Consider the following 43,516-nt stretch of genomic DNA (forward strand, 5'->3'; position numbering starts at 1 on the left):
CGTCACCGCCAGAGCGACAAAAAAGGGACCCTCAGATGAGGATCCCTTTATGATTAAAAAATTGTGGGACAGCAGTGGCCCGGAGGCTGTTTTTCATCGCATGAGTTAAGCTATTTATTCATTACCATCTGAGTCAGATGTAACGGCGCGCTTAATTTGTTTAAGGCTTCCGTGACGCACATCAGTACCGCTAACAAGGTAAATCAAGTGGGTTGCCATCGCTCGGGCATGTTCAGATATACGCTCTAGGCTACGTAGTACCCAGATTACATTCATAACGCTAGAGATTGAGCGTGGATCTTCCATCATAAACGTTGCAAGAGAACGCATAGCCGAGCGGTATTCCTGATCGACAGATTTATCCATTTTTGCCACACGGTAAGCGAGCTCCGCATCATTACGAGCAAATGCAGTTAATACATCTTTAACCATTTCACGGACTAAATTGCCAATATGGCGAACCTCTTGGTAGCCGCGAGGAGAGCTGCCTTCTTCAACCAACTCAATGGCATGGCGGCAGATACGACTTGCTTCATCGCCCATGCCTTCTAAGTCTGAAACCGCTTTTGATACAGCAATAATTAAACGTAGATCGCTTGCAGCCGGTTGACGGCGAGCAATAATCATTGTGCATTGCTCGTCTATAAGAACTTCCATCTCATTCGTTTGTTTATCAACTCGACGAGATTGTTCAGCGAGTTCCGCATCACCATTTAGTAGCGCATCAATACAATCGTGAACTTGACGTTCGACCACGCCGCCCATGGTAAGGAGCTGAGTACGAATTTGTTCCAGCTCTTCATTGAATTGCTGGGAGATATGCGTGGAATAATCTTCTGTTTTAAGTTCCATGATTTTTATCCTTCCCCAAATTAACCGTAGCGGCCAGTGATGTAGTCTTCAGTTTGTTTCTTTTCAGGGTTAGTGAAAAGCGTATCAGTTACACCAAATTCAATCAGATCACCCATATACATGAAAGCCGTGTAATCAGATACACGGGCTGCCTGCTGCATGTTGTGAGTTACGATCACTATAGTGAAGTCTTTCTTCAGTTCGTGGATCAACTCTTCAATTTTTAGTGTAGAGATTGGGTCTAATGCTGAAGCGGGCTCATCCAATAGCAATACTTCAGGTTTTACCGCAATGGTACGTGCAATAACGAGACGCTGTTGCTGACCACCGGACATACCTAATGCACTTTCATGTAGACGATCTTTTACTTCGTCCCATAACGCCGCAGATTTTAGTGCCCATTCAACGGTTTCATCGATAACGCGTTTTTTAGTGACGCCTTGAATACGCAGGCCGTAAGCCACGTTTTCGTAGATCGATTTAGGGAACGGATTTGGTTTCTGGAACACCATCCCTACGCGACGGCGCAGTTCAGCAATATCGACACTACGATCATAGATATTATCTTCATCAAGTAGAATCTGGCCTGTGATATGGCAATCATCAACCAAATCATTCATGCGGTTGAAGCAACGTAATAATGTTGATTTACCGCAACCGGATGGACCGATAAACGCTGTTACACGATTTTTCGGGATTAGCATATCAATACCGTGTAGGGCTTCGTTATCGCCATAACGCAATTTTAAATCTTTCACCTCAAGCGCCAAGTTTTCTTCCTTGAGGTTTAATGTTTGGTGGTCACGCTGCAAAGAAGAGATATCAATTGCGTGTGTTTTAGCTTCGCTAGTCATTTTAGCAACCTTTTAAAAAATTAAGTCCGACTTCTAGTTACATTTCAAGCGCTTTGAATTTTTCACGCAGGTGATTTCGAATCTGAATTGCTGTCAAATTTAGCAATGCGATTACGATCACTAGCAGAAGCGCCGTTGCGTATACCAGCGGACGAGCCGCTTCAACGTTGGGGCTTTGGAAACCTACATCGTAGATGTGGAAGCCCAAGTGCATAAATTTCTGATCTAAATGTAGGTATGGGTAGTTCAAATCCAATGGTAGGCTTGGTGCCAGTTTGACCACACCAACCAACATTAATGGCGCTACCTCACCGGCAGCTCGCGCAATAGCCAGTATGACACCGGTCATTATGGCGGGGCTTGCCATTGGAATAACGATTTTCATCAGGGTTTCGAACTTCGTTGCACCGAGTGCTAAAGATCCTTCACGAACTGCGCGAGGGATACGTGTTAAGCCCTCTTCAGTCGCAACGATAACCACTGGAACGGTTAACAGTGCCAATGTAATAGAAGCCCACATAAGGCCGGGTGTTCCGAATGTCGGAGCTGGCTTTGCTTCTGGGAAGAAGGCGTCATCTATATGACCACCTAAAAAGTAAACAAAGAAACCAAGACCAAATACACCGTAAACGATCGAAGGTACACCCGCTAAGTTGTTTACCGCGATACGGATAAGGCGGGTAACAAATCCTTGTCTTGCATATTCACGTAAATATACAGCAGCAACCACACCAAATGGCGTAACGATAACAGACATGATGAGAACCATCATTACTGTACCGAAGATTGCAGGGAAGATCCCCCCTTCAGTATTAGCTTCACGTGGATCTGTTGAGACGAACTCCCAAAGTTTTTGGAAGTAGTGCACAAGTTTGCCACCAAGGCCCATATCATTCGGCAGGAAAGCACGGACAATTGAGGCTATTTTAAATTCAACAACTTGTCCATTAGCGATCTCAGCGGTAATGCTGTCACGATTAATTGCTTTGTATAGTGCGAGTAGTTCACTCTGAAGACTCTCGTATTCAGCATCTAATTCTAGACGGCGATCCGTAATTGCTTGGTAGGGTGCAGTCTCTACGACCTCTTTTAGCTGTAATGAGCGTTCTTTCAAACGAAGACGTTCAAGCTCATAGTTGATTGAGCTAATTTCGCCCTTCTCAATATGATCAATCTTCTCTTGAATCGACGTTACCCGCTCAATACGGTTTTGTAAGGCATCCCATAAAATCTGGTATTCAGGGTTGCTTTCGTAACCGTCATGGCTAGCAACTAATTTCCCTTCTTCCTTAATGCCGCGAAGGTAGCCGTAAAAATTACCCCATTCACGACGTTCTGCCGTAAATAGCATTTCCGGTTTTTCTTGGTTTCCAAGAAAATCATCGATAATCCAAATGAAATCGGTACCACCGTGATCACGGTTACCTACTTTCATAAGGGAGCGATGCATCTCTTCAACATTTTCAGCAACGGTGACACCGCTTCCTCGCAGCTGTTCTGCAGGAACGATCTCTGTTTGTACGCGTTCACCAATTAGACGAACACTGTGATCATTTTCGACATAGGTACCTTGAACTACATCGGCAGGCCAGAAATGTCCCAAACCACGAACGGCAATTAGGGAAAGTAACCCAATTACCATGATTAGACAGATCGCTACGGCACCGGCATTAAGCCATACCCAAGGTGCGCCGGATTTTGTCCATTCTGAAAAAGACTGTCGCATTAGAATTATCCTCTATTACGCACGGGTTAAAGTGAGCCGTATTTCTTACGCAAGCGCTGACGAACCAGCTCCGCTAGCGTATTCACCATAAAGGTGAATAAGAACAATACGAACGCGGCCAAGAACAAGATACGGAAGTGGGTGCTACCTACTTCAGACTCTGGCATCTCAACAGCTATATTGGCTGCCAAGGTACGCATGCCTTCAAAGATATTCACATCCATGATCGGCGTATTACCTGTCGCCATTAATACAATCATTGTTTCACCTACCGCACGACCCATACCTATCATGACCGCAGAAAAAATACCTGGGCTTGCGGTCGGCATAACAACACGCACTAAGGTTTGCCATGGCGTTGCTCCTAGAGCTAATGAGCCATAGGACAAGTGTTTTGGCACAGCAAATATCGCATCTTCTGTAATTGAGAAGATGGTCGGGATAATTGCAAAGCCCATGGCCACACCTACAACAAGCGCGTTACGTTGGTCGTAAGGAATACCTAACTCACTGGTTACCCAGTAGCGCATCTCTGTACCGAATAGCATCTGCTCTAAATAAGGCGCTATAGCAAAGCTAAAGTAGGTTGCTAGGATAATGACGGGTACTAACAGAGCGGCATCCCAGCCATCAGGTATAAGATACCTAATTGATTTTGGTGCCCCAGACCAAGCAAAAGCGAAGGCGATAATCGCCGCAGGTAGGACAAGGAGTGTGACGAATATTCCGGCGAGGTTGACCTCCATAAAAGGCGCTAACCATAAGCCTGCTAAGAAACCTAAGATAACGGTTGGTAAAGCCTCCATTAACTCAATGAAAGGTTTTACCTTGCGGCGCATCGCTGGAACCATGAAATAAGCGGTATAAATAGCCCCGCAAATCGCAAGCGGTGTGCCAAATAGCATGGCATAGAATGCCGCTTTAAGAGTACCAAACGCTAGAGGCATCAAGCTGTATTTAGGTTCAAAGTCATTTGTAGAAGCAGAGGACTGCCAAGTGTACTCAGGCTCTTCATAGCCTTCGTACCAAACTTTTTCCCAAATAGCGCTCCACGAAATTTCAGGATGTTCGTTATGAATCGCCCATAAGGTTAGCATATTGTCCTGTTCTACTAGCAGTGCGTTAGAACGCGGCGCTAGTGCAATCATATCGGCATTGCCTTCAGTGATTGCTGCACTTAATGAGGTACGATGTGCCGTTGTGCTGAAGAACGACAGTTGTCCTTCTTCAGAAATAGTGACAAAACCTTTACGGCGGTGTTCAATTGAGATTGAGCTCACCGCAGTATTACCATTTTCGAAGCTACGAACCTTAGTCATCACCCATTGGTTTTTATCATTACGTACTAAAAACCACTGGCTGGTTACACCTAGATCATCAGAGATAAGCAGTGAGTTACCCCCTAGTAGCATTTCGAATGAAGTAATATTGCCGGTAGTCGCGTCAATAAGCTGAGTAATAGCGGGGCCGCCTTCAGCCTTCATATTAACAATACCCAGCTTGCCACCATCACTAGCAATCATCATCCAGTTGCGATCAGGCATCAATAAAAGCTTTTTCGCTGAGATGTTCATGTTAGGTAGCGCAAAGGAGTTGGTTTCTGCAGACACTTCATCGGTGATGATATTGAGTGAAAGAGTCACCTCTGTAGCTGTCAGCTTAGATTTCTGGCCCCCGACGATTGTCCATTCGTCTTCACCACCATTTAAGGCGAGAACGTCCACTGGACCTTCACTTATAGTGATTGGCTCAGTGCCAAGAGGGTAAACGACCTCAGGCGAAATGACGCGAATACCATCAGGGTATGTGGATTTGTAGGATTGTTTAAATACTAGCGCTTCACCGTTGCTGAAGCCTAAGGCAAAAATACCACTGTATTCTGACGCAATAGCAAAGCTAGTAACGGTTGCACCGGCAGGAACATTAATAGTCTCCTGCTTGATTACATCACCGTTAAGAGTATTGAAGAACACAAGTTGGCCTAGATCTGTGATCCGTAAACCTATTTCCGCTTGTTCCTCCATTGTAAGGTAAAGTGTCTTACCTTCGCCTGGGACGGAATAGGGTGCAACCTGTTGATTATTCTCCTGCCACCTTTCTATATCTGCTGATTCAAATAGAGGCGCTACTTCATAGAGTAGATAGAAGAAGATCAGCAGAATGGCTACGATTACACTGATTCCACCGAAGGCTATGCCTGCCGCTGCAAACTTATCTTTCAGTGCGCGTATGCTTCTGTTTCGCTTAGCGGCTGGCGTATTAAAATCCAACTCGGCTGAAGCTATATTGTCTTTACTCATGGCGCGTTGGTCCTGAGGTTAACTGAATTTACGGCGCGTACAATATTAAAAGTTTGTTACACCAATGTTACAGAGGGTGCTTTAAGCGAAATAAGGGGGCCTAAAGGCCCCCTTATTGATGTCAAACGTGTTCGAGGCGTATTACATGCCTAGAGCAGCCATCTGTTTTTTAACTACAGCAGAAGGTAGAGGGATGTAGCCATCTTTAACTACAACTTCTTGACCTACTTTAGACATAACCATTTTCAGGAACTCTTTCTCTAGTGGTGCTAGAGGCTGACCAGGCTTTTTGTTCACGTATACGTAAAGTGAACGCGCTAGTGGGTAAGTGCCGTTAAGTGCATTTTCTGGTGTAGCTTCAACAAATGCAGTGCCTTCTTTCTTTGTCAAAGGAAGTGCGCGGACAGAGGCTGTTTTGTAGCCGATACCGGAGTAACCGATGCTGTTCAAAGAAGTAGATACAGATTGAACTACAGAAGCAGAACCTGGCTGTTCGTTAACGTTGTTTTTGAAATCACCTTTACAAAGTGCTTTCTTTTTGAAGTAACCGTACGTACCTGATACAGAGTTACGGCCGAAGATCTGAACTGTTTTATCAGCTAAAGAGCCTGTTACGCCGGCATCACCCCAAATAGAAATGTCGTTTGCAGCGCCACATTTACGAGTAGAAGAGAAGATCGCATCAACTTGCGCGATAGTTAGGCCTTTAACTGGGTTATCTTTATGAGCGAATACCGCTAAGGCATCGATAGCAACAGCTACAGGTGTTGGTTTATAGCCGAATTTTTTCTCAAAGGCTTCTAGCTCTTTGTCTTTCATTTTACGAGACATAGGGCCAATGTTAGATGTGCCTTCAGTTAGTGCTGGTGGAGCAGTAGAAGAACCGGCAGCCTGAATTTGGATGTTAACGTTAGGGTAGTTGCGTTTGAACTCTTCAGCCCACAATGTCATTAGGTTAGCAAGTGTGTCAGAACCTACTGAGGAAAGGTTACCAGAAACACCGGAAGCCTTAGTATAAACAGGAAGGTTGTTATCTAGAAGGTCAGATGCATTTGCAGCTACGCAGGTTGCAGAGATAGCAACAGCAGCAAATAACTTTTTCATAGGTTTCATGTAAAGCTCCAGAGAGTCTTAATATTTGTGTGAAAGTTAATATGCGGAGAACTATAAGGGGCTTTAATGACAAAAATGTGACAACACAAAACATTTTTTAAAAAGTGAACGTTTTTTCAATATGGGGTTTGAATGATTAATACTTTTGTATAGTCTTCGACTAATATTGATAAATAGCCCAGCGAGCTTTGTAAGCTTGATGGCATACGCTACCAAGTGAAGTTGGTTAAATAGCGTTAGTACGCTCCTGTCGAGGTGACTTAATAATGATATTAAATGATGATGAAAGCCTACAGCCAGAAGGTGAGCTGAGTTTACAGCTACCAGCGGCTTGTGATGCCACAAATATGTTTGGTGACGTTTATGGAGGTTGGGTGTCTGCGAAGATGGTACAAGCATCAGAGATATTTTCTGCTCGTCTATCTAAAGGTCGCATCTCTACTGTATCTATTGGTCAGATGGCATTTATGTCCCCGGTTCGTGTGGGCACTATTATGTCGTTCTATACTCAATTGGTAGAGACAGGTCATACCTCTATGCGTATCAAAGTAGAAGCTTGGGGTTGCTGCCCTGATGGTACGGAGTTGCGTAAAGTGACCGAGGCTGAGTGTGTGCAGGTTGCGATTGACGGTCATGGGCATATTCGTGGTTTGGATGCCTTCTAATCTTGTTGATAGCGCAACGTTATAAGTTTGTTAGATCAAGCATTAACCAAAAAACCAATAACCGACACTGATCGCGGCGATAATACCGGCTAAATCAGCCGTTAACCCGCAGGCTATTGCATGACGGGTATGGCGTATTCCCACTGAACCAAAGTAAACGGCCAGCACATAGAAGGTTGTTTCGGTTGAGCCTTGAATAATCGATGCGAGATAAGCAGGGAAGGAATCGACACCATGGGTGTTCATTGTTTCTAACATCATCGCCCGAGCACCGGAGCCGGATAATGGTTTCATGATTGCGGTTGGGAGGGCGTCAGCAAAGCGCGTATCGAACCCTAAAGCACCTAAGCCTTCACGCAGAAGCCAGATAAACCCCTCTAAAGCTCCACTCTCCCTCAGTACGCCTATAGCTACCAGCATCGCAAGTAGATAGGGGATGATCTTAATCGCTACCTCAAACCCCTCTTTTGCACCCTCAATAAATGTCTCATAGACGTTGACCTTCTTTATATGCGAAATCAATAGAAAGCCGATAACGGCGGTGAAAATTGTAAAGTTCCCAACAAGGGAGGATTGGCGCTGTAATTGATCCACCGTGAGGGTGGAGAAATAACCGATAAAGGCGAGTAAAAAGGCAATAAACCCACCGATGTAGAGCAGTGTTACACGTTCCCATAGCGGTATTTTCTGTACAAAGCTTACTGCCAATAATCCTGCTAATGTAGAGCAACATGTAGCAATTAGAATAGGGATAAATACAGAGGTTGGGTCACTAGCACCTTGTTGAGCTCGGTAGAGAAAGACGGTGATTGGGAAGAGGGTAACTGAAGATGTATTTAGGACTAAAAATAGAATTTGTGCATTACTGGCTGTATCTTTTTGCGGATTTAGCGCCTGTAAATCACGCATCGCTTTAAGTCCTAAGGGGGTTGCTGCATTGTCGAGCCCAAGGATATTAGCCGAGAGGTTCATAGTCATAGAGCCTAAGGCTGGATGGCCTTTAGGAACGTCTGGCATTAAGCGAGTAAACAAGGGACTTATTCCGCGGGCGAACTTATCCACAAGCCCAGAGCTTTCAGCTAACTTCATCATCCCTAGCCAAAACGCTAACGTGCCAATTAAGCCAATGGATAACTCGACAGAGAGTTTTGACATATCAAATGTAGATTGAACAAGGCGTTGAAACACACCGGAATCATCTAGCCAAAGCCACTGATACAAAGCAGCACTAAAGGCGATAAGAAAAAAGCTGAGCCATATGCGTTGTAGCATTAGATTCCCTGCTAATAGTCGGGGTCAACGGTCGATTTGAGTATAACGAAACGCGACATCAATGATATGGGCTAGGTTTCTATTTAGCAAAACAGCGGATGATGATATGAGCGATGTTACCGCTATATATCCATTCTGTTTTGAAGGTGTTCAAACTGCTGTTCAATTGTATCTAAGTTTGTGTGCATATAGTCCATAAAGGCTTTCATGGCTGGGGTCGGATATTTTGATTCTGGGTAAACCACAGACCAAGAACGATTTAATGGGAAACCGTTCAATGAGATAGCGTGAAGATTTTTAAGTCTCAGTTCCGCTAGCAAGCTGAGCTTAGGCAGAACCGCGACCCCTAAACCTGCGATAACCGCATGTTTAATGGCTGCATTTGAGCCTAATTCCATCACCCCCTTCAGTTTTAAGCCGTTTTTGAAACAATGATTTTCCAAGGCTAAGCGAGAACCTGAGCCTGCTTCACGTAGTAATAGCTGACTATTAAGAAACTGCTGCGGAGAAATGTTTTTTTGCGTTATAAATGGATGATTTGCAGGTACAACTGGAACTAGCTCATTGTTTAAAAAAGGTAAAACTTTCAGTGGCCTGTTTTCTGGTACAAGGCCCATAATTGTTAAATCATCTCTATTTTCTTCCATACGTTGTAAGGCTGTGGCGCGGTTAACAACGGAAACGGTGATATGAACATTAGGATGTAAAATTGAAAAATCTTTGATCAGATAAGGCACTACATATTGTGCAGTACTAACCGCCACGAGTCGGAGATCGCCTGCGACTTTACCTTGTTGTTCGCTCAGATCGATTTGTAGTTTTTCGAGTTCTCTAAAAATAGATTCAGTGTGTACCGCCAGGGCTTCACCTGCACCTGTAATGTATAAGCGCCTACCAACATATTCAAATAAAGGTGAGCCAAGGGCCTGCTCTAATTGCCGGATTTGCCCACTCACAGCCGGTTGGGTTAAGCCTAATTTCTCACCGGCTTTACTGTAATTTAGTGAAGAATAAACCGCATGAAATACCTGAAGTTGCCGGAATGTTAAGCGATTAGCGATGCGAGGTACTGTGTATTGCATAAGCTATATTTCATTCTATGTATAAGGTAGACCTTATAGTAAAACAAAAAAATAACGATTTCTTCTTTTAGTGATAGCCAATTACGCTGTGATTCTCGCTGTTGAGGAAAAGGTTATGTTGAAAAAAGTTTTGATTGCTAATCGAGGGGAGATCGCCGTACGTATTGTACGAGCCTGTGCGGAGATGAGTATCCGGTCGGTAGCGATCTACACGGAGCCGGATCGTTATGGGCTGCATGTTAAGCGTGCTGATGAGGCTTATTCGTTAGGTGATGATCCATTAGCCGGTTACTTAGATCCTTTGCGGATTGTAAATCTAGCCTTAGAGACCGGTTGTGATGCGATTCATCCAGGCTACGGGTTTTTATCTGAAAATCCTGAACTTGCTCGGTTATGCGAAAAGAACGGTGTAATTTTCATCGGGCCTAAATCGAGTGTTATACATGGCATGGGTGATAAAACTCAAGCTCGTGACAGTATGCGAGCAGCCAATGTACCGGTAACGCCGGGTTCAGAAAGCAATCTGAGTGGGCTAGACGAGGCGTTGGCGCTTGCTAAAGAGATTGGCTATCCCGTCATGGTCAAAGCAACCTCCGGTGGGGGTGGGCGAGGAATCCGTCGTTGCGATAGTGATGAAGAACTGATCACCCAATTTCCCCGTGTCATTTCTGAGGCAACGAAAGCGTTTGGGTCTGCTGAAGTGTTTATGGAGAAATGTATTGTTGATCCTTTGCACATCGAAGTCCAAATTTTAGCGGATAGCCATGGCAATGTAATCCACCTATTTGAGCGTGACTGTTCTATACAACGCCGAAATCAGAAACTGATTGAGATTGCACCAAGCCCTCAGTTATCCCAAGAGAAACGGGAATATATCGGTGATTTAGCGGTACGCGCGGCAAAAGCAGTTGGTTATGAGAACGCGGGAACAGTGGAGTTTTTGATCTCGGGTGATGATGTCTATTTCATGGAGATGAATACGCGTGTTCAGGTTGAGCATACTATTAGTGAGCAAATTACTGGGGTTGATATTGTTCAAGAACAGCTGCGAGTGGCAGCGGGTTTACCGTTAAGCTACAAACAAGATGATATTCAATTTCGTGGTTATGCATTGCAGTTCCGAATTAACGCGGAAGATCCGAAAAATGACTTCTTACCTAGTTTTGGCCGAGTGAGTCATTACTACGCGCCTGGGGGCCCAGGTGTGCGAGTCGATACGGCTATTTATACCGGTTATGAGATACCGCCTTATTACGATTCGATGTGTCTTAAATTGGTTGTTTGGGCCCTATCTTGGGATCAGGTGATCGCCCGTGGTCAGCGTGCATTAGATGACATGCGTCTACACGGTATTAAAACGACCGCGGATTATTATCAGCAGATCCTACGCCATCCAGATTTTAAGGATGCCAATTTTAATACGAGTTTTGTGCCGAATCATCCAGAACTGCTGGATTACTCCGTGAAACGTCACCCAAGTGAAATAGCTTTAGCTATTGCGAGCGCTATCGCCGCCCATGCTGGTTGGTAAGAGAAATAGGATTAAGTTATGACTACGAAAAAGATAGAAATTACCGATGTTGTTCTGCGAGATGCGCATCAGTCTCTTATCGCTACCCGTATGCGAACAGAGGACATGCTACCTATTTGTGAAAAATTAGATAAAGTGGGATATTGGTCGTTGGAAGCATGGGGTGGAGCAACCTTTGATGCCTGCATTCGCTTCCTTAAAGAAGATCCTTGGGAGCGTTTGCGTCAACTTCGTAAAGCCTTACCTAATACCCGCCTTCAGATGTTGCTACGAGGTCAGAACTTACTAGGCTATCGCCATTATGCGGATGATGTTGTCGACCGTTTTGTGCAGAAAGCTGCGGACAATGGTATTGATGTGTTTCGTGTCTTTGATGCATTGAATGATCTTCGCAACATTGAGCGTGCGATGAAAGCCGTTAAAAAAGCAGGCAAACATGCGCAGGGAACTATCTGTTATACCACTAGCCCTGTGCACACTAATGAACTCTTTGTACAGCAAGCTATTGATCTGAAAAATATGGGGGCTGACTCGATTGCCATAAAAGATATGGCAGGTCTGCTTAGCCCTTATGATACTTATGCTTTGGTTAAAGCGATAAAACAGGCCGTTGATCTACCTTTAGTGGTACATAGCCATTCTACATCAGGACTTGCACCGCTCTGTCAAATGAAGGCTATTGAAGCCGGTGCTGATGTAATTGATACCGCGATCTCCTCATTTGCTGGTGGTACAAGCCATCCTGCGACTGAATCCCAAGTGGCTGCGTTGAAGGGCAGTAAGTTTGATACAGGATTAGATCTTGAGTTGTTATCGGAGATAGCAGATTATTTCCGAGAAGTACGTAAAAAATATCATCAGTTCGAAAGTGAGTTTACACGCGAGGATATATCAGTACAGATCAATCAAGTTCCAGGCGGCATGATGTCTAACTTAGCAAATCAGCTAAAAGAGCAAAACGCATTGGATTCTATTCGTGATGTGTTTGCTGAAATCCCCCGTGTAAGGAAAGACCTCGGTTATCCACCATTAGTTACGCCAACCTCTCAAATTGTTGGAACCCAAGCAGTCTATAATGTATTGGCGGGGCAGCGGTATAAAACAATTACTAATGAAGTTAAGCGCTATTTACTCGGTGGATATGGCCGCCCACCTGCGCCTGTAAATGCTGAGCTACAACAGCAGGCCATAGGCGCAGAAGTCAGCAATGAAGGACGTCCAGCGGATTTATTAGTACCTGAGTTCCAAAAATTAAGTGATGAGATTGGCTCGCTGGCTAAAAATGAGGAAGATGTACTGACCTACGCTATGTTCCCTGATTTAGGCAAGGAATATCTACAGCAGCGTGAAGCGGGAACCTTAGAGCCTGAGGTTCTGACTGCTCTTAATAGTTCGCCAGCTCCCGTTGCAGCGTCTGAATTTTTAATCGATGTTCACGGCGAGAGCTATGAAGTGGCTATTACAGGTGTGGGTGATGCGGGTACTGGAAAGCGTAAGCTTTATATATCACTTGATGGTATGCCTGAAGAGGTTGTGTTCGAAGCCTTAAATGAGTTTGTTGCTGATGATACCAAAGGGCGAAAACGTGCAACGGACCCAGGTCATGTTAGTGCGGCAATGCCGGGTAATGTAGTTGAGGTATTAGTGCAAGAGGGTGACACAGTGACCGCAGGTCAAGGGGTTATGGTGATTGAAGCGATGAAAATGGAGATGGAGGTTCACGCGAACGTGGATGGAACGGTTAAGGCGGTTTATGTTCAAAAAGGGGACCGTGTTACCCCTGGCGAGATTCTGATTGATATTGGTTGAAAACCCCATTAGTCTGCGGATCGAGTTATTGATTTCGCAGACTTTTTTTAGATACGAGTGAGTTATTATGGAAAAAATCATTAAGGGTGTGCTGGATTTTAAACTCAATGTTTACCCAAAGCGGAAAGATCTTTTTGGTGAGCTTGCTGATCAAGGGCAGAGCCCAGAAATACTTTTCATTACCTGTTCCGATTCACGGATTGATCCTAATCTAGTTACAGGATCCCATCCTGGGGATCTCTTTATTTGCCGTAATGCAGGTAATATTATTCCGCCTCATAATAATGAAACCGGTGGTATGACCGCTTCGATCGAATATGCGGTAGCTGTACTAGGAGTGCGGCATATTATTATCTGTGGTCATACCGACTGCGGTGCGATTAAAGGCGCATTGGATATTGAGGCGTTAAATGGGTTGCCTCATGTTAAAGAGTGGCTTGGGCATTGCCGTTCAGCGATGGAGATTGTTCGTGAGCGTAATGGAATTCCTTGGAACCAAGGAGTTGATTCTTGTCATTTAAATGAAGCGATTGAAGAAAATGTACTGCAACAAGTTCAACATCTTCGCACCCATCCTGTTGTTGCCGCTAAATTAGCGACGGGAAAAATTGAGATTCATGGTTGGGTTTACGATATTAAGTCAGGTTCCATACGCTGCTGTCGCCATAACGATAATGAATTTAGCGACTTTCACGAGCTTTATGCGGAGCTGATTTCTAGTCTTTCGGAATAGGAATCATCTTTTATAGGTTTCCGCTGCGTATGGCTCGTACTAGAGCTACTAGCTGAGTGATGCGGGCATTACTCAGTTGTCGATAGTCTAAATAAGGACATAGAATCAAAGGTTGTTGAGTACTGACTGCAAAATGCTCATCTAACCACGTTAGGTGAGCAAGCTTTAATTGTTTAGCGTAGGCCTTTCCTGCCACTATATGGATGGTATCTGCCTGTTCGAAAGAGGGTGGAGAGAACAGCAAAGCTTCTCTGCTTTCTGCCTGAAATAGAAAGATGTCGCGGTAATCCTGCCAAGTGAATGTTGCATCAAATTGTTTATTTTCTTGGTAAAGCTCAAATAGAAACTTAGCACTTACATTAAATATTTTACGCCAATGGTTACCCGTTGCTTGCCCTATGTAGTGTGCTTCCTCGGGCCGAAGTGCTTTGATGGTTGATAAGTTTTGGTAATCATCAAGGGGTGGCCTATTAGCAATATAGATAGCAAGGTTAAAATCTTTAGCGCCAAAGCCGACCATACAAAATGTTCCGATGTTAATGAGGAGCGTTATCGTTATTTCAGGTCAAGTAGAGTAGCCTAATGTCGCTGCTCTATCTCATTCATTAAGATTGAATCTGCATCAAGTGTATTAATGGAAACCTCGCCATCAACTGGAATATCCCCAGTCAACTGTAAAGCGATATAGCGCATACAACAGACTCTTAGAAAGGATGTAAAGTTGCCTAAGTCATGCCCTGCATCGATTGATTCATGATAAAGACGGGTAAGCATCTGGGGAATATTCATCTGATCCCGCTGAGCGATATTTTCTAGAGTACTCCAGAAATAATTTTCCAGACGAACGCTAGTAACCATACCGTCTATACGAAGAGAGCGAGTGCTGCTTTTCCATAACTCAGGATTCGCGTTGATAAATAATTTACACATGAAGAGCGGCTACCTGATCTAAAGGATAGGTGTTTTATTATAGAGGTTTTTTAAAGAGCGACTACCTTAAGGGGTAATCGCTCTTAGTCTTACTTATTTAGTAAAGCGATAAACTGAGATAGCCATGCTGGATGAGCAGGCCAAGCAGGGGCTGTTACTAAATTCCCATCAGTAATAGCGGCGTCGATCGCTATCTCTGCATAAATCCCACCGGACTGGTTTATTTCAGGCATACAAGCGGGATAGGCGGAGCAGTTTTTCCCTTTTAATACGTCAGCGGCTGAGAGTATTTGTGCGCCATGACAAACCGCAGCGACTGGTTTGTTCGTTTCAAAGAAATGCTTCACCATTTTTAGAACATTAGGATTAAGGCGTAAATATTCAGGCGCCCGTCCACCTGGAATAACTAAAGCATCGTAATCGTCTGGCTGAATATCGGCAAAAGAGGCATTCAGGGTGAACTTATGGCCAGGCTTTTCGGTATAAGTTTGATCTCCTTCAAAGTCGTGAATTGCTGTTGCGACAGTGTCTCCCGAAACTTTATTTGGGCAGACCGCATCGACGCTGTGACCGACGGCTAAAAGTGTTTGAAAGGGCACCATTGTTTCGTAGTCTTCAGTGAAATCACCGGTGATCATCAGAATTTTTTTATTGTTCATGGTTTGCTCCGTATGAATTTAGGTTTATCTCTTCGCACAAAATAACAGGCATCAGATCAGAGGAGGTATTAGAGGGTTACTACGTGGTTTTATGGTGTAAGGGTAAGTACGGGGACGATATACGGTGAATCGATGTCGTTTAATTATTAATAACTACGTTAGTATAAAAAAACTGTAGTTACTTATTAAACGATCGTTTTAATGTAACAAATAGGCTTTATTTATCAGATAATTAGTGGTTTTTACTTTTCTACAAAGATTAGATCTTGAAAAGAGTAACTAAATGCGAGAGTCTATGGCAGGGCTGATTTACTATAATAATAGGTAGTGTATGGATAATCAGATTAGGCAGACAGATCTCAAACAAAACCTTTTTATGCTAAAAGGTTTCACTAGGGTGTTCTCTCTTCAGACTCATCGTTCCTTGAGATCTAACCAGAATAGCTGTGAGCAATATGACGGGTAATCTTCAGCTATTACTGGTTAATGGTGATCTTGAACAATCGGAGACACTATCTACTTATTTAACAGAAAATACTGGCTTTAATGTTATTGTGGCACGCTCAGGTACTGCTGCGGTTGGAATGTTAAAGCAGTTACGAATTCATTGTGTTGTTAGTGATATTTATTTAGAGGGACTAGATGGTTGGCGATTAGCCCGTATGGTTCGTTCAGGCATATTTAATTGTAGTGCCGATATTCCTTTTATTATTGTTTCCTCTACCTGGTGTAAGCGCATTGCTGAAAAAACAGCTCGTGAGTTCGACATCGACCATCTTTTACCTTTCGAACAGTACCCCCGCCTTAAAGAATTATTGGAACAGCCAGCTGCTCTTCATCGGGAATTACGTAAAGATAGGATTTTAGCTATAGAGGATACGGCTGAGACTGCACACCTTGTACAGAGAATATTACAACAACGTTTTGAAGTTGATATAGCCTCAGATGGTATCAGTGGTTTAGCACAATGGCGTGAGAAAAAGCATCCAATTGTTCTACTTGATGTGATGTTGCCGGGCATGTCGGGCCCTGAAGTTATGGAGCAGATATTAGCTGAAAACCCTGCGCAAACTATTGTAATAATGACGGCTCATGGCACTATGGATTTGGCCGAGAGTTTAGTGCTACAAGGTGCCGCTGACTTTATTAGCAAACCGTTCCAAGCTAATCAATTACGTAAAGTGTGTGAGATCGCGGCACATAGAGAAGATTTTCTTATCAGTAATGAGCAGTTTGCAGAGACGGTTGCTCATCTGGAAGAAAGTAAAGAGGCACTGGAGAGTTTAGCGCAAGAGCACAGGAATATTCTTGATAACCTGACTACCGGTGTTTTAGAACTTGATAGCCAAGGGCGTATTGTTTTTGTGAACAAAGCTTGGTTACAAATGATAGGTGAAACTGAATTTAGCGCTTTGGGTAGTGACTTTATTGATGTTGTGTATATAGACCCATTAAGTTCGACACATGAGATTAAGCATGCGCTTACCCGTATTATTGCCAAGCCGAGTGAACGTTTTCGACTCGAATTTAAAATTAAAGATAAGTTTAACGAGGCGATTTGGGTTGAGGCTCGTTTCAATGGAATGCAGCGTAAAGGGCAAGCGCTGTCAGTTTTTGTAGCGGTTGATGATATATCGGCTAGACGAAGAGCTGAACAGCGCCTAGAACATTTAGCGATGCATGATAGTTTGACGGGGCTACATAACCGTTACTTCTTTGATAATGAGTTAATGCGCGTGGCAGCTTTTGCTCGTTATAGCCAGATCCAGTATGCATTGCTGTATATAGATTTAAATCATTTCAAAGCGATCAATGACACCCAGGGGCATCAGAAAGGCGATATTGTTCTTAAAGATGTCGCCGAGAAATTACAGCAGCGTATGACAGAAACAGAAAGCTTGTTTCGTATCGGAGGTGATGAATTTATTCTCCTTTTAAGTGATACCGATTCACAACAGGCTTATGATATTGCTATACATATTTGCAAGCTGATTGAGGAGGAGCAATATCAGTTTGATGATCAGGTTTTTAAAGTTAGCTGTTGTGTAGGTATCAGCTTGATCGATGGCAGTCTTGAGAAGCCACAAGATTATTTACAGCGAGCGGACATCGCCTTATATGTAGCTAAACGTTATGGCCCAGGTGGTGTTCATTTACATACTGAACAGGATCAAGAGGGCGATGATGTACGCTTGAGTATGCACTGGTTGTATACCGTAAGGCACTCCATTGAACGGGATGATATCGTCCTTTATTATCAACCGGTTTATCACATCCCCACTGGTACTATTGCTTATTATGAGGCGCTTGTACGTTTAGTGATTGACGATAAACTTGTGTATCCGGGCGAGTTTATTTCGGCTCTTGAGCGTTTTCAGGAAGCGTCGTTATTGGATAAGCATGTTATATCGAAAGCGATAAAAACCTTAGCGGATTATCCGAGACTGCCTAAGCTTGCAATAAATTTATCGGCTCAAGCCTTCCATAATGAGCAACTCGTACCCTTAATAGAGCAAAAGTTAGCTGAGTATAATGTTGATCCGGCGCGGGTTATTTTTGAGCTGACAGAGAGTGCGAGTTTAACCAATTTGAGTGCGACCCAAGCTATGGTGAAAACTTTAACTGAAATGGGTTGTGCTTTTTCTATCGATGACTTTGGCACCGGCTTTAGTACCTTCTCTTATCTAAAATCATTCCCTGCGGAGACAGTAAAGATAGATGGTTCTTTTGTTAAAGAGCTGAAGAATAGTGATATTGATCGTGCCTTAGTCCGCTCTATTAGAGACGTGGCATGGACGCTTGGAAAAATGACAGTGGCTGAATTTGTTGAAGATCAAGAAACGCTCGACCTATTGAAAGAGTTTAAGGTTGAATATGCCCAAGGTTATTTTCTTGGTAAACCCGCCCCCATAGAAGCTTTAGGTATCTAGTATCTAAGGGGTTTGCCGGAGTCGCAAAATGTTGGAGATCGAACTCCCTATTGATATTAATCATAACTCTCTAGATCAGAATTCGCGGGAGAGTAATCAAGCGACCTCTCTCGGTGAAGGCGCTTGTTATAGTGATTTACTGGTAGAGTATCTCAATCAAATTAATGTCAAAAAGGTCTTTGGTGTCCCTGGGGGGGCGATTGAACCCTTTTTTGATGCCGTAGCTAGACAGTCGCATGCAAGACAGATAGATATGGTTATCGCTCGGCATGAAGCTGGAGCGGCATTTATGGCTGATGGCTATGCGCGAGAAGTTCACTCTCTCGGTGTGTGTTGTGCCACGACAGGGCCGGGGGCGACAAATCTTATCACCGGCGTAGCAAGTGCCTATGCGGATAATATCCCGATGTTGGTTATTACTGCTCAAACGGCACTTCCAAAGTTTGGCAAGCAAGCTTTGCAGGATAGCTCTAGTACCGCAATTGATACTGTAGGTATGCTGCGTTATTGCACTAAATTTAATACCTTGATCTCTCACCCTGATCAGTTCGAACATGCGCTTATTTCCGCTATTATGGCGGCAAATACAGCACCAAGAGGCCCTGCACATCTGAGTGTGCCTTCTGATATTTTTAACACCCCTCTTGTTGAGAAACCTATAGTTCGCTCCCATGCTTTGCGTCAACATTTGGTGACTAGTGACCCAGCTAGCCAAGACAAACTGCGACAAGAGCTCTTAGCGGCCAATAGAGTTGTGATCTTACTAGGTGACAACTGTTATCAGGCCAGCAAACAGATTATTCAATTTGCTGAAACCTTTAACATCCCTGTGATTAGTGGGCCTATGGGGAAACGTTGGATTGATGAGCGACATCCGTTGTATTGTGGTGTCTTTGGTTTTTCTGGCCATGATCAGGCTAGAAAGCTTGTTATGGATCAGCAGTATGATTTGTTGTTAGCGGTAGGTACCCGATTAAGTGAACTAGGAACTAATGGTTGGACGCCCTCCATACTTAATAACAAGCTGATTCATATTGATAGTATCTCGCAGTATTTCAATCAGTCGAGTATGGCCCGACTTCATGTGTTGGGCCCTCTGCCGCAATTATTTGCGAAATTAACGACTCAACTTCAGGGTAAGGAACGCGTTGACCGCTGGTGGGAGTGTGATACTCGTACAGAGACAGGGCTTTTAAACCAAGCAGAAATGGATCTTGCGCGTAGCTCCGATCTACCCTTAAAGCCGCAACGCCTATTTCATTATTTAGGTGAAACACTTCCTGAGCAAACAAGAATTTTTATTGATGCAGGTAATGCTTGGGCTTGGGCGACTCATTATATGTTGCGCAGTGATGATCAAGGTTATTACCGTATCGCTATGGGTTATGGTTCTATGGGCTGGGCTATAGGCTCATCTGTAGGGTCTGCAATTGCCAACCCTAATGCGCCCCATCTATGTATTACTGGAGATGGTAGCTATCTTATGAGTGGTCAAGAAATTACGGTGGCTCAGCAGCAAGGTGTGCCTTTAGTGATGATTATCTTAAATGATAGTGCGCTAGGAATGGTCAAGCATGGCCAACGTTTAGGAGGGGCTGAGCCTATAGGTTTCGCGCTTCCGGTCATCGATTATGCCGCGATGGCCTCTTCAATGGGTATCCAGAGTATAGGTATAGATTCGTTTGACGCGCTAGATAAGCTTGATTTTTCCGCGCTATTTTCTCGTTCGGGTCCCACATTAATTGATGTAAAAATCGACCCTGAAGAGGAGCCGCCCATGGGCGAGCGGATTAAAGGATTAGCCTCGAGTAAGTAAGCCGCTGTTTAAGTTAAGGGCTTGGCAAATCACGAGGCGCTACACCTGTGTAGATAATATCTTGGCACTGTAAAGGCAAATAACTTCCCGCTGTATTATCTGCCGCTTCGGCATAACAGGCGTGGACTCCAGCACTTACCCAAAGCGCCATAATGCGGCTTAGATCTGGATCAGAAAAACCTTGGTCGGCAAGAAAGGCTGCCATATATCCCCCAAAGTTAATCGACTCACCTTCTTGAATCGTTAAATATTCACTGATCTCTAGTGCTAGGCTCTCATGGGGGCCTATCTCGAAACCTAGTTCTCTGCTTAAGCGATACATTGCTGTAACACGCTCATCCCCTTTAGCTATAGGGCGGGCAAAGCCAGGGAGACTGTGATTATTCCCTTGTCTGTTTTGAATAAGTTCAAATAGCGTTTGCCCTTGATTTTTATCTTCTCGGGCTTGTTGAATGAATTTTAGACAAGGGGTGATAACGCCTGGGCCATAAAGTAATGCATCTGATGCTTGGATTCCTGCACTAATCGCTGCGACAGGGCGTGTTTTTACCGATCCGGCTAATGCCGCTATTTGATTGCACCATATACGTGAATCGGGCCAGCTCAAACAGCTAAAACAGTTTTCCAACCAAGTGGCTAAGTTTTTATCAGGCAGACGCCCCGTGGTATTTAAAACCAGCAGTTGGAACCAAGATATTTGACCGATTAGGTCGTCCATCATCGAGTATCCGTGGTTATAGACTGCATCGCCGATCTTCCAGCCCCCTTTATTGCTGGTGATTTTATTTCGATGTTGATCCCAATGCTTCCAGCAGGGATCCGTCTTATTTGATGACATAGTTTTCCTCGGCTAGGAAGGGCATTTCAGTAATCGGGCTATTCGATTTTTCTGCTGCTTGTGCTGCAATACCTGGTGCACAGGCTATTTGGAAAATAAGTTCCCCTGTATAGGGAGTAAAACCTAAGTCGAGCAGACATGCGCCAGCTAGGCCTGCGATTCTCCAGCTTAACGTTAGCTCTTCATCTATACCGTCCAGCATCGCGTGCGCCCAACGTAAGTGAGGGCCCGGAGAACAGTGATTAAAAACGTTATCGGCGATTTTTTGTGTATAGTTATCAATGCTGCCATAGAAGGTACCAAACCCTGGCGCTGGAATAATGTCTCCTTCATCGGTTTGAGCTACGAGTATTTTGGCTGCTTGGGTTAATGCTTGTGCGCCCATTCGAGGTGTGACTTGCTGATTATTTTGTAGGTATTTCATCGCTTGGAACACCTCATGGCTACCTCCTTGTTCACCACTGAGTACGTTTAGTGACAAAGGAAGAATGTGGCTAACATGAGTTTTACTTACAGCGGCATTCATTGCAGCTCGACAGGCATTATGCCGAGGTCCGGGATGAATAAGGCTTGTTAATAAATGTTCAAATAGCTGATGCTGCTCGGGAGTAGGTAGTTCACCCTGAAACATAAGGAAGAGCACTTCGGTATAGCTGCGATTATTAATTAAAGCGAGGTGTTCGTAACCGTGGCAGCGTGCCTCACTTACAGTGTATGGATTGGTTGTTGAGGGTGTTTCCTGCCAGATGGATGTGCTAGTTTTTTCACAGAAGGCATCGTTACGGCTATGTTCATCTACTTTTTTTACCATGGTTACTCTAAATCTCTATAGGTAAATTTTAGAAGCGATACTCTATTTCAGCCCAAATACTTCTGCCTTCGAGTGGGTAATCATCAGGAATGGAGCTGCTTGAAGGTTCGCTTGCATAAGTATCAAACAGATTTTTTACGATCAATGCGAGTCGTACCTGTTTTTTTAACATGTCGTGTGTGACCTTCGCATTGACCCAATGGTAATCGCTGACCTTAGCTCTATTGTCCCCTTCCTCTCTTTCTCTAGAGCCTATCCAATAATGTTGGAGAGAGCCTGACCAGTTAGGTGACAGTGTGTAATTTAAGTCTATATAAGTGCTATGTTGAGGTACGTTAGCAACAGGCATATTGGTATCTGCATTTGTTGCATGTTGGTAGGCATAGTTGGCGTTGAGGCTGAGCTGTGGATTAATTTTCCAATCCCACTCAAGTTCAGCGCCGTAACCATCTTGATTACCTATATTTTGATATTGGATCATACTCCCGGTGGTTACCGTATCAATAAGGTCTGTGGCGGTATAACTGTATAGACTGAGTCTTAGGTTGGTATCGAAATGAGGGCGATAATCAAAGGCTAATTCATAGGTCTCGATCTCTTCCGGTTTTAAGTCAGGATTACCCAAAGCCGCTGGATTATTAATTAGATGTTGTTCACTGAAAGAGGGTGCACGGAACGCTGTGCCGTAAAGTAGGCGGGTTGTTAAGTTGTGTTGAGTAAGCCACACCAAGGCCAGTCGAGGGTTGAGGGTGTTACCAAAATCTGAATAGTTATCCCAGCGTAAGCCGGCCGTAAATGACCAGTCATTATTTAACTGCCACTGATCCTGGGCTGACAGAAAGTATGCAGTTCTTCGTTGGGGTTGCAGATAGATATCGGCACTACCGCTTACGTTAGTCAGTGTTCCGTCTACTGTACCTTCTGAGCCATCGATAACACCGGGGCCAAAGTTTTTATACTCTTCAGTGCGGATCTTGTCTTGGCTCCAGCCTGATGCAATCCTTATAGTGTGATTATCGTAGCCTGAATAGATACCGGCGAGCTCTAAACGTGTAGTTTCAGCTAGGGAGTAGGGGTTGCCTATATACCCATCAGTAAAGGTGACAAGGCCGGAAAAGGGGTCAGAAAAGGCGTTTCCATCACTCCCAATCGGTAAGGCACTACCTTCTGGGAAAAGTAAGAAGTAAGAGTCACTAACCGTTCTCAGGTAAGATAAATCAGCTTTGAAATTGAAATGATTTGTTAGATCTTTGTCATAGTTAAGATGAGTTAGAAACTGTTCTGCATTTTGATAACCGGTGGAGTCTATTGCGAGAGATCCCCCTTGGCCGACCCCTGCGCTATCCTGCTTCCAATACCAGTTTTTCCAAGACCAATTACCTAGTGATAGATCAAGTTGTAGATTCGTGACGTCATAGCCCGTTTGTAAGGCGTTAGGGGCTTCGGATGCACTGGTTCCGTAGAGGTCATCGAAGGTTGATTGTAGGTCTGTATTTACAATGCGGCCACTATCTCCATCACTGGTTTGATTGTCGAGTGAAAATGAGACGGAGAAGTCATCCTCAACAAATCCTTTTCGTAGCCAAGTGTCTCTACTGTCAAAACTGCCAACACGTATACCCGCTGCACCTTGTTGGTTTTCTGCTGCCGTGCGGGTAATGATATTGATCACGCCGCTAAAAGCGTCAGCGCCATAGACCGCAGACCCTGGGCCTCGAATAACCTCTATACGGCTGACATTGCTTACCGGCATGCGAAAGGTAAAAGCAAGGCCACCGTTGTAGTTATGTTTTAACTCAATACCGTTAAGTAAGATTAATATCTGTGGGTTGAAGCCTGTTTGTATTCCTCGGACTGAAAGTACGGGGTCTAGGCGGCTTAAATCGGATGGCATTAAGTGTAGGCCGGGTATACGCTCTAAGACTTCGAACAGGTGGGTTACACCCATAGATGAAATCGTTTCTGCGTTAATAACACTGGCTACTGAGGGCGCTTTGCTGATCGGTGTATGTGTTCCTGTAGCAATACTAACTAAGGCCTCCTCGCCAAAGAAATCTGCAAATTCGCTTCCTGGGGCGAAGTTGTTCTCTTCAGCCGCAGTAACCTGGGCAAAGAGAGATGTTAGCAGTGTGAGTATGCTTAGCCTTTTTTTCATAACGCCTACTTTAAATAACCCCAAGTTATTGTAGTGGCTGGTGAGTGAATTACCAGCTTAATACTTTTCTTCATTGGGTATAGTTATCCAGAATGTAAAAACACTACCCTTATTGGGTTTGCTTGATACAGTGACGGAACCTCCCATCATTTCGGCATAGTGTTTTGCTATAGCCAGTCCTAGCCCGGTGCCTCCATACTTGCGTTTTACACTTCCGTCGACCTGTTTGAACTTATTAAATACTTGAGCAAGCTGTTCTTTAGGAATACCTATTCCTGTATCGGCGACTTCCCAATAAATTTTATTTTGCTCCAGATAGCACTTAAGAGAGATCTCTCCCTGCTCTGTGAATTTGCAGGCATTTGATAATAGGTTGAGTAATATTTGCTGAATCTTTTCTTTGTCTACATTTAAGTAAAGATCCCCAGAAGGGTGGTCGATGGTGAAACGATTTTTATTTTTTGCGGCCAGTGGACGTATAGTATTTTCAGTCTCTTTGATTAGATCGGTGAGTGAGCATTGCTGTGCGCTCAGATCCATTTTACCGGCTTCACATTTAGCTAAATCTAAGATGGCGTTAATTAGGTTTAAAAGCCGCTGTGAAGAATGTAAGGCTGAATTAAGGTCCTCAACTTGAGCGTCAAATTCAGGATGTATTTCAAGCTCTTCTGTAACCAATTCAATATAACTAGTTACAGCTTGTAGAGGAGTGCGTAGTTCGTGACTGATATTGGCTAGGAACTCCGATTGAGTCCTCATGGCAACTAATGCTGTATCACGCGCGGCGACTAGTTCATGAGTACGGACTTCAACTTCAGATTCAAGGCCTGTGTTTAATTCTATGAGCTTGTTTTCTTGCTGCTCTAAGGAGTTCATCATGGCATTGAAGCTTCTCGCCATTTGTTGAACTTCTCTAGGCCCTTCTATTTCTGCAACTAGATGATCGCCTGAGGTTTGTGCCTCATTCATCGTTTCAGATAGTTGGGAAAGGGGGCTTGTTAGATGACGAAGTCCTCTATTTAAGAGCCAGATTAACAGTATGGATATGATTAACGTGACGAGCAGATTGTAGATGATGAGGTTATTAATCAGCTTAACAAGGGACTCTTTGGACACTTTAATCATAACGTAACCAAGTAGCGATTTTGTATTGTTCTCTAAACTGAATTCTTGAGCACCGCTATCGTTGCTTAATGGATCGGTATTTTCCAAGTAGACGGGGGCGGCAATAAACCAAGCGCTTCCTGTATTTTTGACTGTCGTGGCGGCGTTAATCGGGAACCAAAGATCTAAGTCGGAATTTTTCCAATCGACATCCCCTTGCTTAAGCAATAGATCTAGGCTGTCTGAGAAAATAGCGACACCAGTAACATCGTTGAAGCCTAGTACCTGGGATAGAGCGTCATGTGCATTTTCTTTGCTTGCAGTGATCAAGGAGAGCACGCTGAGATGGGCTAAGTTATCAGCTATGCGTAATGAATTTTGCTGCAGAACTTGTCGGGATTGATTATACGAGACCCATACCGCGGTGACTGAGCTGGTAATAGAGAGTAGGCAGATAGATACAATCAGAAACAAGAGCAGTTGCTGCCAAATACTTTTATGTCTGTGTCGACCAAAAAATATCATCTATATGCCCTAAAATCCGGATTGAGGAAAAGTCTGATAAAAAGAGTTTTTCATTGTTGCGTTATATTCTAAGCCTAAGTGGGAGGCGGTTCTCAAGTTCACACCCACTTGTCGAGTTAGGGATAGTTCTACACCAGGACCTTTCTCTCCCTTCTTCATATTTGCCACCATACGGGCCAAACGGGAACCATCCTGCATATTGTCGGGGAAAAGGGTAAAAAGGAAACCACGACGGACATGGCCTGGTTTACTCGAGAAAACGACAAAGTTTCTATCCCAAGATTCGCGCAGTAATAGGGGCAATATGACGTTTTCGTTAGCAGTGGTCGTATCTAACGGTAACCAAATAGCATCAGTCAGGCTGTCCGCTTCTTGCAATATTGTTTGATAGCGCTCAACGGCCTCACCTAAATCAGCAACTTTAGCGGTAATGAGCTTTAGCTTCTTTTTGGCGGCTGCGCGTTGTGCTTTTTCAATCAGCCATTCACTTTGGTCTGTGTATACCACGTGAACTTGGCGAGTGTTTGGCGATAGTATTTTTAATTGATCAAACAGGTTTGCAGGATCTGCGATTAAGCTGACACCAGATATATCGTTGGGTCTTATAGGTAGAGCCCCCGTAACAAAAGGGTATTTTCCTCGGAGGGTATTGTTGTATGCATAACCTCTGCGTCCTAAAGTGATAACTCGGTCAACACCATCGGTGTCCATTTTGTTTAGCAGGGCATCGGGAGCTAGAGGTTTATCTATAGAGTATTTAATCACTTTCCCTACATGCTGAGTTTCAATCCCTTCAATTATTTGTTCAAAAACCTGTTGGTAGGGTGGTGGTAGATCGGGGTATATAACCGCAAGCGTTGCCGCCGCTAATGGATAGCTGAGAAAGGTTAAGCATAAGGCTATACAGGGCAAGAGCCATCGACAGATGAGTTGCTTAGGTCTATAAAAAATCCGTTTAATTCTTGCCATAAGCAGTGATTGGTCTGCATCTATTTTGTATGAGATTTAGAGGGAGGAAGGTAAAATTCAGATAGTCTTATTGCTTCCTATGGACCTAACGCGCACTTTTTTGACAAGTATAACCTGAATTGATATTGATCTCGATAGGTAGGTTTAACGGTACAGATAAACCAAGGAAAGGGGCTTTTATACTGCTAAAAACTGTGTCTATTTTTGCATGGTAAGATCAGACAAGGGTTGAGACAAATAAGAATGATCTATCTATAGATCTTGTCTGCTTTATTAGGCTATATGGTGTAAGAGACCCTCCGCGACACTGTAGATATCAGAGGGCCTTTTAGTGACTATTTATAAGCCGATGATTATAAGCTAATCAGGTTTAAAATTTACCGTTGTTGTTTTTCCATGTGTCTTTGGTTGGTATTGCTTCGATGGTGTCCCAATGCTCGGCGATTTTTCCGTTTTCTACCCGAAAAAGGTCATAAAAAGATGTGTGTTGCTCTGCGAAACTGCCTTCGCTCACCACTAAAACAAAGTTACCTTCTCCCAGAACGTGGTGGACTTTTTCATACTTCATCTGAATACCTTGTTTTGCAAGGGCTTCCAATGCTGCCCCTAATCCAGATAAACCATCGGCAATATTAGGGTTATGTTGAATATAGTGGTCACCATTAAAGTAACTTTGTAGTTTGCTCATTTCACCATTGAGTAAAATATCAGTCACAAAGTTTGTAACGAGCGTTTTGTTGGCTGCACTTTTGCTAAGGTCTGTTACCTCTAGAGCACCATCGATCATAGTACGACCACTCGGGTTTGTAGTTTTCGGTGTCTCTTGAAGGTTATCCCAATGTTCAACAATTAAATCATCTTCAAAACGGAAAATATCAAAACCTATTTTAGGTCCAAAGAAATTATATTCCGTATGGGTGAAAACGTAGTTACCGTCTTGGAATGCGCGGACTGTATTTACCTTCGCTGAGTTTGCCGGTAGGGCAGCTAATACTGCGCCGAAACCGCTTAAACCATCGGCAACTGCTAAGTTGTGTTGTGTATATTGGTTAGGGTTTATATAGGAGACAGGCTTTGATTCATTCGTCTCTATGCTTTTAAGCAAGTCGACCACTTTTTGTTTATAACTCATTTGCGTTTCTCCTGTTTCTGCCATTGTGTTGGATACGCATGTAGTGGCGAGTAATCCGGCGATTACCGTGCAGCGTATGGTTTTGATCATTGTTGTTTTACTGTTTTTTAGGTTCATGTGGGTTATGTCCAAATAAGATAGAAACCGCTATTAGCTCGTGGTGTATTTATGTCTAGTTCTCTTTTTCTTTAGCTATCTTCTTAGAAATAGTGCCTTATGGAGAGGTAGCTATATTGTTTATAATGATCAAAATCGAGCGTTTATTAAAAATATGTGATTTGGGAAAGTGATGGAGCCGATTAAACAGACCTCATTTGAAAATAAAGAACTAACCGCTTTAGGTATTGAGCCTATTCGGCTGGAAGATATGCGTGATAAGTTGCCAGCGGTTGCCGAGCGGCTTGAGTTTTACATATTGATATTAGTGACAGCAGGTAGCGGCAAGCATAGTGTGGATTTTGTTGAGTATGGGTTATCGACGGGCTCATTGCTGTTTGTGCGCCCAGGTCAGGTTCAGGAGTGGAGTGATTATGCTGAGTTAGATGCTGAAGTGGTGTTGATTGATCCTAAGTCGTTACCTTATGGCGATAATATGTATGCAGCGGATAGCAGCTTACTGGCACTTGATCGTTGGCAGAATTGCACCTTATTACCTAGCTCGCTTTATGATGACTTATTGGCTGCATTGTTAAGACTAAGGCGGGATTTTACTGCTTTTAATGGCTCCCAGTTGGATATTGCGTTGGTGAGGCATGAAGTATTAAGTATTTTGCTTCGTTTAGCCCGTTGGCAGGATCAGCTCTCATCAATGGTCAGCCTGCCTAGTCGATCACAAAAGACATACCAGCTTTTTATTCAGTTGTTAGAGCAACAATATACTGCGCAGCATAGTCTGAATTATTATGCGCAGCGTCTAGGTTATGCACAAAGTACTTTAAGTCGCGCCTGTCTAAAATATGAAGGGGTCTCTGCAAAAGTAGTTATAGATCGTCGTATTGCTTTGGAGGCACAGCGAATTTTAGCGCATAGTCGTGCATCGGTGGCTGAAGTGGGGTTTTATCTAGGTTTTAGTGAGACGACGAACTTTATCAAATTCTTTAAACGTGTACTTGGCACAACCCCAAGCGTTTTTCAGCGAAATGCTCGGGGAAATCATAACCCTAATCCTATATAGAATAGGGCTGTTTTTTTATATAGTTTGTAGATTTGCAAACCCAACCACTAACCATTTACTCCCTTCATAGTCGAAATTCACTTGCACTCGAGCTTTAGCACCAGACCCTTCAAAGTTTAGCACTGTACCTTCACCAAACTTACTGTGGTTAACACGTTGCCCTAGCGCCAGATTTGTTTCGGGAATTTCACTGCTACTGAGTGAGTTACTACCAAATAGACTACTGCCAGAATCATTGTAGCGGCTAGTCATTGGCCGACTAACGCTAGCGTTGAGGCGCACCTCCTCAATCAGTTCATTTGGAATCTCTTTAATGAAACGAGAGGGGCGGTTGTAATTATCTTGGCCATGTAAACGGCGTGATTCCGCATAAGTGATGTAGAGCTTTTGCATAGCGCGGGTAATCCCGACGTAACAGAGGCGGCGCTCCTCTTCGAGGCGGCCAGGTTCCTCGATAGACATCTTGTGTGGAAAGAGACCTTCCTCAACCCCCGCTAAGAAGACTTGAGGGAATTCTAAGCCTTTGGCTGAATGTAAGGTCATTAACTGGACACTATCTTGGAAATCATCAGCTTGGGTGTCGCCGGAGTCTAAGGCTGCTTGATCTAAGAATGCGGCGAGTGGAGAGTTAAACTCCTCATCCAAAAACTCATCCCACTGACTGTTAAACTGCTTGGCAGCGGTGACGAGTTCCTCTAAGTTTTCGATTCGGGACTGGGCTTTTTCGCCTTTCTCTTTTTTATGGTGTTCAACCAAACCTGCATGTTGAATCACATGTTCTGTTTGTTCATGGAGCAGGGTGTCTTCGGTGTCTTGTGCCATTTGGTTAATTAAATCGATAAATGACTGTAGAGCATTGGTGGCGCGAGCGGGCAAGCGTTTTAGCTCTACAATCTCATTTGATGCGCGCCACATCGAGATCGATTGGCTACGGGCATGTTCACGAATGATTTCCACCGTACGTGTACCTATACCGCGTGTAGGCACATTAATAACACGCTCCATGGAGGTATCATCATCTCTATTGTTAAGTAAACGTAAGTAAGAGAGGGCGTTTTTAATTTCTAAGCGTTCATAAAAGCGTTGGCCGCCATATATACGATAGGGAACACCACTGCGAATCAGTGCTTCTTCAAGTACCCGGGATTGAGCATTAGAGCGATAGAGAATGGCACATTCTCTACGCACATTGCCGTCTTGCACCCATTTGCTAATCTGATCGACGATAAAGCGTGCTTCATCTTGCTCATTAAATGCAGAGTAGAGCGAGATAGCTTCGCCTTCGCCTGCATCGGTATGGAGTTCTTTCCCTAGACGGCCTTGGTTATTACGGATGACTTCATTGGCTGCACGTAGAATTGTTTCAGTCGAGCGATAATTTTGTTCAAGTTTAATGGTTTCTGTGCCGGGGAAATGGATAGAAAGATTTTGAATATTTTCTATCTTTGCGCCACGCCAGCCATAGATGGATTGGTCATCATCGCCTACTGCCATTAGTTTACGTTGCCCACCGCATAGCATCTGTAACCATGCATATTGGATGCTATTCGTGTCTTGAAACTCATCTACTAAAATGTAACGAAAACGCTCCTGATAGTGAGCGAGTAGCGCAGGGTTTTTATCTCTTAGTAGTTCCAGTGAGCGTAGTAATAGCTCGCCAAAATCTATCATACCGCCTCGTTCACAAGCGGCTTCATAGGCTTGATACATGGAAAGCATATTTCGATCAGTTGGATCGTTACGGGGCTCTATATGTTTTGAGCGTAAGCCTTCATCTTTTTTATCGTTGATGTACCACTGGAATTGGCGCGCTGGCCAGCGCTTATCATCCAAGTTCATCTCTTTTGCTAGACGCTTGATGACACGAAGCTGGTCATCGCTATCCATAATTTGGAAGTTTTCTTGTAACCCTGCATCTTGCCAGTGAGCACGTAATAAACGATGGGCTAAACCATGGAACGTGCCAACCCACATGCCTTGTGGATTAATGCCGAGCAACTCTTCTATACGGCCACGCATCTCTTTGGCGGCTTTGTTGGTAAAGGTAACAGCCATAATCGAGTAGGGTGACATCTTTTCGATCTGAATAAGCCATGCAATACGATGGACCAGTACGCGAGTTTTACCAGAACCTGCGCCAGCAAGGACAAGGAGGTTCTGTACGGGCGCTGTTACGGCGCTACGCTGGGCATCATTTAGCGAATCGATTATATGGGTTACGTCCATTGCTACTCTTCAGTCACTGTATAAATAATCAGTGAAGGATTATAACAGTTGCTATGGAGTTTAATAGTAACTAAGGGGGATGGATGAGATGAATTACCTTAATGCATAGAAGGTTAAAGCCCCTGTAAGATGAAAAGATCTATATACAGGGGGGGCTGGCGTAAATTAGTCGGGCAATTGGCTGGGGTGTTGGCGCCTGAATAGTAAAATTCGTTTGAGCTCATCAGGATCTTTTAGTTTTTGTTCACTATTTTGATCTAACCAAGGAATGAGTCGCGAGAGCCAAAAGCGCATGGCGGCGGTACAGCTCAGCACTGCCCAAGCTTCTCGGTCTCCTTCAGTGAATGGGCGAGCTTCATTGTAAGCCTTGAGTAGAGCCTCCTCCCGTTGGTGGTCAATTGAACCGTCGGGGTTGCTACACCAATCATTAGCAACAATCGCTAGATCGAATAACAGAAAGCCGGTAGCTGCGTTGTATAGATCTAATACAGCGCTGACATCGGTTCCCTGAAAAAGCACATTGTCATGGAATAGGTCACCGTGAATTGTGCCTACTTTTATATCACTCGGGTTATCTCTAAGTTGATCAAAGCGTTGTACTTCCTCTTTTAATAACTTTTGGTCATCCGTCGATAGCTTAGGTGCAATCAGCTCACTTTCTCGACGCCACCAGAAAACACCGCGGTGTGCTTGCCGTTTTAAATAGAAGTCGGCGGCGGCAACGTGGAACTCGCCTAAAACTTTACCAATAGCCGCACAGTGTTCCGCTGTTAACTCTGATTGACCAACATGTTCGCCGTAGAAGCGAGGTTGGATGGCTGCTGGACGGTTTTTTAATTTTTTAAGGCCGATACCATTACGATCATGTATCGCAAAAGGCACATCTATATCTCTATCGGATAACCATTGGCAAAGCTCGACAAAGTAGGGAAGCTCTTCATAATTGAGCTCTTCAAAAAGAGTAAGCACATACTCCTTTTGTATGCCTTGCTTTTCCAGGGATAGGAAATAATTGGTATTTTCAATACCGCCTTCAATACCCTTAAAGTTGACCAAAAAACCAAGATCAAAATCGCGTAGAAATTGGTTCAGATCATCTTCATGTAGTTGTGTATAAACAGCCAAAAGTGTTACTCAAATAGTGGTTAGTGATTGCTGTAATTACCAGCGGAATAGCACCCATTTAGGGATTAACATTTGCGACGCTTCTTGGCGGATAAAATTGCCTTCACCCGGTGCAGGCACTAGGTAATATTCTTTGCCCTGTTTTGGAACCACTTTAATCTCTTTTAATTCACCGTTTATGCGGTACTCGTAGTAGGTTTTATCTGAATCATTGTAGATAGTGATCTGTGGCTCATTTTCATCTACAAGGGGAGGTACTTCCGCTTGTGCGAGAGGTGTAATTAATAGTAAAGCAGCTAATAGTAGCTTTTTCATAACGCTTCCTTCTTTAAATATATGAAGACTTCTTCTTTAGGCGATTTAATTTATCGACTATGATCAGTCCCTGATGATAACTAACTCGGGTTTACAGATGAGCGAACAGCGCCAAATATCCAACTCTCCTCTTATTCTAGTCGACGGCTCCTCGTATTTATACCGCGCTTTTTTTGCTTCTCAGCAAGCAGACTTAAGAAATTCAGCTGGTGTGCCTACTGGAGCGATCCGAGTGGTCACTTCTATGCTAAAAAGCCTGATTAAGCAGTATCCAGATAGCCCTATAGCTGTCATCTTTGACGCAAAAGGAAAAACCTTTCGTGATGATATTTATAGCGACTATAAAGCGCAACGCCCGCCGATGCCAGATGATCTTCGCAGTCAAGTAGAACCAATTCACCAGATAGTGAAGGCGATGGGTATGCCTCTGATTGTAGAAGATGGAGTTGAAGCGGATGATGTTATTGGAACGCTTGCCTATCAAGCAAGCCAACAAGGCGTTGATACGATTATTTCTACGGGCGATAAAGATATGGCGCAGCTCGTAAATAAGCATGTCACGCTCATTAATACCATGACCGATACATTAATGGATGTTGATGGTGTCAATGAAAAATTTGGTATTCCACCTGAACTCATCATCGACTTTCTCGCATTAATGGGGGATAAGGTGGATAACATACCAGGGGTGGCTGGTGTTGGTGAAAAAACGGCACTGGCGCTCTTGCAGGGTATTGGTGGCATTAAAGACTTATATGAAAACCTCGATAAAGTTGCTGATTTAGGTTTCCGTGGTGCAAAGACCATGGCTAAAAAACTAGAAGAGAATAAAGATAAAGCGGAACTCTCCTATCTATTGGCAACGATTAAGCTTGATGTTGAGTTACATGAAACTATATCGGACTTTAAAAAGCCTGAACCTGACACTGAGGCTTTAATAAAACTCTTCGAAGAGTTCGAGTTCCGTTCCTGGCTTGTAGATCTTCAATCCGGAGGTGGAGCTTCTGCTGAGTTAGTTGCGGAAAACAGTGCGATGCCAGTAGCGCCTGAAAAAGTTGAATATGAAGTTATCTTTGAAGAATCGGAATTAGATCGTTGGATTGAAAAGTTATCCACAGCTGAATTGTTTGCTTTTGATACAGAAACCACCAGTTTGAACTATATGGAAGCTGAGTTGGTAGGCGTTTCTTTTGCGGTTGAAGCGGGCTACGCGGCTTATGTTCCTGTTGCACATGATTATATGGGAGCGCCTGAACAGATTAGTCGTGAGCGCTTGTTAGAAAAATTAAAACCTTTATTGGAAAGCAGTGAGCATAAGAAAGTAGGTCAGCACATTAAATACGACATGAATGTATTGGCTAATTACGGCATTGAGATGCAAGGTATTGCCTTTGATACAATGCTGGAATCTTATGTGCTCAACTCGACCGCATCGCGCCATGATATGGACAGTTTAGCCGATCGTTATTTAGGTATTAAAACGGTTAAGTTTGAAGATATTGCCGGCAAAGGTAAAAAACAGCTGACATTTAATCAGATTGAACTGGAACAAGCGGGCCCTTACGCCGCTGAAGATGCGGATGTTACCCTGAGATTACATCAAGCAATTGCTGCGCAACTTAGCAAAGATGAAAAGTTATCTAAGGTCTTTTCTGAGATTGAAAAACCATTAATTTCTGTGCTTTCTCATATAGAGCGTAACGGCGCTTTAGTAGACCCTAATGTGCTAGGGGAACAAAGTATTGAGCTGGCTGCTCGCATGATTGAATTGGAGCGGGAAGCCTACGAGATTGCAGGTAAAGAATTTAATTTAGCCTCGCCCAAGCAGCTTCAGCAGATATTGTTTGAAGAACAAGAAATCCCTGTCATTAAAAAGACGCCAAAAGGGGCGCCGTCTACAGCGGAAGAGGTGTTGCAAGAGCTAGCACTTGAATACCCGCTCCCTAAATTGATCTTGGAGCATCGTAGTCTAAGCAAATTGAAATCGACCTATACCGACAAGCTGCCGTTGATGATCAATCCACGTACTCAACGTATCCATACCTCCTATCACCAAGCGGTGACTGCGACAGGACGGTTATCTTCAACGGACCCGAATCTACAGAATATTCCTGTTCGTACACAAGAAGGGCGCCGAATTCGTCATGCTTTTATCGCGCCTGAAGGGTATAAAATTGTTGCTGCGGATTACTCGCAAATTGAGCTGCGGATTATGGCGCATCTATCGCAGGATAAAGGGTTGTTAGAAGCCTTCTCTAAAGGAGCCGATATTCATAGTGCGACGGCAGCGGAGGTATTTAAGGTTGAACTCAGCGAGGTAAGCAGTGATCAGCGACGTAGTGCTAAAGCGATCAACTTTGGCTTAATCTATGGGATGTCGGCTTTTGGTTTAGCTAAGCAGCTCGGCATTAGTCGCAAAGAGGCAGGACTATATATAGAGCATTATTTTGCTACCTATCCTGATGTGCAGAACTATATGGATGATGTGCGTGTTAAGGCGCAGGAGCAGGGTTATGTAGAAACCTTATTTGGCCGTCGGTTATATCTTCCTGAGATCAAAGCTAAAAATGCGATACGTCGACAAGCGGCAGAGCGAACCGCGATCAATGCACCTATGCAGGGAACAGCTGCCGATATTATCAAACGGGCAATGGTATCTGTGGATAATTGGTTAGCGAGAGCTGATTATGATGTTCGTATGATTATGCAGGTGCATGATGAGTTGGTCTTCGAGGTACGTGAAGATCAGGTTGATGATTTTGTGGGCGAGGTAAAGCGGCAGATGACGGGAGCTGCTGATTTGGATGTACCACTCTTAGTTGAAGCCGGCGTAGGTGATAATTGGGAACAGGCTCATTAAATTTATATTTAGATTGAACTATTGCTATAAACAAGCGTCACAGATTTAGAGCTATATTTTTTACATTTATTCTAGCTGTAGCTCTTTCCAGCGAGTATGTATTAAAGCCCTGCGGTATCAGTCGTTACTCTTTTAACGATTCCCAGGGCTCTTTTTTGCCTTCTAAATCTCAGCTATTCCATTTCAGGTTGATCATTCTCAGGTAGAAGCCAGCTATCTAACCGCTGACGAAGTTGATCAACATTTTGCTTTTTCAGTGCGGAGAATGTTTGCACTGTCACAAGGTCACCTAATACTTCACTAAGTTCCTTGCGGATTTTTAGCAGTGTTGATTGAGCGGGCCCTTTCTTTAACTTGTCAGCTTTGGTCAATAATACATGTAGTGGCATATGGGAGGATTGGCACCAGCCGATCATCATGTGATCGAACTCTTTCATCGGATGACGTATATCCATAACTAATACGACTCCTTGCAAGCATTGACGCTTTTGCAGATATTCATCAAGATGTTGCTGCCAATGCTGTTTCATCTCAATGGGGACTTTAGCGTATCCGTAACCTGGTAGGTCGACGATACGTAAATCTTCAATATTGAGATCGAAAAAGTTTATTAACTGGGTTCGGCCAGGTGTTTTTGATGTGCGGGCTAATTTCCCGTTGTTTGTAAGTGTGTTAATCGCGCTAGATTTGCCCGCATTTGAGCGGCCAGCAAACGCAACTTCGGCGCCTACATCTTCCGGACACTGATGTAATTTTGCCGCGCTTTTATTAAATCGTGCGCTGTTATAGTGAACGGTTAATTGATCTGATGACATATTTTGGGCCGCTTTTTTGGTAATCGCTACTAAAGGAACAGAGATTGTCGTTCCAGTTTGTGTGGATATTGGTTTATAATTGCGCCAATTTTACCTGCGATCAGGATTTAGCTCTAGTCTGCAGGGAAGTGAGGATAACATTGGTCAACGTAAAACTATTAGTGTTTTACATAGATCAAACATAATTTTAATCAAGAGTCTGGGTTCGTCGATGAATAAACTACTGATTAGCTTGCTTGTGACCATAGGTCTTACTGGTGTAGCTCATGCGGCAGGTGATGCCGCTGCAGGAAAAGGCAAAACGGCTGTGTGTGGAGCTTGTCACGGTGCTGACGGTAACAGCGCTATAGCAAACTTCCCTAAATTAGCAGGTCAGAATGAAGCTTATCTGATCAAACAGCTTAATGAAATTAAAGCAGGCACTCGCCCAATTGTGGAAATGACAGGCCTACTTGATGCGTTAAGTGATCAAGATATAGCTGATATCGCTGCTTACTTTGCAAAACAGCAAGGTACAGTAGGACACGCTGCCAAAGATTTAGTTGAGCAAGGCGAGAAGATCTACCGTTCCGGTATTGCTGCTAAAGGTGTTGCTGCTTGTACAGCATGCCACGCTCCAACAGGTCAAGGTAACGACCAAGCTGGTTTCCCTGCTATTGGTGGACAGCACGCTGCATATACAGAAAAACAGTTACATGCTTTCCGTACAGGTGAACGTGCTAACGATCCTCAAGGTATGATGCGTGATACCGCTGGTAAACTAAGCGATGCAGAAATTAAAGCAGTTGCTAGTTATATCCAAGGACTGAGTAAATAAATTCAGTTCGAGTTAAAAAAAGGCAGCGTAAGCTGCCTTTTTTTGTAGATGTTTTTCTGACAAGATGGAACTTTATCGTCTGCTGTTATGTCTATTCTTAATTCAGTTGATTGTTCGGAGCATAAAATAGAATGAAAAAAATTGGCTTTATATTGATCGCTTTGTTTTTGCCGTTACTTGTTCAAGCAGAAGATTACCGTGAGGGTGTGCACTACGTTAAGTTAACAACGCCTGTACGCACGATTGATCAGAGTAAGGTAGAAGTGGTTGAGATGTTTGGTTATCCATGTCCCCACTGTAATAGCTTCGAGCCTTACATTAAAAGCTGGAACAGTAATCAAGCGGATGATGTGAACTTTGTTCGTATCCCTGTAGTTTTTGGGCGTAGCTGGGAGCCGATGGCACGTGCTTTTTATGCATCAGAGCTTATGAAAACGTTAGATAAAACGCATGAAGCTACTTTTCATGCGATTCATGTTGAGCGTCGTCGCTTTTCTGGTATGAATGACTTTTCTGAGTTTTACGCAAATTTAGGCCTTGATCGTGGCCAGTTTGATAAAATGTATAACTCCTTTGCGGTTAACATGAAGCTAAAGCAAGGCGACTCTAAGCTGCGTGGTTACGGTGTTGAAGGTGTACCGGCAATGATTGTTAATGGCAAGTATCGCATTAGTGCTCAGATGGCGGGTGGTCAGCAAGAGATGTTAAAAGTAGTGAATTTCCTAATTGAGAAGGAACGCTCCGCAGCCGAGTAAACCTAAAGATTTAAAAAAACGCCCTTCATGGGCGTTTTTTTATATCTGTTTGCTATAAGCCCTAGTGCGAATTAGTTAGTTAGACTAACATAAGTTCAGACTGGATTTTTGGTTTCGATGTCCTGGGGATTTAGAGTGGCAGAAGAAAAAGTTGATTGGAAAAAGAAATATAGGGAATTGACTCAAGAGTTGGAACAACAAGAGCGCAAAAGTGCCGATGTTGAGAGTCAGCTGCGTCAACTTGCTAGCTATTTGACGGTTGCCCTAGAAGGGGAAAGTCCGCAGTTTGATACTGAATTATCCCAGTTGAAGCCTCTACTGCAGAAAGCGTGTATGGAAAACCTATCTGCTTTGAGGCAAACGACCAAACGTGTTGAAAAGCAAGTTAAAAGTAGAGTTGAGGTTAAGGATAAGCAAGCGCAAGAGGTTGTTGCTGCACTGTTAAAGTGGGTACGCATGTTACGTACCCAAGTACAAAGTAGCGGTGCCCAGAATGTTCTTGATTCGCTTGAAACTCGAAGTCATGACATCAATGATAAAATTTATGGGCTGCCGGGTTTACTTGATGACTTGATTGAGTTGCAAAGTCATGTTGAGAGCGGCAGTGAGGGTGATACGGCTTTTGAAAAGAGTCATTTCTCTTTAGACAACACCGCCTCTACCGATGCGCTCGGTGAGGAAGTTCGCATACTGTTAAAACATATAGGGACCGAGCTTCTTGAGCTTATAAGTGGGCTTAGCGTTCCGAAAGAAGATGCGCCTGATGCACGAGAGTTAGTTCAACGTATTGAAAAAGGTTTTGAGCTGCCCCATTTACCTGAGATAGTTCACCTTATTGTTCAATTGGTTATCAAGTCGACTAGTAATACTAGCGATGATTTTGAAAATTATTTAGTAGAATTAAGCTCTAGATTGACCGAAGTTCAGACCTTTGTTGTGGATAGCCGTCAAGAGCAGCAAGAGATTGGTCAGAATCAGCGAGAGCTTGACCAGCAAGTGCGCCAAGATGTTAAGCAACTGAACCATACGGTTAAAAATACGAATGATTTAAAGGATCTCAAAAACGCGGTCTCGTTTCAGTTAACCGGTTTGATGCGAGCAATGGACAGCTTTAAAAAGAAAGAGGAGGAGCGTGAAAGTCGGTTGCAAGGTCGATATGAGGATCTAATCTCAAAAGTTGATGAGATGGAGCAAGAAACCCGCAAGGTGAAAGCTCATATGGAAGAGGAGCGTCTGCGCGCAAGGACTGATCCGTTGACTGGCTTACCAAACCGTGCCGCGTATGATGAATATATTGTCCAAGAATATGAGCGTTGGTCGCGCTACCGTACGGCGTTTACTGTTGTTGTTGCGGACCTAGATCTTTTCAAAAGTGTAAATGATAACTTTGGACATCTTGCCGGTGATAAGGTTTTACGTTTAGTTGCTAAGGTTATTACCAAAAGTATTAGAGTGACTGACTTTGTTGCTCGTTATGGAGGTGAAGAGTTTGTTATTATCCTTCCCTCAACATCGGTCACTGAAGCCGTGCAGGCGATGAATAAACTAAGACTTTCATTGGCGAAAAGCCCATTTAATTTTCATGGTAAGCCTGTTGGGATCACAATGTCTTTCGGGGTGACTGAGATTAAAGAAGGTGATTCTTTAGAGGAAGCTTTTAACCGCGCTGATGCGGCACTGTATCAAGCTAAGGAAGATGGTCGTAATTTAGTCCGAGCTAACTAGCATCTGCTGCTGTCTTTGTTGTATTAATATAATTTTTAATTAAGGTTCCTCTGCTGTGAAGCGTCTTTCACGTATTCTAAGAATAATCCAAGTGTTTGCTCGTTATCGTCTTGATACGATATTTTTAGGGTTGTCTTTACCTTGGTACGTTCGTATTTTATTTTGGTTATTACCTTGGCGTTTGTTTATTCGCGCATCTAAGCCGGAAGCGGTTCGTATCCGATTGGCTTTAGAGGCTTTAGGACCTGTTTTTGTTAAATTTGGTCAAATGCTTTCCACTCGCAGAGATCTTCTTTCCGATGAACTCGCGGCAGAGTTGAAAAAATTACAAGATCGAGTGCCTCCTTTTTCAGGCCCTCAAGCCCAGAGTTTAATTGAAACTGCATTGGGGCAGCCCGTGTCTGAGCTATTTTGCCGGTTTGAGGTTGAGCCATTGGCGTCGGCGTCCGTTGCTCAAGTTCATGAAGCGACTATGTTTGATGGGCGAGATGTGGTTGTTAAGGTTATCCGTCCAGGAATTAGCAAAACGATTAGAAAAGATGTAGATCTCCTATTTACCTTAGCGCGCCTTGTACATGGCGTTTGGGCTGAGGGAAGGCGTCTTCGGCCTGTAGAGGTTGTGGCTGAATATGAGCAAACTATCTTTGATGAATTAGATCTGCGTAAAGAAGCGGCTAATGGTTCGCAGCTACGACGTAATTTTGATAATAGTGATGTTCTCTATATCCCCGAAATTTACTGGGATTTTACCCGTTCAAATGTGCTCGTTATGGAGCGTATCCACGGCATTCCTGTGGCCGATCTTGAACAGTTAGCGGCTCAACATACAGACATGAAGTTGCTTGCAGAGCGGGGCGTAGAGATCTTTTTTACCCAAGTGTTTAGGGATAGCTTCTTTCATGCCGATATGCACCCAGGCAATATTTTCGTTTCTCGCAACAACCCTTCGCAGCCCCAATATATAGCGGTGGATTTTGGGATTATTGGTTCGTTGACACCGGAAGATCAAAGTTACCTTGCACGAAACTTCTTAGCTTTCTTTAAGAGAGATTATCGTTTAGTTGCTCAACTGCATGTGGATTCAGGTTGGGTGCCTGCAGATACTAATGTTGATGCATTTGAAACAGCGATTAGAAGTGTCTGTGAGCCTATATTTGAAAAGCCATTAAAAGAGATCTCTTTTGGGCAAGTTTTACTTGGGCTATTTCAGACTGCACGGCGTTTTAATATGGAAGTGCAGCCACAGCTGGTATTGCTCCAAAAAACATTGTTAAATATCGAAGGGCTAGGCCGACAGCTTTACCCCGACCTTGATCTATGGAAAACCGCAAAGCCTTTCCTGGAAAACTGGATGAAAGAGCGTATGGGGCCGAAAGGCGTTTACCGCACTATTAAGCAGCAAGCCCCCGATTGGTTAGAAAAACTTCCTCATATGCCGCAACTTGTCTTTGATGCTCTAAATCAGGTGCGTAATTTAGATAATATTAGACTAAGGGATCTGCGTGCTTATCAACAAGCGAAAGATGAGTTAGAGGCTAAGAGTAAGCATCGTACCTATCTAGCGATACTTTTTATTGGCGGTAGTGTTATTACAGCGAGTCCAGAACTACAGGTTTGGTTGTGTGAGTTACCTGTAAGTAGTTGGCTTTTGGCTATTTTGGGTGGTGCACTTTTATTTAAACGAGATTAGGCTATCCCTCTGGGTATGGTGGAAGTAATATTGTTCGGGTATGCTTCCGCAACAAAAATTAGCATAGATAAAAGAGCGATATGAGATGAGTGATGTATTAACTCAGCTGGGCAAGGTATTAGAAGAGCGGAAATCTGCATCTCCAGATAGTTCATATGTCTCAAGCTTACATGCGAAAGGTTTGAATAAAATTCTTGAAAAAGTGGGCGAAGAGGCGACCGAAACTATACTGGCTGCAAAAGATGCGCAGGTTAGTGGTGATAACAAAGATGTTATTTATGAAACAGCCGACCTTTGGTTTCATAGTCTAGTTGTGTTGTCACATTTAGGTGAGAATCCTCAGGTAGTATTAGATGAATTGGCGCGACGCTTTGACCTTTCTGGCTTAGAAGAAAAAGCATCGAGAGTAAAAGGCTAAGGTCTATTTGATAAATTAAGGTGATCTTATCGCCTCTGATTTCACGACGGAGAATAACAATGGGTTTAGGCGGTATTAGTATTTGGCAGCTTCTGATTGTTCTTGCCATTATTGTTTTGATTTTTGGTACTAAAAAATTCAAAAATATTGGCAGTGACTTAGGTGGAGCAGTCAAAGGCTTCAAAAAAGCGATGAGTGATGAAGAAAAAGCTCAGGAAGAAGCTGATAATAAACAGTTAAAGCAGGATGATGCCGATTTTACTGATGCGAATAAAGCAGATGTAAAAGAAGAACAGAAAACTGATAAATAGTTGGCCACGATAAATGTTTGATATCGGTTTCGCCGAAATATTGATTGTTGCGGTCGTCGCATTGGTTGTTCTGGGCCCAGAAAAGCTGCCGTCTGCTGTACGGACTCTCGGCCTCTGGGTGAGTCGTATTCGGCGTACCGTCGGTGCTATTCAATCAGAGATAAGTGAAGAGCTTAGAATTGATGAGGTAAGAAGGGCGACATCGATTAAAAAAGATGAACTAGAAAAAGAGCTGAACGATATGCGCCAGCCGTTTGGTGTATTGGATGATGATTCACCTATTGCGGCAAAAACGACATCGCCTGAAGAGTTGAAGGAGTCAGAAGGGACGTTAGCAAAGACTGATACGGTAGCCGGTGACGAAATGGGCAAGGTTGATAAGTAATGAGTAATCAGCAGAAAGCCTCAGAGAAAGATCAAGAGTTGCCTTTAATTAGTCACCTTGTCGAGCTGCGCCAGCGATTAATGTACGTATTATTAATCATCTTTGGTGTTTTTTTAGGGTTGTTCTATTTTGCCAATGACCTTTATACCTATCTATCTACACCCCTGACTGCATTGCTGCCGGAAGGCACTAGCATGATAGCAACCGATGTGACTTCGCCATTTTTTGCGCCATTCAAGTTGACGCTTGTTGCGGCAATTTTTGTAGCAATGCCTTTTATATTGCATCAAATCTGGGGATTTATTGCGCCGGGCCTCTATCAGCACGAAAAGAAATTTGCTGTCCCTTTGCTGGCTTCTAGTATTTTTCTGTTTTATGCAGGCATTGCCTTTGCTTATTTTGTTGTATTTCCACTGATCTTTGGTTTCTTTACCAGTGTTGGGCCGGAAAATGTGGCAGTGATGACGGATATCAGCAGTTATTTAAATTTTGTTCTAAAACTATTCTTTGCATTTGGAATTGTTTTTGAAATACCTATAGCCACCTTATTGTTGATCTGGTCAGGTGCGGCTACCGTTAAAGGGTTACGGAATAAGCGTGCCTATGTGATTGTTGGCTGTTTTGTTTTAGGTATGTTGTTGACGCCGCCCGATGTCATTTCGCAAAGTTTATTGGCACTACCTATGTGGCTACTCTTCGAAGCTGGAATTATCTTAGGTGTTATTTTCGTGAAGCCTACTAAAGATGAAGAAGATGGCGACGCTGACGATAGCGAAGAAAAAAACGACGATGATGACTATACATACGAAGAAGATTTTGAGCGGACGATGAGAGATATGAAAGATTAAAAGCTCCTCTGTTTAATTGAAGAGAGTATTCGGGTGCCGCTTATGTAACTAAGCGGCATTTTTGTATCTACAATAGATGTTTTAGGTAAAATTGATCGCGGGCTAACCAGTTTTCTGATGATTGCTCGCTTATTTAATCTTTTTACCTTTATTTCACAGTTTTTTAAGATTGCCTGTTGACGTTGTTTGGGAAGTGTCTATAATTCGCCGTCCTTGCTAAGGGAGGCCTGCAAAGCAGCGCTGAAT

36 protein-coding genes are annotated in these 43,516 nt (G+C 43.6%); 16 read left to right on the top strand and 20 right to left on the bottom strand.

Annotation, left to right across the window (positions count from 1 at the left end):
* Positions 1 to 114: 114 nt before the first annotated feature.
* The 5 genes from phoU to A3774_RS14340 form a co-directional block, all read right to left on the bottom strand.
* Positions 115 to 852: a phosphate signaling complex protein PhoU gene (phoU, locus tag A3774_RS14320; protein WP_067869052.1), complete on the bottom strand. Its 738-nt coding sequence runs from the start codon at positions 850 to 852 to the stop codon at positions 115 to 117.
* Positions 853 to 872: 20 nt separating this feature from the next.
* A complete protein-coding gene (gene pstB, locus A3774_RS14325) occupies positions 873 to 1,706 on the bottom strand; it encodes a phosphate ABC transporter ATP-binding protein PstB (RefSeq protein ID WP_067869055.1) in 834 nt (277 codons plus the stop codon).
* A 37-nt stretch (positions 1,707 to 1,743) separates the two neighbouring features.
* Positions 1,744 to 3,432 carry a phosphate ABC transporter permease PstA gene (gene pstA, locus A3774_RS14330; protein ID WP_197468074.1) on the bottom strand — a complete coding sequence of 563 codons (1,689 nt, stop codon included), beginning with the start codon at positions 3,430 to 3,432 and terminating at the stop codon, positions 1,744 to 1,746.
* A gap of 26 nt (positions 3,433 to 3,458) precedes the next feature.
* On the bottom strand, positions 3,459 to 5,732 hold the full coding sequence (locus A3774_RS14335) for an ABC transporter permease subunit (RefSeq protein WP_067869060.1): 2,274 nt from the start codon (positions 5,730 to 5,732) through the stop codon (positions 3,459 to 3,461).
* A gap of 141 nt (positions 5,733 to 5,873) precedes the next feature.
* Positions 5,874 to 6,845 (bottom strand): PstS family phosphate ABC transporter substrate-binding protein, encoded by a 972-nt coding sequence (locus A3774_RS14340; RefSeq protein ID WP_067869063.1) that lies wholly within the window; start codon positions 6,843 to 6,845, stop codon positions 5,874 to 5,876.
* Positions 6,846 to 7,111: 266 nt separating this feature from the next.
* Here A3774_RS14340 and A3774_RS14345 point away from each other — a divergent pair, with 266 nt between their 5' ends.
* Positions 7,112 to 7,510 (top strand): acyl-CoA thioesterase, encoded by a 399-nt coding sequence (locus A3774_RS14345; protein WP_067869067.1) that lies wholly within the window; start codon positions 7,112 to 7,114, stop codon positions 7,508 to 7,510.
* Between the two features lie 42 nt (positions 7,511 to 7,552).
* On the opposite strand, the gene A3774_RS14350 is transcribed toward A3774_RS14345, so the two are convergent.
* Together A3774_RS14350 and A3774_RS14355 are read right to left on the bottom strand one after the other, a co-directional pair.
* On the bottom strand, positions 7,553 to 8,782 hold the full coding sequence (locus tag A3774_RS14350) for a nucleoside recognition domain-containing protein (protein WP_067869070.1): 1,230 nt from the start codon (positions 8,780 to 8,782) through the stop codon (positions 7,553 to 7,555).
* 122 nt (positions 8,783 to 8,904) lie between these two features.
* Positions 8,905 to 9,864 carry a LysR family transcriptional regulator gene (locus A3774_RS14355; RefSeq protein ID WP_067869073.1) on the bottom strand — a complete coding sequence of 320 codons (960 nt, stop codon included), beginning with the start codon at positions 9,862 to 9,864 and terminating at the stop codon, positions 8,905 to 8,907.
* 115 nt (positions 9,865 to 9,979) lie between these two features.
* On the opposite strand from A3774_RS14355, the gene A3774_RS14360 reads away from it, so the two are divergent.
* The 3 genes from A3774_RS14360 to A3774_RS14370 all read left to right on the top strand — a co-directional run bounded on the left by A3774_RS14360 (position 9,980) and on the right by A3774_RS14370 (position 13,937).
* Positions 9,980 to 11,395 carry an acetyl-CoA carboxylase biotin carboxylase subunit gene (locus A3774_RS14360; protein WP_067869076.1) on the top strand — a complete coding sequence of 472 codons (1,416 nt, stop codon included), beginning with the start codon at positions 9,980 to 9,982 and terminating at the stop codon, positions 11,393 to 11,395.
* Positions 11,396 to 11,413: 18 nt separating this feature from the next.
* Positions 11,414 to 13,204 (top strand): sodium-extruding oxaloacetate decarboxylase subunit alpha, encoded by a 1,791-nt coding sequence (gene oadA, locus A3774_RS14365; RefSeq protein ID WP_067869079.1) that lies wholly within the window; start codon positions 11,414 to 11,416, stop codon positions 13,202 to 13,204.
* A 67-nt stretch (positions 13,205 to 13,271) separates the two neighbouring features.
* A complete protein-coding gene (locus tag A3774_RS14370) occupies positions 13,272 to 13,937 on the top strand; it encodes a carbonic anhydrase (protein ID WP_067869082.1) in 666 nt (221 codons plus the stop codon).
* 10 nt (positions 13,938 to 13,947) lie between these two features.
* Here the strand turns inward: A3774_RS14370 and A3774_RS14375 are convergent, their stop codons facing one another.
* The 3 genes from A3774_RS14375 to A3774_RS14385 form a co-directional block, all read right to left on the bottom strand.
* Positions 13,948 to 14,457 (bottom strand): DUF6942 family protein, encoded by a 510-nt coding sequence (locus tag A3774_RS14375; protein WP_067869085.1) that lies wholly within the window; start codon positions 14,455 to 14,457, stop codon positions 13,948 to 13,950.
* 59 nt (positions 14,458 to 14,516) lie between these two features.
* Entirely contained in the window at positions 14,517 to 14,867 is a 351-nt protein-coding gene (locus A3774_RS14380) for a ribbon-helix-helix domain-containing protein (RefSeq protein ID WP_067869088.1), read from the bottom strand.
* A gap of 89 nt (positions 14,868 to 14,956) precedes the next feature.
* Positions 14,957 to 15,526, bottom strand: coding sequence for a DJ-1/PfpI family protein (locus tag A3774_RS14385; RefSeq protein WP_067869091.1), 570 nt, complete (start codon positions 15,524 to 15,526; stop codon positions 14,957 to 14,959).
* Between the two features lie 455 nt (positions 15,527 to 15,981).
* Here A3774_RS14385 and A3774_RS14390 point away from each other — a divergent pair, with 455 nt between their 5' ends.
* Positions 15,982 to 18,456 carry a two-component system response regulator gene (locus tag A3774_RS14390; protein WP_067869093.1) on the top strand — a complete coding sequence of 825 codons (2,475 nt, stop codon included), beginning with the start codon at positions 15,982 to 15,984 and terminating at the stop codon, positions 18,454 to 18,456.
* Positions 18,457 to 18,484: 28 nt separating this feature from the next.
* The gene (locus A3774_RS14395) at positions 18,485 to 20,272 is read left to right on the top strand and encodes a thiamine pyrophosphate-binding protein (protein ID WP_082792453.1); all 1,788 of its coding nucleotides are present in this window, start codon (positions 18,485 to 18,487) and stop codon (positions 20,270 to 20,272) included.
* A gap of 13 nt (positions 20,273 to 20,285) precedes the next feature.
* Here the strand turns inward: A3774_RS14395 and A3774_RS14400 are convergent, their stop codons facing one another.
* From A3774_RS14400 to A3774_RS14425, 6 genes are all read right to left on the bottom strand, one after another.
* Positions 20,286 to 21,110 carry a citrate synthase family protein gene (locus A3774_RS14400; protein WP_067869096.1) on the bottom strand — a complete coding sequence of 275 codons (825 nt, stop codon included), beginning with the start codon at positions 21,108 to 21,110 and terminating at the stop codon, positions 20,286 to 20,288.
* On the bottom strand, positions 21,097 to 21,921 hold the full coding sequence (locus A3774_RS14405; protein ID WP_067869099.1) for a citrate synthase family protein: 825 nt from the start codon (positions 21,919 to 21,921) through the stop codon (positions 21,097 to 21,099). The genes A3774_RS14400 and A3774_RS14405 overlap by 14 nt, the downstream gene beginning before the upstream one ends.
* Before the next feature lie 28 nt (positions 21,922 to 21,949).
* Positions 21,950 to 24,076: a TonB-dependent receptor plug domain-containing protein gene (locus tag A3774_RS14410; RefSeq protein WP_067869103.1), complete on the bottom strand. Its 2,127-nt coding sequence runs from the start codon at positions 24,074 to 24,076 to the stop codon at positions 21,950 to 21,952.
* Positions 24,077 to 24,133: 57 nt separating this feature from the next.
* Positions 24,134 to 25,705, bottom strand: a complete 1,572-nt coding sequence (locus tag A3774_RS14415) for a sensor histidine kinase (RefSeq protein ID WP_067869106.1) — start codon at positions 25,703 to 25,705, stop codon at positions 24,134 to 24,136.
* Between the two features lie 9 nt (positions 25,706 to 25,714).
* Positions 25,715 to 26,674 (bottom strand): ABC transporter substrate binding protein, encoded by a 960-nt coding sequence (locus tag A3774_RS14420; RefSeq protein WP_082792454.1) that lies wholly within the window; start codon positions 26,672 to 26,674, stop codon positions 25,715 to 25,717.
* A gap of 370 nt (positions 26,675 to 27,044) precedes the next feature.
* Positions 27,045 to 27,806: a nuclear transport factor 2 family protein gene (locus tag A3774_RS14425; RefSeq protein WP_231867997.1), complete on the bottom strand. Its 762-nt coding sequence runs from the start codon at positions 27,804 to 27,806 to the stop codon at positions 27,045 to 27,047.
* Positions 27,807 to 28,095: 289 nt separating this feature from the next.
* Between A3774_RS14425 and A3774_RS14430 the strand changes: the two genes are divergently transcribed.
* Positions 28,096 to 28,980 carry an AraC family transcriptional regulator gene (locus A3774_RS14430; RefSeq protein WP_067869112.1) on the top strand — a complete coding sequence of 295 codons (885 nt, stop codon included), beginning with the start codon at positions 28,096 to 28,098 and terminating at the stop codon, positions 28,978 to 28,980.
* Between the two features lie 15 nt (positions 28,981 to 28,995).
* Here A3774_RS14430 and uvrD read toward each other — a convergent pair whose 3' ends face one another.
* The 3 genes from uvrD to A3774_RS14445 form a co-directional block, all read right to left on the bottom strand.
* The gene (gene uvrD, locus A3774_RS14435; RefSeq protein WP_067869115.1) at positions 28,996 to 31,206 is read right to left on the bottom strand and encodes a DNA helicase II; all 2,211 of its coding nucleotides are present in this window, start codon (positions 31,204 to 31,206) and stop codon (positions 28,996 to 28,998) included.
* Between the two features lie 165 nt (positions 31,207 to 31,371).
* Entirely contained in the window at positions 31,372 to 32,331 is a 960-nt protein-coding gene (locus A3774_RS14440) for a homoserine kinase (RefSeq protein WP_067869119.1), read from the bottom strand.
* 36 nt (positions 32,332 to 32,367) lie between these two features.
* The gene (locus tag A3774_RS14445; RefSeq protein ID WP_067869122.1) at positions 32,368 to 32,646 is read right to left on the bottom strand and encodes a DUF2782 domain-containing protein; all 279 of its coding nucleotides are present in this window, start codon (positions 32,644 to 32,646) and stop codon (positions 32,368 to 32,370) included.
* Positions 32,647 to 32,743: 97 nt separating this feature from the next.
* Between A3774_RS14445 and polA the strand changes: the two genes are divergently transcribed.
* On the top strand, positions 32,744 to 35,506 hold the full coding sequence (polA, locus tag A3774_RS14450) for a DNA polymerase I (RefSeq protein ID WP_197468075.1): 2,763 nt from the start codon (positions 32,744 to 32,746) through the stop codon (positions 35,504 to 35,506).
* Positions 35,507 to 35,679: 173 nt separating this feature from the next.
* On the opposite strand, the gene yihA is transcribed toward polA, so the two are convergent.
* Entirely contained in the window at positions 35,680 to 36,321 is a 642-nt protein-coding gene (gene yihA, locus A3774_RS14455; RefSeq protein ID WP_067869125.1) for a ribosome biogenesis GTP-binding protein YihA/YsxC, read from the bottom strand.
* Between the two features lie 211 nt (positions 36,322 to 36,532).
* On the opposite strand from yihA, the gene A3774_RS14460 reads away from it, so the two are divergent.
* The 8 genes from A3774_RS14460 to tatC all read left to right on the top strand — a co-directional run bounded on the left by A3774_RS14460 (position 36,533) and on the right by tatC (position 43,270).
* On the top strand, positions 36,533 to 37,138 hold the full coding sequence (locus A3774_RS14460; RefSeq protein ID WP_067869128.1) for a c-type cytochrome: 606 nt from the start codon (positions 36,533 to 36,535) through the stop codon (positions 37,136 to 37,138).
* Positions 37,139 to 37,269: 131 nt separating this feature from the next.
* Entirely contained in the window at positions 37,270 to 37,893 is a 624-nt protein-coding gene (locus A3774_RS14465) for a thiol:disulfide interchange protein DsbA/DsbL (protein WP_067869131.1), read from the top strand.
* A 135-nt stretch (positions 37,894 to 38,028) separates the two neighbouring features.
* Positions 38,029 to 39,618, top strand: a complete 1,590-nt coding sequence (locus A3774_RS14470; protein ID WP_067869134.1) for a GGDEF domain-containing protein — start codon at positions 38,029 to 38,031, stop codon at positions 39,616 to 39,618.
* A gap of 55 nt (positions 39,619 to 39,673) precedes the next feature.
* On the top strand, positions 39,674 to 41,308 hold the full coding sequence (gene ubiB, locus A3774_RS14475; protein ID WP_067869137.1) for a ubiquinone biosynthesis regulatory protein kinase UbiB: 1,635 nt from the start codon (positions 39,674 to 39,676) through the stop codon (positions 41,306 to 41,308).
* Between the two features lie 85 nt (positions 41,309 to 41,393).
* Positions 41,394 to 41,726, top strand: a complete 333-nt coding sequence (locus A3774_RS14480) for a phosphoribosyl-ATP diphosphatase (protein ID WP_067869140.1) — start codon at positions 41,394 to 41,396, stop codon at positions 41,724 to 41,726.
* Positions 41,727 to 41,785: 59 nt separating this feature from the next.
* Positions 41,786 to 42,037 carry a Sec-independent protein translocase subunit TatA gene (gene tatA / locus A3774_RS14485; protein WP_067869143.1) on the top strand — a complete coding sequence of 84 codons (252 nt, stop codon included), beginning with the start codon at positions 41,786 to 41,788 and terminating at the stop codon, positions 42,035 to 42,037.
* A 13-nt stretch (positions 42,038 to 42,050) separates the two neighbouring features.
* On the top strand, positions 42,051 to 42,422 hold the full coding sequence (tatB, locus tag A3774_RS14490; protein WP_067869146.1) for a Sec-independent protein translocase protein TatB: 372 nt from the start codon (positions 42,051 to 42,053) through the stop codon (positions 42,420 to 42,422).
* Positions 42,422 to 43,270, top strand: coding sequence for a twin-arginine translocase subunit TatC (tatC, locus tag A3774_RS14495; protein WP_067869148.1), 849 nt, complete (start codon positions 42,422 to 42,424; stop codon positions 43,268 to 43,270). The genes tatB and tatC overlap by 1 nt, the downstream gene beginning before the upstream one ends.
* The last annotated feature ends 246 nt before the right edge of the window (positions 43,271 to 43,516 follow it).

The sequence above is a fragment of the Neptuniibacter marinus genome (assembly GCF_001597725.1).
In the GTDB taxonomy this organism is placed as follows: Bacteria; Pseudomonadota; Gammaproteobacteria; order Pseudomonadales; family Balneatricaceae; genus Neptuniibacter; species Neptuniibacter marinus.

What these genes read in the sequence shown, in the direction of transcription:
- phoU (WP_067869052.1), bottom strand. Translation starts at nt 852, where the DNA reads ATGGAACTTAAAACAGAAGATTATTCCACGCATATCTCCCAGCAATTC.
- pstB (WP_067869055.1), bottom strand. Translation starts at nt 1,706, where the DNA reads ATGACTAGCGAAGCTAAAACACACGCAATTGATATCTCTTCTTTGCAG.
- pstA (WP_197468074.1), bottom strand. Translation starts at nt 3,432, where the DNA reads ATGCGACAGTCTTTTTCAGAATGGACAAAATCCGGCGCACCTTGGGTA.
- A3774_RS14335 (WP_067869060.1), bottom strand. Translation starts at nt 5,732, where the DNA reads ATGAGTAAAGACAATATAGCTTCAGCCGAGTTGGATTTTAATACGCCA.
- A3774_RS14340 (WP_067869063.1), bottom strand. Translation starts at nt 6,845, where the DNA reads ATGAAACCTATGAAAAAGTTATTTGCTGCTGTTGCTATCTCTGCAACC.
- A3774_RS14345 (WP_067869067.1), top strand. Translation starts at nt 7,112, where the DNA reads ATGATATTAAATGATGATGAAAGCCTACAGCCAGAAGGTGAGCTGAGT.
- A3774_RS14350 (WP_067869070.1), bottom strand. Translation starts at nt 8,782, where the DNA reads ATGCTACAACGCATATGGCTCAGCTTTTTTCTTATCGCCTTTAGTGCT.
- A3774_RS14355 (WP_067869073.1), bottom strand. Translation starts at nt 9,864, where the DNA reads ATGCAATACACAGTACCTCGCATCGCTAATCGCTTAACATTCCGGCAA.
- A3774_RS14360 (WP_067869076.1), top strand. Translation starts at nt 9,980, where the DNA reads ATGTTGAAAAAAGTTTTGATTGCTAATCGAGGGGAGATCGCCGTACGT.
- oadA (WP_067869079.1), top strand. Translation starts at nt 11,414, where the DNA reads ATGACTACGAAAAAGATAGAAATTACCGATGTTGTTCTGCGAGATGCG.
- A3774_RS14370 (WP_067869082.1), top strand. Translation starts at nt 13,272, where the DNA reads ATGGAAAAAATCATTAAGGGTGTGCTGGATTTTAAACTCAATGTTTAC.
- A3774_RS14375 (WP_067869085.1), bottom strand. Translation starts at nt 14,457, where the DNA reads ATGGTCGGCTTTGGCGCTAAAGATTTTAACCTTGCTATCTATATTGCT.
- A3774_RS14380 (WP_067869088.1), bottom strand. Translation starts at nt 14,867, where the DNA reads ATGTGTAAATTATTTATCAACGCGAATCCTGAGTTATGGAAAAGCAGC.
- A3774_RS14385 (WP_067869091.1), bottom strand. Translation starts at nt 15,526, where the DNA reads ATGAACAATAAAAAAATTCTGATGATCACCGGTGATTTCACTGAAGAC.
- A3774_RS14390 (WP_067869093.1), top strand. Translation starts at nt 15,982, where the DNA reads ATGACGGGTAATCTTCAGCTATTACTGGTTAATGGTGATCTTGAACAA.
- A3774_RS14395 (WP_082792453.1), top strand. Translation starts at nt 18,485, where the DNA reads ATGTTGGAGATCGAACTCCCTATTGATATTAATCATAACTCTCTAGAT.
- A3774_RS14400 (WP_067869096.1), bottom strand. Translation starts at nt 21,110, where the DNA reads ATGTCATCAAATAAGACGGATCCCTGCTGGAAGCATTGGGATCAACAT.
- A3774_RS14405 (WP_067869099.1), bottom strand. Translation starts at nt 21,921, where the DNA reads ATGGTAAAAAAAGTAGATGAACATAGCCGTAACGATGCCTTCTGTGAA.
- A3774_RS14410 (WP_067869103.1), bottom strand. Translation starts at nt 24,076, where the DNA reads ATGAAAAAAAGGCTAAGCATACTCACACTGCTAACATCTCTCTTTGCC.
- A3774_RS14415 (WP_067869106.1), bottom strand. Translation starts at nt 25,705, where the DNA reads ATGATATTTTTTGGTCGACACAGACATAAAAGTATTTGGCAGCAACTG.
- A3774_RS14420 (WP_082792454.1), bottom strand. Translation starts at nt 26,674, where the DNA reads ATGGCAAGAATTAAACGGATTTTTTATAGACCTAAGCAACTCATCTGT.
- A3774_RS14425 (WP_231867997.1), bottom strand. Translation starts at nt 27,806, where the DNA reads ATGAGTTATAAACAAAAAGTGGTCGACTTGCTTAAAAGCATAGAGACG.
- A3774_RS14430 (WP_067869112.1), top strand. Translation starts at nt 28,096, where the DNA reads ATGGAGCCGATTAAACAGACCTCATTTGAAAATAAAGAACTAACCGCT.
- uvrD (WP_067869115.1), bottom strand. Translation starts at nt 31,206, where the DNA reads ATGGACGTAACCCATATAATCGATTCGCTAAATGATGCCCAGCGTAGC.
- A3774_RS14445 (WP_067869122.1), bottom strand. Translation starts at nt 32,646, where the DNA reads ATGAAAAAGCTACTATTAGCTGCTTTACTATTAATTACACCTCTCGCA.
- polA (WP_197468075.1), top strand. Translation starts at nt 32,744, where the DNA reads ATGAGCGAACAGCGCCAAATATCCAACTCTCCTCTTATTCTAGTCGAC.
- yihA (WP_067869125.1), bottom strand. Translation starts at nt 36,321, where the DNA reads ATGTCATCAGATCAATTAACCGTTCACTATAACAGCGCACGATTTAAT.
- A3774_RS14460 (WP_067869128.1), top strand. Translation starts at nt 36,533, where the DNA reads ATGAATAAACTACTGATTAGCTTGCTTGTGACCATAGGTCTTACTGGT.
- A3774_RS14465 (WP_067869131.1), top strand. Translation starts at nt 37,270, where the DNA reads ATGAAAAAAATTGGCTTTATATTGATCGCTTTGTTTTTGCCGTTACTT.
- A3774_RS14480 (WP_067869140.1), top strand. Translation starts at nt 41,394, where the DNA reads ATGAGTGATGTATTAACTCAGCTGGGCAAGGTATTAGAAGAGCGGAAA.
- tatA (WP_067869143.1), top strand. Translation starts at nt 41,786, where the DNA reads ATGGGTTTAGGCGGTATTAGTATTTGGCAGCTTCTGATTGTTCTTGCC.
- tatB (WP_067869146.1), top strand. Translation starts at nt 42,051, where the DNA reads ATGTTTGATATCGGTTTCGCCGAAATATTGATTGTTGCGGTCGTCGCA.
- tatC (WP_067869148.1), top strand. Translation starts at nt 42,422, where the DNA reads ATGAGTAATCAGCAGAAAGCCTCAGAGAAAGATCAAGAGTTGCCTTTA.